The sequence below is a fragment of the Sphingomonas sp. R647 genome, assembly GCF_020177055.1.
Lineage (GTDB): Bacteria > Pseudomonadota > Alphaproteobacteria > Sphingomonadales > Sphingomonadaceae > Sphingomonas.
This window is the reverse complement of record NZ_JAIQXT010000011.1, coordinates 1-51910: the sequence shown is the minus strand read 5'-3', so window position 1 is coordinate 51910 and position 51910 is coordinate 1. Positions and strand designations below refer to the sequence as shown.

47 protein-coding genes are annotated in these 51910 nt (G+C 66.2%); 20 read left to right on the top strand and 27 right to left on the bottom strand.

The genetic code is table 11. The features are described 5' to 3' along the window. Positions 1 to 105 precede the first annotated feature (105 nt). Positions 106 to 573 carry a DUF1203 domain-containing protein gene (locus K9B35_RS20050; protein ID WP_224923779.1) on the bottom strand — a complete coding sequence of 156 codons (468 nt, stop codon included), beginning with the start codon at positions 571 to 573 and terminating at the stop codon, positions 106 to 108. Next, positions 570 to 1607 carry a bifunctional DNA-binding transcriptional regulator/O6-methylguanine-DNA methyltransferase Ada gene (gene ada / locus K9B35_RS20045; RefSeq protein WP_224923778.1) on the bottom strand — a complete coding sequence of 346 codons (1038 nt, stop codon included), beginning with the start codon at positions 1605 to 1607 and terminating at the stop codon, positions 570 to 572. The genes K9B35_RS20050 and ada overlap by 4 nt, the downstream gene beginning before the upstream one ends. Positions 1608 to 1710: 103 nt before the next feature. On the opposite strand from ada, the gene purE reads away from it, so the two are divergent. Further along, positions 1711 to 2196 carry a 5-(carboxyamino)imidazole ribonucleotide mutase gene (gene purE, locus K9B35_RS20040; RefSeq protein WP_224923777.1) on the top strand — a complete coding sequence of 162 codons (486 nt, stop codon included), beginning with the start codon at positions 1711 to 1713 and terminating at the stop codon, positions 2194 to 2196. Continuing rightward, complete coding sequence (locus K9B35_RS20035; protein WP_224923776.1) at positions 2193 to 3260, top strand: 5-(carboxyamino)imidazole ribonucleotide synthase; 1068 nt, start codon at positions 2193 to 2195, stop codon at positions 3258 to 3260. The genes purE and K9B35_RS20035 overlap by 4 nt, the downstream gene beginning before the upstream one ends. A gap of 127 nt (positions 3261 to 3387) precedes the next feature. Here the strand turns inward: K9B35_RS20035 and K9B35_RS20030 are convergent, their stop codons facing one another. The 3 genes from K9B35_RS20030 to K9B35_RS20020 form a co-directional block, all read right to left on the bottom strand. Continuing rightward, entirely contained in the window at positions 3388 to 3561 is a 174-nt protein-coding gene (locus tag K9B35_RS20030; protein WP_082737790.1) for a DUF1328 domain-containing protein, read from the bottom strand. 118 nt (positions 3562 to 3679) lie between these two features. After that, positions 3680 to 3979 (bottom strand): hypothetical protein, encoded by a 300-nt coding sequence (locus K9B35_RS20025; RefSeq protein WP_224923775.1) that lies wholly within the window; start codon positions 3977 to 3979, stop codon positions 3680 to 3682. A 28-nt stretch (positions 3980 to 4007) separates the two neighbouring features. Further along, positions 4008 to 6842 (bottom strand): M16 family metallopeptidase, encoded by a 2835-nt coding sequence (locus K9B35_RS20020; protein WP_224923774.1) that lies wholly within the window; start codon positions 6840 to 6842, stop codon positions 4008 to 4010. A 203-nt stretch (positions 6843 to 7045) separates the two neighbouring features. Here K9B35_RS20020 and clpB point away from each other — a divergent pair, with 203 nt between their 5' ends. From clpB to K9B35_RS19995, 5 genes are read left to right on the top strand one after another with little or no spacing between them, the layout of a single operon-like run. Then, complete coding sequence (clpB, locus tag K9B35_RS20015) at positions 7046 to 9625, top strand: ATP-dependent chaperone ClpB (RefSeq protein WP_224923773.1); 2580 nt, start codon at positions 7046 to 7048, stop codon at positions 9623 to 9625. Next, a complete protein-coding gene (locus K9B35_RS20010; protein ID WP_224923772.1) occupies positions 9622 to 10347 on the top strand; it encodes a 2OG-Fe(II) oxygenase in 726 nt (241 codons plus the stop codon). Before clpB ends, K9B35_RS20010 begins: the two co-directional genes overlap by 4 nt. 30 nt (positions 10348 to 10377) lie before the next feature. After that, positions 10378 to 11313, top strand: a complete 936-nt coding sequence (locus K9B35_RS20005; RefSeq protein ID WP_224923771.1) for an aspartyl/asparaginyl beta-hydroxylase domain-containing protein — start codon at positions 10378 to 10380, stop codon at positions 11311 to 11313. Positions 11314 to 11317: 4 nt separating this feature from the next. Continuing rightward, positions 11318 to 11941 (top strand): sulfotransferase family 2 domain-containing protein, encoded by a 624-nt coding sequence (locus K9B35_RS20000; RefSeq protein ID WP_224923770.1) that lies wholly within the window; start codon positions 11318 to 11320, stop codon positions 11939 to 11941. A gap of 10 nt (positions 11942 to 11951) precedes the next feature. Further along, positions 11952 to 12554 carry an aspartyl/asparaginyl beta-hydroxylase domain-containing protein gene (locus tag K9B35_RS19995; protein WP_224923769.1) on the top strand — a complete coding sequence of 201 codons (603 nt, stop codon included), beginning with the start codon at positions 11952 to 11954 and terminating at the stop codon, positions 12552 to 12554. A gap of 16 nt (positions 12555 to 12570) precedes the next feature. Here the strand turns inward: K9B35_RS19995 and K9B35_RS19990 are convergent, their stop codons facing one another. The 6 genes from K9B35_RS19990 to xseA all read right to left on the bottom strand — a co-directional run bounded on the left by K9B35_RS19990 (position 12571) and on the right by xseA (position 20783). Then, positions 12571 to 12795, bottom strand: coding sequence for a hypothetical protein (locus K9B35_RS19990; RefSeq protein ID WP_224923768.1), 225 nt, complete (start codon positions 12793 to 12795; stop codon positions 12571 to 12573). A gap of 57 nt (positions 12796 to 12852) precedes the next feature. Further along, positions 12853 to 14862, bottom strand: a complete 2010-nt coding sequence (locus K9B35_RS19985) for a tetratricopeptide repeat-containing sulfotransferase family protein (protein ID WP_224923767.1) — start codon at positions 14860 to 14862, stop codon at positions 12853 to 12855. Between the two features lie 140 nt (positions 14863 to 15002). Next, complete coding sequence (locus K9B35_RS19980; protein ID WP_224923766.1) at positions 15003 to 18083, bottom strand: TonB-dependent receptor domain-containing protein; 3081 nt, start codon at positions 18081 to 18083, stop codon at positions 15003 to 15005. Positions 18084 to 18272: 189 nt separating this feature from the next. Then, entirely contained in the window at positions 18273 to 19160 is an 888-nt protein-coding gene (locus K9B35_RS19975; RefSeq protein ID WP_412103494.1) for a M23 family metallopeptidase, read from the bottom strand. After that, a complete protein-coding gene (locus tag K9B35_RS19970) occupies positions 19157 to 19360 on the bottom strand; it encodes a DUF2093 domain-containing protein (protein WP_412103495.1) in 204 nt (67 codons plus the stop codon). The genes K9B35_RS19975 and K9B35_RS19970 overlap by 4 nt, the downstream gene beginning before the upstream one ends. Positions 19361 to 19391: 31 nt before the next feature. Next, positions 19392 to 20783 (bottom strand): exodeoxyribonuclease VII large subunit, encoded by a 1392-nt coding sequence (gene xseA, locus K9B35_RS19965; RefSeq protein ID WP_224923765.1) that lies wholly within the window; start codon positions 20781 to 20783, stop codon positions 19392 to 19394. Between xseA and purD the strand changes: the two genes are divergently transcribed. The 3 genes from purD to K9B35_RS19950 all read left to right on the top strand — a co-directional run bounded on the left by purD (position 20782) and on the right by K9B35_RS19950 (position 24160). Further along, positions 20782 to 22050, top strand: a complete 1269-nt coding sequence (gene purD / locus K9B35_RS19960; protein ID WP_224923764.1) for a phosphoribosylamine--glycine ligase — start codon at positions 20782 to 20784, stop codon at positions 22048 to 22050. The genes xseA and purD overlap by 2 nt on opposite strands. Before the next feature lie 112 nt (positions 22051 to 22162). Continuing rightward, positions 22163 to 23899, top strand: coding sequence for a vWA domain-containing protein (locus K9B35_RS19955; protein ID WP_224923763.1), 1737 nt, complete (start codon positions 22163 to 22165; stop codon positions 23897 to 23899). A 60-nt stretch (positions 23900 to 23959) separates the two neighbouring features. After that, positions 23960 to 24160 (top strand): hypothetical protein, encoded by a 201-nt coding sequence (locus K9B35_RS19950; RefSeq protein WP_224923762.1) that lies wholly within the window; start codon positions 23960 to 23962, stop codon positions 24158 to 24160. On the opposite strand, the gene K9B35_RS19945 is transcribed toward K9B35_RS19950, so the two are convergent. Then, positions 24157 to 25464: a hemolysin family protein gene (locus K9B35_RS19945; RefSeq protein WP_224923761.1), complete on the bottom strand. Its 1308-nt coding sequence runs from the start codon at positions 25462 to 25464 to the stop codon at positions 24157 to 24159. The genes K9B35_RS19950 and K9B35_RS19945 overlap by 4 nt on opposite strands. Before the next feature lie 126 nt (positions 25465 to 25590). Between K9B35_RS19945 and K9B35_RS19940 the strand changes: the two genes are divergently transcribed. Further along, positions 25591 to 26268 (top strand): OmpA family protein, encoded by a 678-nt coding sequence (locus K9B35_RS19940; protein ID WP_224923760.1) that lies wholly within the window; start codon positions 25591 to 25593, stop codon positions 26266 to 26268. A 45-nt stretch (positions 26269 to 26313) separates the two neighbouring features. Here the strand turns inward: K9B35_RS19940 and K9B35_RS19935 are convergent, their stop codons facing one another. Together K9B35_RS19935 and K9B35_RS19930 are read right to left on the bottom strand one after the other, a co-directional pair. Next, positions 26314 to 26742, bottom strand: coding sequence for a nucleoside deaminase (locus K9B35_RS19935; RefSeq protein WP_224923781.1), 429 nt, complete (start codon positions 26740 to 26742; stop codon positions 26314 to 26316). Between the two features lie 87 nt (positions 26743 to 26829). Further along, positions 26830 to 27105: a hypothetical protein gene (locus K9B35_RS19930; RefSeq protein ID WP_224923759.1), complete on the bottom strand. Its 276-nt coding sequence runs from the start codon at positions 27103 to 27105 to the stop codon at positions 26830 to 26832. Between the two features lie 171 nt (positions 27106 to 27276). Between K9B35_RS19930 and rpmB the strand changes: the two genes are divergently transcribed. Next, a complete protein-coding gene (gene rpmB, locus K9B35_RS19925) occupies positions 27277 to 27567 on the top strand; it encodes a 50S ribosomal protein L28 (RefSeq protein WP_224923758.1) in 291 nt (96 codons plus the stop codon). Between the two features lie 219 nt (positions 27568 to 27786). Here the strand turns inward: rpmB and K9B35_RS19920 are convergent, their stop codons facing one another. Further along, complete coding sequence (locus K9B35_RS19920) at positions 27787 to 28761, bottom strand: esterase-like activity of phytase family protein (protein ID WP_224923757.1); 975 nt, start codon at positions 28759 to 28761, stop codon at positions 27787 to 27789. 349 nt (positions 28762 to 29110) lie between these two features. Here K9B35_RS19920 and K9B35_RS19915 point away from each other — a divergent pair, with 349 nt between their 5' ends. The 3 genes from K9B35_RS19915 to K9B35_RS19905 all read left to right on the top strand — a co-directional run bounded on the left by K9B35_RS19915 (position 29111) and on the right by K9B35_RS19905 (position 30875). Further along, positions 29111 to 29506, top strand: coding sequence for a glycine zipper 2TM domain-containing protein (locus tag K9B35_RS19915; RefSeq protein ID WP_224923756.1), 396 nt, complete (start codon positions 29111 to 29113; stop codon positions 29504 to 29506). A 93-nt stretch (positions 29507 to 29599) separates the two neighbouring features. After that, positions 29600 to 30295 (top strand): guanitoxin biosynthesis heme-dependent pre-guanitoxin N-hydroxylase GntA, encoded by a 696-nt coding sequence (gene gntA, locus K9B35_RS19910; protein ID WP_224923755.1) that lies wholly within the window; start codon positions 29600 to 29602, stop codon positions 30293 to 30295. After that, complete coding sequence (locus tag K9B35_RS19905; protein WP_224923754.1) at positions 30285 to 30875, top strand: DUF1989 domain-containing protein; 591 nt, start codon at positions 30285 to 30287, stop codon at positions 30873 to 30875. Before gntA ends, K9B35_RS19905 begins: the two co-directional genes overlap by 11 nt. 18 nt (positions 30876 to 30893) lie before the next feature. On the opposite strand, the gene K9B35_RS19900 is transcribed toward K9B35_RS19905, so the two are convergent. Further along, positions 30894 to 33050 carry a M3 family metallopeptidase gene (locus K9B35_RS19900; RefSeq protein WP_224923753.1) on the bottom strand — a complete coding sequence of 719 codons (2157 nt, stop codon included), beginning with the start codon at positions 33048 to 33050 and terminating at the stop codon, positions 30894 to 30896. A 130-nt stretch (positions 33051 to 33180) separates the two neighbouring features. On the opposite strand from K9B35_RS19900, the gene K9B35_RS19895 reads away from it, so the two are divergent. From K9B35_RS19895 to K9B35_RS19885, 3 genes are read left to right on the top strand one after another with little or no spacing between them, the layout of a single operon-like run. Beyond that, positions 33181 to 33933 carry an ImuA family protein gene (locus tag K9B35_RS19895; RefSeq protein ID WP_224923752.1) on the top strand — a complete coding sequence of 251 codons (753 nt, stop codon included), beginning with the start codon at positions 33181 to 33183 and terminating at the stop codon, positions 33931 to 33933. After that, a complete protein-coding gene (locus tag K9B35_RS19890) occupies positions 33845 to 35872 on the top strand; it encodes a DUF6504 family protein (protein ID WP_224923751.1) in 2028 nt (675 codons plus the stop codon). The genes K9B35_RS19895 and K9B35_RS19890 overlap by 89 nt, the downstream gene beginning before the upstream one ends. Then, positions 35869 to 39189 carry an error-prone DNA polymerase gene (locus tag K9B35_RS19885; RefSeq protein ID WP_224923750.1) on the top strand — a complete coding sequence of 1107 codons (3321 nt, stop codon included), beginning with the start codon at positions 35869 to 35871 and terminating at the stop codon, positions 39187 to 39189. Before K9B35_RS19890 ends, K9B35_RS19885 begins: the two co-directional genes overlap by 4 nt. A gap of 68 nt (positions 39190 to 39257) precedes the next feature. Here K9B35_RS19885 and K9B35_RS19880 read toward each other — a convergent pair whose 3' ends face one another. The 3 genes from K9B35_RS19880 to K9B35_RS19870 all read right to left on the bottom strand — a co-directional run bounded on the left by K9B35_RS19880 (position 39258) and on the right by K9B35_RS19870 (position 41407). After that, positions 39258 to 39686, bottom strand: a complete 429-nt coding sequence (locus tag K9B35_RS19880; protein WP_224923749.1) for a hypothetical protein — start codon at positions 39684 to 39686, stop codon at positions 39258 to 39260. A gap of 97 nt (positions 39687 to 39783) precedes the next feature. After that, positions 39784 to 40395 carry an SOS response-associated peptidase family protein gene (locus K9B35_RS19875; RefSeq protein WP_224923748.1) on the bottom strand — a complete coding sequence of 204 codons (612 nt, stop codon included), beginning with the start codon at positions 40393 to 40395 and terminating at the stop codon, positions 39784 to 39786. A gap of 7 nt (positions 40396 to 40402) precedes the next feature. Then, positions 40403 to 41407 carry a fumarylacetoacetate hydrolase family protein gene (locus K9B35_RS19870; protein ID WP_224923747.1) on the bottom strand — a complete coding sequence of 335 codons (1005 nt, stop codon included), beginning with the start codon at positions 41405 to 41407 and terminating at the stop codon, positions 40403 to 40405. Between the two features lie 105 nt (positions 41408 to 41512). On the opposite strand from K9B35_RS19870, the gene K9B35_RS19865 reads away from it, so the two are divergent. Then, positions 41513 to 44890, top strand: coding sequence for a PAS domain-containing protein (locus tag K9B35_RS19865; protein WP_224923746.1), 3378 nt, complete (start codon positions 41513 to 41515; stop codon positions 44888 to 44890). A 70-nt stretch (positions 44891 to 44960) separates the two neighbouring features. After that, positions 44961 to 46250, top strand: a complete 1290-nt coding sequence (locus K9B35_RS19860) for an adenylosuccinate synthase (RefSeq protein WP_224923745.1) — start codon at positions 44961 to 44963, stop codon at positions 46248 to 46250. Positions 46251 to 46293: 43 nt separating this feature from the next. On the opposite strand, the gene K9B35_RS19855 is transcribed toward K9B35_RS19860, so the two are convergent. The 8 genes from K9B35_RS19855 to K9B35_RS19820 form a co-directional block, all read right to left on the bottom strand. Next, on the bottom strand, positions 46294 to 46539 hold the full coding sequence (locus K9B35_RS19855; protein ID WP_224923744.1) for a hypothetical protein: 246 nt from the start codon (positions 46537 to 46539) through the stop codon (positions 46294 to 46296). 129 nt (positions 46540 to 46668) lie between these two features. After that, positions 46669 to 47736 (bottom strand): chorismate synthase, encoded by a 1068-nt coding sequence (aroC, locus tag K9B35_RS19850; protein WP_224923743.1) that lies wholly within the window; start codon positions 47734 to 47736, stop codon positions 46669 to 46671. Next, positions 47733 to 48020, bottom strand: coding sequence for a hypothetical protein (locus K9B35_RS19845; protein ID WP_224923742.1), 288 nt, complete (start codon positions 48018 to 48020; stop codon positions 47733 to 47735). Before K9B35_RS19845 ends, aroC begins: the two co-directional genes overlap by 4 nt. Next, positions 48017 to 48544 carry a GNAT family N-acetyltransferase gene (locus K9B35_RS19840; protein ID WP_224923741.1) on the bottom strand — a complete coding sequence of 176 codons (528 nt, stop codon included), beginning with the start codon at positions 48542 to 48544 and terminating at the stop codon, positions 48017 to 48019. Before K9B35_RS19840 ends, K9B35_RS19845 begins: the two co-directional genes overlap by 4 nt. After that, positions 48541 to 48966, bottom strand: coding sequence for an endonuclease domain-containing protein (locus K9B35_RS19835; protein ID WP_224923740.1), 426 nt, complete (start codon positions 48964 to 48966; stop codon positions 48541 to 48543). Before K9B35_RS19835 ends, K9B35_RS19840 begins: the two co-directional genes overlap by 4 nt. A gap of 66 nt (positions 48967 to 49032) precedes the next feature. After that, positions 49033 to 49836, bottom strand: a complete 804-nt coding sequence (gene fabI, locus K9B35_RS19830; RefSeq protein ID WP_318245993.1) for an enoyl-ACP reductase FabI — start codon at positions 49834 to 49836, stop codon at positions 49033 to 49035. After that, a complete protein-coding gene (locus K9B35_RS19825; RefSeq protein ID WP_224923739.1) occupies positions 49833 to 50774 on the bottom strand; it encodes a YihY/virulence factor BrkB family protein in 942 nt (313 codons plus the stop codon). Before K9B35_RS19825 ends, fabI begins: the two co-directional genes overlap by 4 nt. A 9-nt stretch (positions 50775 to 50783) precedes the next feature. After that, positions 50784 to 51728 carry a DnaJ C-terminal domain-containing protein gene (locus K9B35_RS19820; RefSeq protein ID WP_224923738.1) on the bottom strand — a complete coding sequence of 315 codons (945 nt, stop codon included), beginning with the start codon at positions 51726 to 51728 and terminating at the stop codon, positions 50784 to 50786. Positions 51729 to 51910 lie beyond the last annotated feature (182 nt).

Genomic DNA, 51910 nt, shown 5'->3' with positions numbered 1-51910 from the left:
CGGCCCGCTCCCCCACCCGGCCACCCATAGAATACACTGTCGTTGGGTGGCCGGGTGGGGGAGCGGGCCGGTGCCGCTTCAGCGAAGCTGAAAACGAGTCTCCCCCTAGCCCCGATCAATCCGCGCGGAGAAGCAGCCATGCGCGGCATTGTGCGCATGGATGTACGCGATGTCGGGCCGCGCAAAGAGTTCCCCGATCCGCGCTTCCGCATCTCCGGCCAGCGCCAATGTCGCGCCCCGCAGCATCCCGTCGCCGTCATAGCCGCGCAGCGCGATCGGACGGTTGGCGAAGACCGGTGGCAGCGCATCCTCGAACCGCGTCGCTGCCAGTGCCGACTCCCGGACATAGATCGCATAGGCGTTGCGATAGGGCGTCGCGACCGCGTGATCCTCATGATTGAGCAGCAGCAGCGTCTCACCCGGCTCGGCATCCTCCAGCGTGATGCGGCACGGATAACCCGGCTTGGCATCGGCGCGGACGCGAACCACGCCGCGCTCGGCAAGCACCGCATCGGACTGTCCGAAGAGCGGCAGAAACGGATCCGGGCTCAACCCGGTGACGATATAGCTCATTCTTCCACTCCCTCACGCGCCCGCAACACCCGTTTGCGTTCGATGCCGTAGGCATAGCCGCCCATGCTGCCGTCGCTGCGCTGGGCGCGATGGCATGGGATCACGACTGCGACGCTGTTCGCCCCGCATGCCGTCCCCGCCGCACGCACTGCGCCGGGCCGCCCCGCCGCGATGGCAAGCTGCGTGTAGCTCAGCGTCTCCCCCGGCGGGATCGCGCGCAGCGCCTGCCACACCGCTTCCTGAAACGCCGTGCCGCGCACATCGAGCGGCAGGTCGGTGTGCCGCCCCGGCTGTTCCACCTCGCCCACTACCCGCGCCGCCAGATCGGCCAAAGCTGCGCCGCCAGCGACGATCTCCGCGCGCGGGAAGCGCGCCGCCAACCCAAGCGAATCCTCGTCAAACGCCACCCGGCACAACCCCTTGTCGGTCGCCGCAATCAGCAGCGGCCCGAGGCTCGTCGGCGCGACCGTCCAGCGGATCGTCACCCCCGCCCCGCCATTGCGCCACGCACTCGGCGTCATCCCCAGCCGGTCGGCGGCGGTTTCGTAAAAGCGGCTGGGCGCGGAATAGCCCGCCTCGTAAATCGCATCGGTCACGCTGTCCTCCGTATCCAGCGCCGCCGCAGCCCGGCGGGCGCGAACACCACGGGCATAGGCAGCCGGGGTCACCCCGGTCGCGCGCTTGAACAGCCGCTGGAAATGATGCGGGGCATAGCCGACCTGCTCCGCCAGCGCCTCCAGCCCGATCGCCTCCTCGGCACCCTCGATCAGCGCCACCGCCTTCGCCACCGCCACCCGCTCGCGCCCGACCTCGTCGGGCTTGCAGCGCAGACAGGCGCGCAAGCCCGTCGCCCGCGCGCTCGCCGCATCGGGAAAGAAGCGGACATTCGCGCGCAACGGGTGCCGCGCCGGGCAGCTCGGCTTGCAGTAAATGCCGGTGGTCAGCACGCCTGCAATCACCCGCCCGTCATAGGCACGGTCGCGCCGCTGGAAGGCGTCCCAGGCTTCATCGTCACAGAGCATCGCGTCGGTCATGCCCCCCGATATAGCGCATCGCACACACATCGCTTCCCGCGCATTGCGTCCAAAGCGCGACGCCTTTAGGGGGACGCTTTCCCGCAGCTTTCAGGGCAGGCGAATGGCGGACGCACCACTGGTCGGCATCATCATGGGCAGCACTTCCGACTGGGAGACGATGCGCCACGCGGCCGAGACGCTCGACGCGCTCGGCGTGCCGCATGAGACCAAGGTCGTCTCCGCGCACCGCACCCCGCAGCGCCTCTATGATTACGCCACCGGCGCAGCGGGTCGCGGCCTCAAGGTCGTGATCGCCGGCGCGGGCGGCGCCGCGCATCTGCCCGGCATGGCGGCGTCGATGACCCACCTCCCCGTGCTCGGCGTGCCGGTCGAATCCAAGGCGCTGAAGGGCATGGATAGCCTGCTCTCGATCGTTCAGATGCCCGGCGGTATCCCCGTCGGCACGCTGGCAATTGGCAAGGCGGGCGCGATCAATGCCGGCCTGCTCGCCGCCGCGATCCTCGCCACCAGCGACGCGGACCTCGCCGAGCGGCTCAAGGCATGGCGCGCACGCCAGACCGAGAGCGTCGCAACGGACCCCGAATGACTGCAGTCCCGCCCGGCAGCACCCTCGGCATCCTTGGCAGCGGCCAGCTTGGCCGGATGATTGCGGTTGCCGCCGCGCAGCTCGGCTATCGCTGCCACATCTATGCGCCCGAAAGCGGCCCGGCGTGCGACGTCGCCGCCGCCTTTACCTGCGCCGCCTATGACGACGAAGCCGCACTCGCCGCCTTCGCGCGCGACTGCGCGGTCGTCACCTATGAGTTCGAGAATATCGACGCGCGTGCGGTCGCGACGATCTCCGCCCACGCCCCCGTCCGCCCCGGCCGCGCCTCGCTCGAAACGGCGGCGCATCGCTGGAACGAGAAGCGCCTCGCGGAGGAATGCGGCGGCCGTCCCGCGCCCTGGCATCCCGTCGCATCACGCGCCGATCTCGACGCCGCACTCGCCGCGATCGGCACCCCCGCGATCTTGAAGACCGCGACCGAAGGCTATGACGGCAAGGGCCAGATCCGCCTAGCGTCCCCCACCGAAGCCGATGCCGCATGGGCAGCGATTGGCGAGCGCGAATGCGTGCTCGAAGGGCTGGTCGCCTTCACCCATGAATTCTCGGTGCTGCTGGTCCGCGGCGTCGATGGCGTCAGCATCGCCTATCCGACCCCGCACAACGAACATGTCGGCGGCATCCTCGACCGCTCGACCGCGCCCGCCCCTGCCGCGATCCTCGACCAGGCCCCCGCCGCCATCGCGCTCGCGACCCAGCTTGCCGACCGGCTCGACCATGTCGGCCTGCTGACGTGCGAATTCTTCGCCACGCCCGACGGCCCGGTGTTCAACGAAATGGCTCCGCGCGTCCACAATAGCGGCCATTGGACGATCGAAGGCGCCGAAACCTCGCAGTTCGAAAATCACGTCCGCGCGGTACTGGGCCTCCCGCTCGGCCCGGTCACGCTGACCGGCGCGGCGGTCGAGATGCGCAACCTGATCAGCGACGACGTCGATGCCTGGCACGACCTGCTCGCCGAACCCGGCGCGCACCTCCACCTCTACGGCAAGCACGAGGCGCGCCCCGGCCGCAAGATGGGTCACGTCACCCGCGTGACCCGCTAGACGGTCGTTTCAGTAGTACAGCACCGGCCCGCTCCCCCGCCCGGCGACCCAACGACAGTGTATTTTATGGGTGGCCGGGTGGGGGAGCGGGCCGGTGCCGTTTCAGCGAAGCTTAAAACAAACTAACTCAAGTCACCTTCTTGTAGATCGTCACGCCCAGAATCAGGAACAGCGCAGCCACCGCCAGCGCGATGAAGAACAGGATCTTGGCGATATCCCAGGCAAACCCCGCGATCCCGCCAAAGCCCAGCAAGCCAAGAACGAGCGCGATGATCGCAAAGATAAAGGCGGCACGTAGCATCTGAAATCTCCCTTGTTTCAGAAAGAACGCGCCAACCTTCGATCGTTCCCCGACATCCACGAAAAAGCCCGCCACCCTCACGGGCAGCGGGCCATTTCATCTCACGACATCGCCCAGATCAGGCGCGCGTGCCCTCCATCGGGAAGCTGCCGAACGCGCCCGCAGTGACGGTGCCCGTCATCGTGTCGCCATCGACCGTAGCTTCACAGGTCAGCGTCATCGGCATCGGCACGGTGATGTCGAGCGCCCACATCAGCTTGTCGCCATCGACCTTGCCGTCCTTGATGTCGGTCGTCCCCATCGCGCCGGCATAGCTGCCGGTAAAGCTGTCGCCATCACTGGTGACGGTCAGAGTCGCCTTCTGGTCGCCCATCGGCGAGTGGGTTACGGTATCCCAGCTTCCATCGACATTCGCCATGCTCGTCTCTCCTATAATCCGTTGCGCCTCAGTTGCCGCCGGCGCCGGGGCCGACTGCTTCGGGCTTCACCACCTCGACAGGCAGGCCGAGGCTGTCAAGCTGTGCCCGAACCTTCGATGCATCGCCGACCACGACCCAAACCAGCTTGCTCGGGTCGAGAGCCGCGCGTGCCGCAGCGTCAACCTGCGGGATCGTCAGCGCGCGATATTTTTTCGCGATCTGCTCCTGATAGTCGTCCGGACGGCGCAGGAAGTCGTTCGACTGCATCGCGCCGAGCACCGCACCGGCGGTCTCATACTGCCCCGCCTGACGGCGAATCGCGCTAACTACCGAGCGGTCGAACTCCAGCTTGGTGATGCCCTTGTCGCTGAGATAGCCCTTCAGCTCCTTCTGGATTTCGGCAATCGCCGGACCGGTCTTGTCGGCCTGCACCGGCGCAGAGACGATGAACGGCACCGCATGCTCCAACCGGCTGAGGCCGCCGCGCGCGCCGTACGACCACGCCTTGTCCTCCCGCAAATTCATGTTGATGCGCGACAGGAAATCGCCGCCCAGCACCTCGGTCGCGGTGCCGAGTGCAATCGGATCGGCGAACGGATCGACCGGAGTCATCTGACCGGCAAGGATCAGCGACTGGGGTGAATCGGGCCGGTCGATCAGCAGGATCTTCGGCGCGGCCTGTTGCGGCTTGGCGGCGAAGTCCTTCGTCCCGGCGGCGCCTTCACCCTTCCAGTCGCCGAACTTCGCCTCGAATGCCGCCTTCACCTCGGTCAACGGACGGTCCGACACGACAAAGATCTTCGCCTTATCCGGACGGATCCACGCCTTGTAATAGTTGATCAGGTCGTCGCGCGTCAGCGTCTTCACCGCCGCCGCATCGCCGCCCAGCGCGGCGGTCTTCGCATAGGGCGAATCCTTGCCATAGATCAGCGCCGGCATCGCCATCTGCGCGAGGCCCGCCGGGTTCGCGCGGATCTGCGCGATCTGGGCGAGCGTCTGATTGCGCACGCGCTCGACCTCTGCCTGCGGGAAGCTCGGGTTACGCGCGATGTCCGCCATCAGGTCGAGCGAACCAGCCAGGTTCGGGCTCGGTGTAAACAGCGAAATGGTTGCGCGATCCGCGCTGCTGCCCACACCGATTCCCGCGCCCAGCCGCTCCTGCGCCTCGGCGATCTGGATCGAACTGCGGGTCTTGGTCCCCTCTTCCATCAGCGACAGGGTCATGCCCTCGGTGCCAAGCGCGCTCGCCACGTCGGACGTGACGCCCGCGTCGAAGGTGATGATCGCCTGCGTCACGGGCACCGCGTCACGCTGCGCATAGACCAGCTCGATGCCATTCGACAGATTGGTCCGCGTCACCGCCGGGAAGTCGATGTCCTTTACCTCGGCAACACCGGGCAGCGCGCCGCGGGTGCCCTTGACCACCTCGTCGGCGACCTTGGCCTTTTCCTTCGGCGCCCCTGCCGCTTCGGCATAGGCCGCGCGCGCACCGGGCTCGATCGTCAGCGAATAGACCGGGCGCGACAGCCACTTGGCGGTCACGTCGCGCGCCTGCCGCGGCGTCACCGCCGCCAGCGTCGCGAGCTGCTTCTTATAATAGCCCGGATCGTTCATGTAGAGCGCGCCCGACGCCAGCGTCACCGCCTTGCCGCCAAAGCCGCCGACCGACTCAAGGCCACGAATGCGCGACGACGCCGTGCGGGTCTTGTACCGCTCTAGCTCTTCGGCGGTCGGGCCGGTCTTGAGGTAATCGGCGATGATCGCGTCCAGCCGCTCACCGACCTTCGCCGCATCGACGCCCGGACGGACATCGGCGGAAATCAGCACCATGCCGGCCTGCGCCAGCGTCTGGTTGAACGCGCCGACGCCAACCGCCAGCTTCTCCTGCTTGACCAGGATATTATCGAGCCGCGAGCTGGCGAGACCGCCGAGCACGCCGATCGACGCGTCGAGCACCGTCGACTCCGCGTCGCGCATGCCCGGCACCGCCCACATGCGATAGATGCGGGTCACCGCTACGCGGTCCTTCATCACCTCTGCCTTGGCCTCGGCCAGCGTCGGGACGGTCACCATCGGCTCGGCCGTCTTGGGACCGGCCTTGATCGCGCCGAAATACTTCTCGACCAGCGGCTTGGCGGTCTTGGCGTCGATATCGCCGGCCAGCACGAGCACGGCATTGTTCGGGCCATAATATTGGCGGAACCAGTTCTTCACATCGTCCAGGCTGGCAGCATCAAGGTCGGCCATCGAACCAATGGTCGAGTGATGATAGGGATGCCCGACCGGGAACAGCCCTTCGCTGATCTTGTAGCGCAGCAGGCCGTAGGGCTGGGTATCGCCCTGACGCTTCTCATTCTGCACCACGCCGCGCTGCTCATCCAGCTTGCCCTGCGTCACCGCGCCGAGCAGATAGCCCATGCGGTCGCTTTCCAGGAACAGCGCGCGGTCCAGCGCCGCGCGCGGCACGGTCTGGAAATAATTGGTGCGGTCGGCATTGGTCGTGCCGTTGTAATCGGTCGCGCCGACTTCCTTCAGCGGCTCGAAAAACTCGCCCGGCGAGTTTTCCGACCCGTTGAACATCAGATGCTCGAACAGATGCGCAAAGCCGGTCTTGCCCTTTGGCTCATGCTTCGACCCGACATCGTACCACACGGCGACGCTAACGATCGGCGCCTTGCGATCGGTGTGAATAATGACGCGCAGGCCGTTGGCGAGCACGAACTGCTCATAGGGAATGTCCACGCGCTTCACGAGATCGGCGACAGGCACGGCGGCGACTGCGGGGGAAGGGGCCTGCTGGGCATAAGCGGGGGCACTGAGCACGACCGCGAGTGCGGTCAGGCTGACAAAGGCGGATTTCATGATGCGGAGCGTTCCCACAGTGGAAGGTATCGACCGCAACAACATACCGGCCTGCCGACGCCACGCAACCCTGCGTTGTTTTCCCAACTTGCCGCTGACCGATCTGCGCGGCAGCATCGCTCGTGCGCGAAATAGTATTGCGGCAGGGCTTGTGTTGCCAAAATGCAACACCATCTCCCGGACGACAGAGAACAGGGACGATCATGAATCTCGAAAAGTTCACCGACCGCGCCAAGGGCTTCCTCCAGTCCGCCCAGACCGTCGCCATCCGCATGAACCATCAGCGGATCAGCCCCGAGCATTTGCTTAAGGCGCTGCTCGAGGATGAGCAGGGCATGGCCGCCGGGCTGATCCAAACGGCGGGCGGAGATGCCAGGCGCGCGGTCGCCGAAACCGACGCCGCACTCGCCCGCGTGCCCGCCGTCACCGGCAGCGGCGCGCAACAGGCGCCCGGGCTCGACAATGACGCAGTGCGCGTGCTTGATCAGGCCGAACAGATTGCCGGCAAGGCGGGCGACAGCTTCGTCACGGTCGAACGCATGCTGCTCGCGCTGACCCTCGCCTCCACCACCAATGCCGGTCGCGCGCTCGCCGCCGCTGGCGTGAAGGCCGAAGCGCTCAACGCCGCGATCGTCCAGCTGCGCGGTGGCCGCACTGCCGACACCGCCGGGGCCGAAGACCGCTACGACGCGCTCAAGAAATTCGCCCGCGACCTGACTCAGGCAGCGAAGGACGGAAAGCTCGACCCCGTAATCGGCCGCGACGAGGAAATCCGCCGCACGATCCAGATCCTCGCCCGCCGCACCAAGAACAATCCCGTGCTGATCGGAGACCCCGGCGTCGGCAAGACCGCGATCGCCGAGGGCCTCGCGCTGCGCATCGCCAATGGCGACGTCCCCGACACGCTCAAGAACCGCAAGCTGATGGCGCTCGACATGGGCAGCCTGATCGCGGGTGCGAAATATCGCGGCGAGTTCGAGGAACGGCTCAAGGGCGTGCTCGACGAGGTCAAGGGTGCCGAGGGCGACATCGTGTTGTTCATCGACGAGATGCACACGCTGATCGGCGCGGGCAAATCCGAAGGCGCGATGGATGCGGGCAATCTGCTCAAGCCCGCCCTCGCGCGCGGCGAACTGCATTGCATCGGCGCGACCACGCTCGATGAATATCGCAAATATGTCGAAAAAGACCCGGCGCTCCAGCGGCGCTTCCAGCCCGTTTTCATTGGCGAGCCGACGGTCGAGGACACGATCTCGATCCTGCGCGGCCTCAAGGAAAAATACGAGCTGCATCATGGGGTTCGGATCACCGACGCGGCGATCGTCGCGGCGGCGACACTGTCCAACCGCTACATCTCCGACCGCTTCCTGCCCGACAAGGCGATCGACCTGATGGACGAGGCGGCGAGCCGCATCCGCATGGAGGTGGAGAGCAAGCCCGAGGAGATCGAAAACCTCGACCGCCGCATCGTCCAGCTCAAGATTGAGGAGATGGCGCTGGCGAAGGAGACCGACGCCGCATCGCACGATCGTCTGGGCAACCTTCGCCACGAACTCGCCAATCTCGAACAGCAATCCGCCGAACTGACCGGCCGCTGGCAGGCGGAAAAGGACAAGATCGCGGGCGAGGCGAAGATCAAGGAAGCGCTCGACGCCGCCCGGCTCGAACTCGAACAGGCCCAACGCGCCGGTGATCTCGCCAAGATGGCCGAGCTCAACTACGGCACGATCCCCGCGCTGACCAAGCAGCTGGAGGCGGCGCAGGCCACCACCGGCGTCGCCATGCTGCGCGAGGAAGTGACCGCCGACGACATCGCCGGCGTCGTCAGCCGCTGGACCGGCATCCCCGTCGACCGGATGCTGGAGGGCGAGCGCGAGAAGCTGCTCGCGATGGAAGAACAGCTCGGCAAGCGCGTGATCGGACAGGCGGCGGCGGTCAAGGCCGTCTCCACCGCCGTGCGCCGCAGCCGCGCGGGGCTTCAGGATCCGAACCGCCCGCTCGGCAGCTTCCTGTTCCTCGGCCCAACCGGCGTCGGCAAGACCGAGCTGACCAAGGCGCTCGCCGAATTCCTGTTCGACGATTCAAGCGCGATGGTGCGCATCGACATGAGCGAGTTCATGGAGAAGCACAGCGTCGCCCGGCTGATCGGCGCACCTCCCGGCTATGTCGGTTATGAGGAAGGCGGCGTGCTGACCGAAGCCGTCCGCCGCCGCCCCTATCAGGTCATCCTGTTCGACGAGGTCGAAAAGGCGCATGGCGACGTCTTCAACATCCTGCTCCAGGTGCTCGACGATGGTCGCCTCACCGACGGACAGGGCCGCACGGTCGACTTCACCAATACGATCATCGTGCTGACCTCGAACCTCGGCAGCCAGTTCCTCACCCAGCTTGAGGACGGGCAGGACGTGTCCGCCGTCGAGCCGCAGGTGATGGAAATGGTCCGCGGCCATTTCCGCCCCGAATTCCTCAACCGGCTCGACGAGATCGTGCTGTTCCACCGACTCGGCCGCAGCGAGATGGCGCCGATCGTCGACATTCAGGTCGCCCGCCTCGGCAAGCTGCTCAAGGATCGCAAGATCACGCTCGACCTGACGCCGGAGGCCCGCGACTGGCTAGGTCGGGTGGGCTATGACCCGATCTATGGCGCACGACCGCTCAAGCGCGCGGTGCAGCGCTACCTCCAAGACCCGCTCGCCGACGCGATTCTGCGCGGCGAGGTCAAGGACGGTGCTACCGTCAAGGTGAGCGAGGGCGATGGCGGCCTGGTGCTGACCCCGGCATGAGCGACCCCGGCTTCACCCTCGCGCCATCGATCGATGTCGCAGCGCTGGCCGAGCGCTTCGCGCGCACCGGGCGGGTGCAGATTGCACCGTTTCTCGATGAGGCGGATGCGACTGCACTCGCCGCGCATCTGACCGCCCGCAGCGACTGGCGACAGGTGATGAACGCGGGCGAGAAGGTCTATGAGTCCGTCCCCGCCGTCCTCGCGACGCTCACCGATGCGCAGCGCGCGCGGTTGGAGGAGGTGATGAACGCGGCGGCGCGCGATGGCTTCCAATATCGCTATCAATCGATCCGGGTGCCTGACGATGTCGCCGCACGCGCCGCGCTCGACGATCCCCTGACGGCGTTCGCGCGCTTCATGTCGAGCGCGCCGCTGCTCGACACACTGGCACGGATTACCGGCGCTGCAGACATCAATTTCGCGGATGCGCAGGCGACGATCTATGACAAGGGCGATTTCCTGACCGGGCATGACGATGGCGTCGCAGGCAAGAATCGCCGGGCGGCCTATGTCTTCGGCCTGAGCCCCAAATGGCGTGCCGAGTGGGGCGGGCTCCTCCTGTTCCATGGCGGCAGCGGTGGGATCGCGGAAGGCTATGTCCCGGTGTTCAACACGCTCAGCCTGTTCGCCGTGCCGCAGCCGCATAGTGTCAGCCAAGTCACGCCATGGGCGGGTGGTCCGCGGTTATCCGTAACCGGCTGGCTGCGCGCACTCCCTTGATTCGACACGCCCGATGACGGAAAACGCGCCATGCGCCTCAAGCAGCCCTTCCTGAAGCTCCACAAGTCCTTCGACCCGGATCGGCTCGCCGCGGAAGTGCGCGCGCTGTCGGCCGCCGCCTGGCTTCCCCATCCCGGCAATTACCCTGGCAACGACGCCGTCCTGCTGGTCACACCGGGTGGCCAGATGACCAATGGCTTCACGGGTCAGATGGCCGCGACCGATCATCTGCGCGCTTGCGCCTATATCATGGAGGTAATGGGCGAGATCGGGGCAGTGTGGGGCCGCAGCAGGTTGATGGGTCTTGGTGCCGGGGCCAGCGTACCGCCCCATGTCGACGTGAACTATCACTGGCGCACGCATATGCGCATCCACATCCCGGTGATCACCAACCCGCGCGTGCTGTTCACCTGTGGCGACGAGAGCGTTCATATGGAAGCGGGCAGTTGCTGGCTGTTCGACTCCTTCCGCATGCACAATGTGCATAATGGCGGCAGCGAGAAGCGGGTGCATCTCGTCCTCGACACCGTGGATGGCGAAGAGATGTGGGACCTGATCGATGAGGCGCAGAATGGCGCGCCGTCGCCTGCACCGCGAACGTCACGCCCCCTGCGGTTCGAAAAGGTCGACATGAACAAGATCATGTCGCCATGGGAAGTTCGCTGTCACATCGCCTTCCTCGCCGAATATGCGGTACCCGATCCGCGGCTCGACGGCGCGCTCAACCGGCTCGAACGCTTCGCCGCCGCCTGGACATCGGCATGGTGCGAATATGAATCGGACCCCGCGGGTCTTCCGGACTATCGCCGCCTGATCGCGGGTCTGCGTCAGGATTTGATGGCCAGCGGCGGCGGCGGCCTGCCGTTGCGCAATCAGGTGCCCCTGATTCGCGCGCTGACCGAACTCATCTTTGACGTCGCGGCGCCCAACCCCGCGCCAGTCGCGACAGTGGCGCTGGCCTCCTGATCCAATGATCCTATCGCACCGCCACCGCTTCGTGTTCACGGCGATTCCCAAGACCGGAACGCACTCGATCCGTCAGGCGCTGCGCGAGCATCTGGCCGAGAATGACGAGGAACAGGTGCGCCTGTTCGTTGAGAAACGCATGGTCGCGCCCGAGCTTGCCCGGCTGGGCCATGGCCATATCAGCCTGGCCGAACTGCGCCCCGCGCTTGGCGAGGAGCGGTTCACCGACTATTTCAAATTCGCATTCGTACGCAATCCGTTCGAGCGCTTCGTCTCCTATTGCGCGTTCGCAACCAGCCAACAGGGGACGTTCCAGCACGATCCCCAAGGCGTCATGCGCCACTTCCTGTTCACCGCCCCGCCCCATCATCATGTCGTGTTCCGCCCGCAGCACAGCTTTGTGACGGCGCCGGACGGAACGCTGCTCGCCGATCAGCTTGGACGGGTTGAGGATATGCAGGGCAGCTACGACGCGATCTGCGCGCGCATCGGCATCCCGTCGGTACCGCTGGGTCGCGCGAACAGTTCGCAGCACCGGGAGTATCGCAGCTATTACGACCAGACGCTGATCGACGGCGTCGCGCGGCTGTATGCCCGCGACATCGAATTGTTCGGTTACGAGTTTTAGGGGCGCCGCGATGTATCCCAACCCCCGCAAGACCCAATCCATCCGCCGCCTGGGGCCAGTCGATGTGTCCGCGCTGCGCACTGCCGTCGCATCCATATCAGAGGTGATGTGGGACGCAGAAAATGCGGGAAAGCCGAACCGGTTCGAAGCGCTCGATTCGACCCGCCACATCGTGTTTCGCTTTGTCGACGGGATGGACGACTGGCGTCGCAGCCATGACCGGCCGTTATGGTCGGAATGGCGTCCGCTGATCGATCCCGTGCTGACCGCCGCGACCGCGCCTTATGGCTATGCGCGCGGCGCCTTCCCGCGCGTCATGCTCGCCCGAATGCGCCCGGGTGGCGTGATCCGCCCGCATCGCGATGCCAATCCCGCCGCGAGATGGCCGCACAAGATCCACGTCCCGCTTGAAACCAACGACGGCGTCACCTTCTTCACCGGCGACACCGGACATCACCTCCCGGTCGGCGAGGCGGCAGAGGTTGACAATATGGGGGTGCATTCGGTGACGAACGCCGGCGCCACCGATCGCGTCCACCTGATTTTTGAATATTATGACATCGACCAGCCAGACCCGGACTGGATCAACAGAGGCGCCTCACCGCTACCCTGATCGCCCGCAATGGCGATCAGCTGCCCTTCTCTATGCTGATGACCGGCTTATTGAAGGACTCCTCGGCCGTGCGGCGCGCCGCTTCGGCGATGGCGTCCCACTCCGCGCGGGTTCGACATGTCGTTTTTGAAAAGCGCGTGCCGGTCTGCTTGTGCATCTTGCAGACGCGCTGCTGAGCGTCCGGCTTGGACGGATCGTCAGACAGGCCGACGGTGAACAAGGCAATTGTCGCGAAGATCATCGGCCGGCTCCATCAACGTCTGAAATTACAGTCAGGTTAGTCAGTCCACCAGCAAGTTCAACCGGCAGCGTCCGGCTCCAGCACCGCGGTGCTGCCATAACCGAATTCGGCCACCCACGGCTCCAGGATCGGCAGAATCTGCGCTAGTTGTGGCCTGTAGCGCTCCCATCGACCCGTTGCGCGCGTGTAAATCGGTTCGGTCACCTGCCCATAGCTCGGCGTGCGAATGAACCCGCGCGCCTGCGCCGTGCGCTGATGGTCCAGCACCGCCGGATCCCAGTCCAGTCCCAGAAAGTCGAAAACCGGGCGGACCACGCCCTCGACATCCGCGATCATCGCTTCGTAGCGGACTTCGTGCACATCGAGCGGGAATATCCCCCTGCACTGGCGCCAATAGGCCATCACCCGGTCGTACAGCAGGCTCCCACTCGTCAGATCGAGGAAACTCGCCATCGCCTGGGTCAGCTTGAAGTTCTGCATGAAGCAGCTCAGCACCACGTCGCACGGATGCCGCATCGCAAAGATGATCTTCGCATCCGGGAACAGCCGATGGATCAGCGGCGCGCGCAGCATCGACAGCGGGTTCTTGTCGACGATCAGCTTGCCGCCCGCATCCGGTGCGACGCGCGCCAGTTCTTCGAAATAGCGTCCGCGTAGCCGCGCGACGTCGTCTTCCCCAATCTCCCCGATGCGGTGGAACGCCCCCAGTTCATCGGCGACCTGCGACAGGATCGGCACTTCTTCCAGAACATGCACCGATTTGTGCCCGAGCAGGATCGTGTCGAGCAGCGTCGTGCCGGAGCGCGGGAAGCCGACCATGAACGCGGGCGATGCCGGTTCACGCGGCAGGGTGATGGCGGGCCAGCGCTCGAACCATTCCGGCGTGGTTTGCGCCGCAAGCTGTTCGACCTCGACCTGATAGGCGCGACGATCGACACCCTGCCCGAGCGGGGACTGCGCCATCGCCCAGTGCATCTCTTCGAACGCGGCGAACGCGAGGCCCGTCTCGCCCAGCTGATCGGCGACCTGCCCGACGAAATGGGATCGCACCGCCGGATTGATGGAGGCCGAGCGTGCGTCGCGGGCGAGCGGCAGCGCCGCCTCGAGATCGCCCTTGCGCCGAAGCACCATCGCCTTGAGATAATCGAGATCGGCGCTCTGCGCGCCGCGGGACTCCGCCTGGCGCAGCAGCGCCTCAAGCTCCGAAATGCGATTGCCCTGTTCGAGCAGGATGCCCAGATTCAGCGATGCTGCACCGAAATCGGGCTTGGCGTTCAGCGCGAAGCGATAGGATTGCTCGGCGCGCGCACGATCCTCCAGATCCATGAACGCCAGTCCCATGGCAACAAAGATTTCGGGATTGGTCGCGTCCATCCGAGCCGCGTCGGCATAGGCGACCAGCGCCTCGCGCGACCGGTCGAGCCGGGTCAGCGCGTGGCCGAACTCCAGCAGGACGGCGGGATTGCGCGGATCGAGTCGCACCGCCTCCTGGAACAGCGCTGAGCTTTCCTCATAGCGGGACATGGACGCGAGGACGCGGCCGATATTGGTGTGAATGATCGCGGAGTCCGGTCGCAGAATCCGTGCTTGGTTCAAGGCGGCCAGCGCAGTCTCGAGCTCGCCGAGCTCGTGCCGGACATTGCCAAGATTGTTCCAGCTGTCCGCATCTTGCGGGTTGGCGTCGACGATCTGCTGATACGCCATTGCGGCTTCCCACAGACGCCCCAGCGCTTTGAGAATGTCGGCGTGAAGGCGGCGCATCGCGTCGGATTGACCGGGCGCCCCGGCCAGCGCTTCGGCCTCAGCCAGCTCGCCCGCATCGAACAGCGCGCGTGCCAGATTGAACCGTGAGCCGGGATTGTCGCCCCCCGCCTTGATCGCCCTGCGCAGCAGCGGCACGCCCATTTTGGGTTCGCCAAGCTGACAATTGGCAATGCCGACGATTTGCAACGCCGCTGCGTTGTTGGGCGCGACCTTGAGCACCTGTTCGCCCAGTTGCCGTGCTCCTTTTGGGTCGCCGCGACCGAAAAGAGCCGCTGCCTGTTGCAGAGTTTGCTGGATGTTCATGCTGTTATCCGAACCCGCGCATCGCGATCACGCCGGCGGCTGCGCGCGTGCTGTGTGTCAAACCGATTGCGCGCACTCTGCCCCAAAAAAGAAGGGCGAGGCAATCGCCTCGCCCTTCAAAAGGTGTCGGTTCGGTCGGATCAGAACTTGAGCCGTGCCGAAACATAGGCGCGACGCCCGATCACGTCGTAGGTCGACGGATCGGTACCCGACTGCACGTTGGGTGCGTAGGTCGGCGGCTTGCGGTCGAAGGCGTTGTTGAGGCCCAGACGCAGGGTCATGTTCTCGACCTGGCCCTGCACCGCGAAGTCGAAGTACCAGACCGAACCCGGGCCGGTGAACGTCTCGCCAATGAACTGACGCGACGCACGGTTTTCCATCGCATCGATGTACCGCACGCGGCTCTGCAGCGAGAGGCCCTTGTTCAGGTTGAAGCCGACATTCATCGTCCCCTTCCACTCGGGGAAGCTGGTGCCGAGGCCAGCGCCGAAGTAGGAAGCGGTACCCGCATAGTCGGTCTGCAGACCGCCAAGGCCGGTAACCTTGAAGTCGAACAGATAGTTGACGAGCAGGTTGAAGTTGATCGACGATTCCGGCCCGACAAACTCGGTCGGCAGGTTGTAGCCAAGCTGGAAGTCGATGCCCGAGGTCTTGACCGACCCTTGGTTGACTGCCTGGAAATACCCGTTCGAGTCACCACCCAGCGAAGCCGGGAGGTAGATTGCCGAGATGTTGTTGTTCGACCGGGAAACGGCCGCGCAATACGGGCTGGTCGTGGTCAGGTTCGGGTTGATGTCGTTATAGCCATAGCACGACGCGATGATCTCGTTGACGTCCGGCGAGAAGATCGTGTCGTTGACCTTGATGTTGTAATAATCGATCGAGCCGGTGAAGCCGAGCGCGTTGAACACAAACCCAGCGGTGAACGCATCCGACTTTTCAGGCTTCAGGTTCGGGTTACCCGTCACCGTGATGAATGCCTGCGCGCCCGGGGTCGCGACGAACGAACCCAGCGTCGCAGCCGACACGCCGGTCGACTGACAGATGGTCGCAGCCGCCGTGCCACCCGTCGCACGGAAGTTCGAGTTGTTCGAGCACGGATCGAAGATCTGCGGGAAGCTGCCGCCGCCCGAGAACAGTTCACCAAAGTTCGGCGCGCGCACCGAGTGCTGGTAGCTTGCACGGAAGCGAAGCTCGCGCACCGGCGACCAGGTCAGCGTGCCACCATAGGACCAGTCGTTCGACGGCGCACCGTCGATGCCGTTCTGGATGTCATTGAAGTCGCTCTTCGAATGACGTGCCGACAGGGTCAGCTCCAGATTTTCGGCCCAGGCGGTGTCCTTGAGGATCGGAATCGACGCTTCGCCGAAGAAGTCGAGGAAGCTGTTGGTGCCAAGGTCAGGCGTGCTGGTGTTGAACCCGGCGATCGGGCCGAACAGCGCGCCGGGATCGAACTCGTAGCGGAAATCGCGCTTTTCGGCGCCGAACACGACCGACAGCGGGCCGGCAGGCAGCTCGGCGAGCTGGCCGGTGATGTACGCCTGAGCAACCTTCTGGGTGAAGGTCGTCTTGGTCACACCGACTTCATCGACGAAATCGACGCACGCCTGCGAGAAAGGCTGGATACCGAACGGGTTGAACCCGCCGGCGCAGAGGCTGACACCGCCATCCGGTGCTTCGAGCAGCTGCTGCACACGCTGGACGTTGACGTTACCCGTGGCGCTCTGGTCGATGACCGTCTTGCCCCACGAATAATAGGCCTCGTAACGCCAGTTGGGCGCGAACTCGCCGCGCAGACCAGCCATGCCCTGGATGACCTCGTTCTCGAGCTGCTGCTCGCGCAGGCCGGTGCCGAGGAAGCGATAACCGATGCGAACGCCTTCGGCCGCGCCCGAGCCTGCCAGGTTCGGATCGTTGCCCGTCCGCGAGTTGACCAGCGCAACCAGATCCGGCGACGCCTGAAGGAACGGGTTGCTCACCGGCACGACGAAACCGGTGATCCGGGCTGCCTGGCCGATATTCGTCCCGCTGTCCTGCACGAGATTCACCAACGGCGAGCGGGCATTCAGCCCCGACGCAGTGCTGGCGGTGTTGACGATGCCAGTGCTGACCGGAGTCGGCGCCAGCGCCGTCGCCGACTTATAGTTCGTGTACGCGCCCTGGACGAAGAACTCGAACGCATCGTTGACCTTGTAATTGCCGCGGGTGAACGCCGAATAGCGCTCGAGCGGCAGCACGAGGATGTTCACGATGTCGAAGTTGTACGAGTAGAAGTCAGGAAAATAGTTCAGGTTCGGGTTCGCCGGCGAGGTCAGGCTGTAGCGGAAGTTCACAACGTCGACGGGCGAGTTGAACGTGCCGACACCGAACAGCGTGCCGTCCGAGTTGAACGCCAGCTGGTTGGCGCGCGGCAGCTGCGCGGTCGGGACGCCATAGGCCGTGAAGATCGAATCGACGACGGCCTGGCTGTACGGGTTACCTGTGCTGTTCAACAGCGAACCGGTCGGGAACGAACCCGTGGTCGAGGTCGCCTGCGCAGCGAACGGGCGCTGCGCCTTGATCAGGCCCTGACGCTCGGCATATTCAACCGACAGCGCGAAGTTGCCGCGATTGTCGGCGAAATTGCCGCCGATCGTGCCGCTGATCTGATACTCGCGCGCGTCGGTCTGAGGAATCGAGTTCGAATAGTTGGCGCGCAGATCGACGCCCTCGAAATCGTCCTTCAGGATGATGTTGACGACACCGGCGATCGCGTCGGCACCATAGGCCGCGCCAGCACCGCCGGTCAGAACGTCGATGCGCTCGATCAGGCCCTGCGGAATCGTGTTAAGATCGACCGTCTGGTTCGATGCCGACACCATCGGGCGGCGACCATCGACCAGCACCAGGTTGCGGTTGGCACCCAGGCCGCGAAGATCGATGTTCGACTGACCGCCGTTGCCGGGGTTGTTCGACGTGGTCGTGCCGGCCGGATTGACCTGCGGCAGCGTGTTCAGGAACGTGTCGAGCGTGACGTCGGCGTTCTGAGTGGTCTCAAGGCCGGTTACGCTGGTGACCGGGCTGTTTGCCTCAAGGTTCGGGCGCACGATGCGCGAACCGGTGATGACGATTGCCTCACCCTCGGCCGGAGCCTCTTCAGTCTGGGCGAAGGCCGGACTTGCGACAATGCCGCCGATCAGCAGAGTCGAGGTAAGCAGGCGCCTACGAAAATTTGAAACCATATGAAGCTCCCCGTTTTTTTTGGGGCGTCGCGGCGGAAGCCCCAGATTTCTCGCGCGACAAAAGCCGCGCAGATTGGGTAGCGATACGCCTGCAACGATCCGCCGCACAAGCGACCCGGCACGCGGATTGTCGCAAAGTCACCACGCCGTGACAAAAACGTCACATAGTGGGTGTAGGTCGCGCGCCCTTTAGTCTGCCGTGACCGGCATCGACCCCGCGATCAGCAGTGGATCGATCCGCGCATTGCCCCATTTCATGCCCCAATGGAGATGTGGCCCGGTCGAGCGGCCGGTGGTGCCGATCGCGCCGATCGTCTGCCCACGGCGCACCACGTCCCCGACCTTCACATCGATCCGCGACAGATGCAGAAAGGCGCTGTTGAGCGTCATGCCATGGTCGAGCATCAGCAGTTTCCCCTCAAGCGTGAAGTCTTGCTGCGCGGCGAGGATCACGACGCCATCTGCAGGGGCGATGATCGGCGTACCGGAGGGGCGCGCGACGTCGATCCCGGAATGATAGGAGCCGGGTTCGCCCTTGTAGATGCGCTGCGACCCGAACAGGCCCGAGATGCGCCCGGTCACCGGCCACATGAACTCCTGCCGCCAGCCCTGAACGGAGTTCGACTTGGCCCGCGCCGCGTTGATCTGCGCCAGTTCGGCAGGGCGGCGGCGCTGGAACTCGGCACTTGGCTGGGCAAAGCGCGGAAGCGTGTTCAACCGTTCGATCCGCCAGGCGCGCGGCTGGATCGTCAGCGTCTGACGCAGGCTGCTGCCATCGACGCGGGTGGCGACCAGTTCTGCGCGCGCAGCCGCGTCGCGATCGAACGCGATCAGGAACCGGCCATCGGGAGCGACCGGCACGTCGCGTCCGTCCAGCGTCACCCGGCTGGTCAGCGCAGGCGCCGTGCCGAGCACGGTACCGCCCTGAATCATCGGCCCATCGAAGCGAAAGGCATTGCGTGCCTGCGCCGATTGCGGCGCGGCAACCGCGCGCGCGATCGGATCAGGCGCGATGCTGCATGTACCCAAGAGTACAAGCGTCGTGCCGGCGATGATCGTCCCCCCGATGGTCCTCACGTCGTGGTCATCGCCTTCGTCGCGATCTCGGCCGAGGCATAAGCCTCCTGATCCGCGACGCTCCAATAGCGCAGCGCGTCGAGCGCGATCTTCTCCCCGCTCACCGCGCACACGACATGATCACCCGAAGACAGGACGCGAAAGCCGTTCGCCATATAATGAAGCCGCGCCGGACGGGCGGAATTGGACGACATCAGCATGGCAACGCTCACTCTTCGCTTCGGGGTCGGGTCAGAACAGGCCGGGCTGTTCGGGCTTGTCTTCAGCATAGGGCTTGCCGCCGCTGCGCTCAACCCGCGCGTCCACGGGACCATCGCGGAAATGCAGCGTCAGCGCACCGGCGGCGCGTGCGTCCGCCGCGCTGGCGATCACCTTGCCGGTCGCCTTGGCGCCGACGCGAACATAACCGCGCTGCAGCAGGTTGTCGGGATTAACCGCGTCCAGCAGCTTGCCCGCGCCCTCAAGCCGGTGCCGCAGCCCTTCCAGCTTGCGCTCCAGAACGGCAGGACGCAGTGCCCCGGCGGCGCGGTCGAGTACCCCGCGCGCCACCGTCACCCGCCGCTCCAGCCCGCGATCGAGCCGCGCGCCGATATCGTCCGCCCGCTGCCGTTGCGGCCCGAGCAACGCGTCGCGGCGTGGCAGCACACGGACCAGCGCCTGCAACTGCTCGCCGCCGCGTGAATGGTACCGCCGCACGCAGCGCTCGGTCCGCAGCGCCAGCGTGGCGATCGCGTTGGCCAGATCGGCGCGCACCGGCACGGCCATTTCCGCCGCAGCGGTGGGGGTCGGCGCACGCACGTCCGCCGCGAAATCGCACAAGGTAGTATCGGTCTCATGCCCGACCGCCGAGATCACCGGGATGCGGCACGCCGCGACCGCGCGCACCACCGGCTCCTCGTTAAATGCCCATAGATCTTCGATCGACCCGCCGCCGCGCGCGACGATGACCAGATCCGGGCGCGGCACTGGCCCGTCGAGCGGCATCGCATCGAATCCGCGCACCGCCGCCGCAACCTCCGCCGCCGCACCATCGCCTTGCACCTTCACCGGCCAGACCAGCACGCGCGTCGGGAAGCGGTCGGCGAGGCGGTGGAGGATATCGCGGATCACTGCGCCGGTGGGCGATGTGACAACGCCGATCACGCGCGGGGCGAACGGCAGTGGCTGCTTGCGCGACACGTCGAACAGCCCCTCGCCAGCCAGCTGCGCCTTCAGCTTCTCGAATAGCGCCATCAGCGCGCCTTCGCCGGCCAGCTCCATCCGGTCGATCACGATCTGATATTTCGACCGCCCCGGATAGGTGGTGAGCTTGCCCGTCGCGACGACCTCGATCCCGTCCTGCGGGCGAAACGGCAGCCGGTCCGCCGCGCCGCGCCACATCACGCCGTCGATCACCGCATCGGCGTCCTTCAGCGCGAGATAGACATGGCCCGACGCCGCGCGCTTATATCCCGAAATCTCGCCGCGCAGCCGGACATGGCCGAACTCGCCCTCGACCATCCGCTTCAGCTTCTGCGACAATTCGCCGACCGACAGCGGCGCATCATTGTCCCCCTCCCGCCCCTCGGCTAGGAGCCGCCCGGAAATTGAACCGCCATCGATATCGTCGAAGGGATCTGACATGAACGTCCTGTTGCTTGGGTCGGGTGGCCGCGAACATGCGCTCGCCTGGAAGCTCGCGCAATCGCCCCGGCTCGATAGCCTGCATGCGATCCCCGGCAACCCCGGAATCGCCGATCATGCGGTCTGTCACGACGTAAAGCTGACCGATCACGCGGCGGTGATCGACTTCTGCCGCGCCCACGCGATCGGCTTCGTCGTGGTCGGCCCCGAAGCGCCGTTGGTCGATGGCCTCAGCGACGCCCTGCGTGTCGCTGGCCTGCCGGTGTTCGGCCCGAGCCAGGCGGCTGCCCAGCTGGAGGGGTCGAAAGGCTTCACCAAGGACCTGTGCGCGCGCGAGAATATCCCGACCGCAGGCTATGTCCGCGTGCGCGACCTGGACACCGCCCGCGCGGTGCTGGCGCGCGACTTCGGGCGACCGGTCGTGATCAAGGCTGACGGCCTCGCCGCAGGCAAGGGCGTGACCGTCGCCATGAGCGAAGACGAGGCGCAGGCCGCGATCGCCGCGATCTTTGAAAAGCCCGGTGGCGAAGCGGTGATCGAGGAGTTTCTGGACGGCGAGGAAGCGAGCTTCTTCGTCATCACCGACGGCACGAACTTCGTTACCTTCGGCTCGGCGCAGGACCACAAGCGCGTCGGCGATGGCGACGTTGGGCCGAATACAGGCGGCATGGGCGCGTATAGCCCCGCCCCGGTGCTGACGCCCGCGCTCGAAGCCGAGGCGATCGAAACGATCATCAAACCGACGATTGCCGGGATGGCCAAGGCCGGGACCCCCTATTCGGGCGTGCTCTATGCCGGACTGATGCTCACCCGCACCGGCCCCAGGCTGATCGAATACAACGCTCGCTTCGGCGACCCCGAATGCCAGGTGCTGATGATGCGGCTGGAGGATGACCTGCTCGATCTGATGTGGGCGACCGAGGCGGGGACACTCGCTGACCGTGCGGCGCCGCGCTTCAGCGCCGGCACCGCGCTCACGGTGGTGATGGCTGCGAGCGGCTATCCCGGCACCCCCAAGGCCGGCGGCGCAATCGGCGGCATCGCTGCAGCCGAAGCGACCGGCGCGAAGGTGTTTCAGGCGGGCACCCGGCTGGACGACGGCACGCTCGTGGCAGCTGGTGGGCGTGTGCTGACCGTCACCGCCACCGGCGCAACCGTCACCGAGGCGCAGGCCGCCGCCTATCGCGCGGTCGATGCGATCGACTTCCCCACCGGCTTCGCCCGCCGCGACATCGGCTGGCGCGAAGTAGCGCGGGAGCGGGGCTGACGTCGAATTCTGACACTTTCGGTCAACCGATGTAACATTATCACCTGTTCATCTGCGGCTCATCCGGACGGGCGCACGCCTTGGCGCTCCATCGCGACCAAGGGGACCGCATATGCACCGCACTGCCGCGCTCGTTTCGCTCTCGCTGCTGCTGGGTGCAGCCGCCCCGCCCCCGCTCGCTGCGCAAGTCCGCCCACCGGCCCCACCCCGCGCCGACAATGACTCGCCGGTGCGGTGCAAGATCGGCAGCGGCGGATATCGTCCAGGGTCTGCAATGCCCCAGCGCCGCTACTTCGCCGCGCCGCCAGCCCCGCCGCCGCCACCGATGGTGTCCGCGCCAGCACTTCAGTCGGTCGTACCCGGATCTGCGGCAGACTCCGCACGGATGAAGATCGCGCCGGGCTATGCCGCCACGGCCCCCTATGGTGCCGCCGACAATCGCGAACGCTATGAGGGCAAGGAGGTCGCCGCGATCCAGTCGGTCGCGACCGCGCCGGTCTCCACCTTCTCGGTCGATGTCGACACCGGCGCCTACTCCAACGTCCGCCGCTTCCTGCAAAAAGGGCAGACGCCCCCGGCCGAAGCAGTGCGGACCGAGGAGATGATCAACTATTTCCGCTACGATTACCCCATGCCCGCATCGCGGCAGCAGCCGTTCAGTGTCACCACCGATGTCGCGCAAACCCCGTGGAACCCCGACACTCGCCTCGTCCGCATCGGGCTGCGCGGCTATGACGTGACCGCGCAGGGGCGTCCCGCCGCCAACCTCGTCTTCCTGGTCGATGTGTCGGGGTCGATGAGCAGCGACGACAAGCTGCCCTTGGTCAAGCGCGCGCTGACGATGCTCGCCGACAAGCTCACGCCCAAGGACCGCGTCTCGATCGTCGTCTATGCCGGTGCTGCGGGCGTGGTGCTCGACCCGACCTCCAGTCCGAAGCACATCCGCGCGGCGCTCGACTGCCTCGAAGCCGGTGGGTCGACCGCCGGGGCGGCGGGGATCCAGCTCGCCTATGACATCGCCAGCGCGAATTTCATCAAGGGCGGGATCAACCGCATCTTCGTCGCCACCGATGGCGACTTCAACGTCGGGGTCAGCGACAACAAGGCGCTGGAGGCGATGGTGAAGAAGTATCGCGACACCGGCGTCACCCTGACCACGCTCGGCTTTGGCGAGGGCAATTACAACGAAGCGCTGATGGAGCGCATCGCCGACCTCGGCAATGGCAACTACGCCTATATCGATTCGGCGATGGAGGCGCAGAAGGTGCTCGACGACGAGCTGTCCGCCTCACTCTTCACCATCGCCAAGGATGTGAAGGTGCAGGTCGAGTTCAACCCGGCACAGGTCAGCCAGTACCGCCTGATCGGATACGAGAACCGCGCACTGGCCGAGGAGGATTTCGACAATGACGCGGTCGATGCCGGCGACATCGGTGCGGGGCATCAGGTGACCGCGATCTACGAAGTGGTCCAGGCGGGCGGCAAGGGCTGGCTTCCCGACCGCCGCTACGACGGCAACCGTCCGACCGCGCCGACCGCGTCGGGCCGCGAATTGGCCTTCGTCAAATTGCGCTACAAGCTGCCGGGCGAGGAGGCGTCGCGGCTGATCGAGCGGCCGGTTCCGGCATCGTTGCTGCGCACCGCGTCGGCGCCGCGCGGCGACATGGCGTTCGCCGTGGCGGTCGCGGCGCTGGGTCAGAAATTGCGCGGCGACAAATATCTCGGCGGCTACAGCTACGCTGCGATCCGGGGGCTCGCGGGCAATCCGCAGGGCTATTGGCGCAACGAATTCCTCAAGCTCGCCCAGCTCGCGGCGGTGCAGGAAGTACGCAGCGCGTCGAAGGAGTGACGGGCCCGATCAGCCGCTTCGCGCATTTCGTCTAGGCAATGACGCGGGGAGGCCTGACCGATGGACGAAAAACCGTATGTTCCGCCGGCGGGGATTGCCGAGACCTTCGCCTGGGTGACGGTCTCGCACATGATCCTGATCGCGATCCTTGCCGCGGGTGCAATCACGATCCTCTGGTGGGGCAATCGCCTGCGTCGTCAGCGGAAGCAGGCGCGCGAGGAGGCAGAACGCGCGGCTGAAGAACGCGAAGCCGAGAATTAGTCCGCGACTTCGCTTACCAGCAGCTTGTCGATCTTGTGCCCGTCCATATCGACGATCTCGAACCGCCAGCCCTGCTCGATAAAGCTCTCACCCTCATTGGGCAGCCGCTTGAGCACCGCCAGCGCGAGCCCGGCGACCGTCGCATAGTCGCGATCCTCGGGCAGTTCGATCTTGATCCGGTCGGCGAGCGCGTCGGCGGCAAGCTGGCCCGATACCAGCAGCGACCCGTCGTCGCGCACGGTAATCGACGGATTGTCGCCCGCATCGACATCGGACAGGAAATCGCCCGCAATCGCCGCAAGCAGATTGGCGGGGGTCACGATCCCCTCGAAATGCCCATATTCGTCATGGACGAAGCCCATCGGCACCGCCGCACGGCGGAGCGCGCCGAGCGCGTCCATCGCATCGACCTGATCGGGTAGCACCGGCGCCGGTTGCGCCAGCGCGCGCAGGTCGAGCGGGCGCCCCTCGATCAGCGCGGTCACTACGTCGCGCGCCTGCACCACGCCGATCACCGCATCGACCGAGCCGTCTGCAACCGGCAGGCGCGTGTGCGGGGTTGCCGCAAGCGCCGCGCGAATCGCGGTTTCGTCGAGATTGACGTCGATCCAGTCGACATCGGTACGCGGCGTCATCACTTCCCGCACCGGCCGGTCGGCGAGGCGGACGACACCCGAGATAATCGAGCGCTCATGCTCTTCGATCACGCCCGAATGCGTCGCTTCGGCGAAGATCATGTGCAGCTCTTCGGCGGTGACGCGATTCTCGGATTCGCGGTTGAGCCCGAGCACGCGGAAGACCAGCGCGCTGCTCTTGTCGAGCACCCAAACGATCGGCGCGGTGATCCACGCCAGCCACAGCATCGGCGTCGCCACCAGCGCCGCGATCGGCTCGGGCGAGCGCAGCGCGAACTGCTTGGGCACCAACTCGCCCATGATGAGCGAAGCATAGGTGGTGAAGGCGATGACGATGGCGAAGCCGATCGTCTCGGCCAGCTGGGTCTCAACCCCCAGCGCCTCGATCCGTGCAGCCATCGGCATGCCCAGGCTCGCACCCGAATAGGCGCCGTTGATGATGCCGATCAGGGTGATGCCGATCTGGACGGTCGACAGGAACTTGCCAGGGTCGGACGCCAGGTCGAGCGCGGTCTGCACTCCGCGACGGCCGCTGCGCAGCATCGCTTCGAGCCGCGCCTTGCGCGCCGACACGATCGCAAGCTCGGACATGGCGAACACGCCGTTGAGCGCGACCAGTGCGAGAATGATCGCGACATCGATCCAGGGTATGGGGGGAAGTGGGTCCATTGGCCTGCATCCCCCATAGTCGCATTCAGCCCCGTTTCACAACCGGCGATTCAAAACACATCGGTGCGCAAGCGGAACAAGGGCCTTCCCGGGCCGTTTGTCGCGCGAAAGTTCAAGGAGGTTTAAATGCGTATTCCCACCAACTGGGCCGTGATCCCCGCCGTCGCCGCACTGGCGCTGACCGGCGCCTGCGTGACCGATCCGGTCACCGGCCAGCAGCGGATTTCGAAGGCCGGAATCGGCGCGATCGGCGGCGCGCTGGGCGGCTATCTGCTCGGCGACATCGTCGGTGGCCGCCGTGACCGGACCGAGAAGATTGTCGGCGCGGGCATCGGCGCGGTCGCGGGCGCGGCGATCGGCAACTATATGGACCGCCAGGAGCGCGAGATTCGCGAACGCACTGCTGGCACCGATGTCGAGGTGATCCGCCGCGGCGACGACCTGATCCTGTCGATGCCATCGGGCATCACCTTTGCGACCGACAGCGCAACCGTGCAGTCGCAGTTCCGTCCGACGCTCGACAAGGTCGCCGACGTGCTCGACCGCTACAACCAGACGTACGTCGATGTGTACGGCCACACCGATTCGACCGGGTCGGACAGCTATAACCAGGGCCTGTCCGAACGCCGCGCGGGCGCAGTCGCCGACTATCTGGTGTCGCGCGGCGTCGAGGCCGCCCGCCTCGAAACGCTCGGCTATGGCGAAACCCAGCCGATCGCATCGAACGACTCGGTCGAAGGTCGCGCGCAGAACCGCCGCGTCGAAATCAAGATCGTCCCGATTCGGGAAAGCGACATGCGCTGAACTTGAGAGCAGCTTACCCTCTCTCCGCTTGCGGGGAGAGGGAGATTACCGCCGCGCGGCGAAGAACTCGCGCAGCAAAGCCGCCGCCTCGCCCTCACCGATCCCCGGATAGACTTCCGGGCGGTGATGGCAGGTGGGTTGAGTAAAGAAGCGCGGGCCATGCTCGACCGCGCCGCCCTTGGGGTCGCTGGCGCCATAATAGAGGCGGGCGATTCGGGCATGGGCAATGGCGCCGGCGCACATCGCGCACGGCTCCAGCGTCACCCACAGATCGCAATCCTCTAGCCGATCGCGGCCCAGCGCCTGTGCGGCGGCGCGAATCGCCAGAATCTCGGCATGGGCGGTCGGATCGTGCAACGTGCGCGGCGCATTGGCCGCGACCGCGACCACCCGCTCGCCCTGCATCACCACCGCCCCGACCGGCACTTCGCTCGTCTCGGCGGCGGCCCGGGCAGCGTCGAGCGCAGCGCGCATGGGTTCGGGCAGCGGGAACATGCGGTCGCTATGCCCGAAGCAGCGACGGCCCGCCACTGCGCGCCGCCGCCCTGTTAGATTCGGGGATTACTTGGCCGCCGGGGTCGGCTGAGCCTTCTCGACCTCAACGGTCGGCACCTGGATCGTCTTGTTCTCCATGGTGATGGTCGGCACCTGGATCGTCTTGTTGGTTGTGCCCATGCCGACATCGCCGACATCGGCCGCGAGGCTCGGCGCCTTGCCGCCTTCGAACTTGACCGTCGGGAACGAACCCGGCTGCATGTTGATGCTAAGCATGCCGAGTGACATCAGCACCACGACCACCACGGCCGCCAGGCCGAGAATTGCTAGAAGTCCACGCATCGAGTCCGATCTCCCTGTTCGAATCGTTTGCGAAATAACGCATCGTTGACCATAGGGGTTGCGTGCACGATACGATACAAGGCGATGCACGGTTGACGAAATCGCCCTGCCCCGTTATCGGGCCGCTCTTTCCCGGCATTGCCGGACAGGCCAGAAACCTAGGATCGAACCATGTCGCGCATCTGCGAACTGACCGGCAAGGGCCGGCAGGTGGGACACAATGTTTCCCACGCCAATAACAAGACCAAGCGTACCTTTCTGCCCAACCTGCAGAATGTGACGCTGATGTCCGAAGCGCTTGAGCGCTCGATTCGTCTGCGCGTGTCGACGCACGGCCTGCGCTCGGTTGAGCATAATGGCGGCCTCGACAACTGGCTGCTCAAGACCGGCGACGACAAGCTGTCGCTGCGCGCGCGTCGCCTGAAGCGCGAGATCGTCAAGAAGGCGGTTGCCGCGGCCTGATCCCTTCGGGGTTCGCCGTCACTGATCGGCCCGCCCCCATCCGGGATGCGGGCCGTTCGGCGTTTTTGCGAATCGTGTAGGTTGGTTTTCAGCTTCGCTGAATCGGCACCGACCCGCTCCCCCACCAGGCCACCCATCGAAGATACCTTGTGGGCGGCCGGGTGGGGGACCGGGCCGGTGCCGGCTAACCCAAAACGACTTTAGCCGCACCCTTTCGCGCTAGATATCCAGCCGGAACTTGAGCAGCAGCGAGCGTTGCGCCGGCCATTGGTTATCATCCGACGCAATCCACAGAATCGTGTCCCTGCCCTCCCGCACCACTGCCAGCGCCTCGAAATTGTCGTGTCGCACCGGCGATTCGAATCGCGCGATCTCACGCCCCGTGACGACCGCGCCGGGCCGGATCGCGGCGCGCGGGACCAATGTCAGCGCCGCCGTAAAGGCACTCGAAACGGCAAATCGGCGGTTGAGGATCGCGATTCGCCCATCGGGGAGCTCAGCCATATCGGTTGGCTTGAAACCGCGCGAAGGGCGATAGCTGAAGGTAAAGCCGTGGCGCGGTGCCTTCACAGGATCGCTGTTGAACGCCAGCCCCCGCACAGTGCCCTTCACGCTGCCCCGGCGATCCTCGGCCAGCACGACGAATCGGCCATCCCGCAAGCGGACCATGGCCTCGGCACCGCCATTGCTCGACCATTTCACCATCGCCGGAGGTGCGGAATGCGCCTGCGCCGCAGCAAAACCGGGGGCATAGCGCCAGATTTCATTCGCCCGCTCAAATCCCACCCAGAGCTGACCGGTCGCAGGATCGCGCGTCAGCGATTCGCTGTCGCGCTCGCGCTTGTGCCATCCGCGGCCCGGGCCGGCGGGCAGCGCGGCGAAACGCACCGCGCGCGGGGTCCAGTCTCCGCCCATCACGAACGACACGATGTTTCCGCCGTCGCTGAGCAGGGTGAACCGCTCACCCTCCACCATCATCGCCGAAAAGCCCCCGAACGCTGGCCCCGGCCCGTGCAGTTCGACCCCGCCCAGATAGGTCAGTCCGCCCAGCTTCGTGCGCGCGGGATCGCGTCGATCCAGCACGACCTGCTCCACCCGGAACGCCGCAGCGTCGGGTAGCAGCGGCAGCCGGGGCTCGCCCGACCAGTCGGGAACGAACAGCAGCACCAGCAGGATCGACAGAAGGATGCGCATCGCCGCCCCTTCATAACGGCCGCAATCGTGCCGCAAAGCTGAACCTCAGATAACAGCGTCGTTCAGCCAGCGCTCAACGCCGTTCATCTAAATGACAGCCAAGCTGTTCCGCGGCGTATTTCGCGGACCTGCCCGACATGCCGGTGCGATCCGAACGCCCTGCCCGATTTCCCGTGTTGCGTACCGGGACAGGGCACTCCCCCCTTGGGCGCTACGGCCGCACCGGCACCCCCTCCCGTGACGATGTCGCAACAACCCTGAACGGCGGATAACGAGCGCATTCAGGCATCGCTCAACCCAATTGTGCGAATCCCTTGTTCAACGAATTGCACGAACAAGGAGACACAGCATGTTCAAGAAGCTTTCCCTGATCGGCGCCGCGCTGGCGATGACCGGCACCGCGCTTGTCCCCGCGACTGAAGCAGCAGCACAGAGCCGCTACGAGCATCGCGATGATCGCGGCTATCAGCGTGACGGCTATCGCGACGGCCGCGGCTATCAGCGCGATGGCTATCGCGAATATCGTCGGGGCGACCGCCGTTATAACTATCGCTCGCGCGCGGCCGAGAAGTGCCGTGACGGCGACGGCGGCACGATCGTCGGCGCGATCGCCGGTGGCCTTGCCGGTAATGCGATCGCAGGTCGCGGCGACAAGACCCTCGGCACCGTCCTGGGCGGCGTGGTCGGCGCCCTTGCCGGACGCGAGATCGACCGGTCGGATCGTCCCGGCTATTGCCGCCGCTAAGGCCTCAACATGCGTGATTGAATTGGGCTGGCCTCCATCCGGGGGCCGGCCCTTTTCATGTGAACCACTTGGCGGCTGGCGCGTTGAGCGGCGATGCTGAAACCTTGCAATGATTCTGCGCATCCGCTGGCGGAGCGCTTTCGCGCGTTCGTCAAATCGACCGAATTCCCCTGTGTGGGCGCGAAGTCCGCGCTTAGCCGCGACCGGATGCGGTTCGTGGTCAGCAAGGATATCGGGTCGGCCTGGGACGATCTGCGCATCCTGCCCAATCTGCACGACCTCGCCGCCAGCTATCGCGCCGAACCCGAGCTGTTTCAATCGCTCGTGGTGCTGTTCGAGCAGGATCGCGAACTCGACGAATCGGCATTCGAGACCAATTTGTGGGCGCGGCTGCAATCGCTGACCGATAAGGACGAATGGCTCGGGCAGGAGGCAGATCCGCGCGTCAGCCATGATCCCGATGACCCGCATTTCTCGCTCAGCTTCGGCGGCGAGGCGTTTTTCGTGGTCGGCCTGCACCCGCAGGCGAGCCGCCCGGCACGCCGCTTCGAACGCCCCGCGCTGGTGTTCAATCTGCACGACCAGTTCGAACAGCTGCGCGCGCAGGGGCGCTACGAGAAATTGCGCGATTCGATCGTCGCACGCGACGTTGCGCTGGCGGGCGAAGCCAATCCGATGCTCGCGCAGCACGGCACCGTGTCCGAGGCGCGCCAATACAGCGGCCGGATGGTCGACCCCGAATGGCGCTGCCCCTTCCGCGGACGGGAAGGCGCGCAGGATGCCGCATAGAATCGAACCGCGCTCCGGCGTCGCCTTCGAACTGCCGAAGGGCGCGTTGCTGACCGTCACCGACCCGACCGGCGAACAGGTCGCGGACCTGCTGGCCTTTCGCAAGGACGATGTCGGCGAGGTGATCTCGTCGGGCCGGACGCTGGACTATGCCAGCCGCATCTATCTGACGACCGGCGACAAGCTCTATTCGAATCGCAGCAACGTGCTGCTCGAGATCGTTGAGGACGATGTCGGGCGGCATGATTTCCTGCTGACGCCGTGTTCGAAGGACACGTTCCGCATCATCTATGGCGACACCGATCCGCATCGCGGCTGCTTCGGCAACCTGGCCGCCGCGCTGGCGCCTTATGGCGTCGCGGAGGACATGATCCCGACCGCGTTCAATTGCTTCATGAATGTGCCGGTCGATGGCGCGACGGGCGAATTGCGCGTCGATCCGCCGCTGAGCAAGGCGGGCGACCGGATCGTTTTTCGCGCGGAAGAGGATCTCGTGATCGGGCTGACCGCATGCTCGGCGCTGCAGTCGAATAACGGGTCGTTCAAGCCGATCGACTGGGAAATAACGCCGCCGGAGTGACCCGGCGGCGTTCTGAACTCAGTTTCCGGTCGGGAAGCCACGGCGCTTGAACAGCGCATTGACGTCCGGATCGCGACCGCGGAATGCCTTATAGGCTTCCTTGCGGTCGGTTTCATTGCCTGTTTCCAACAGGATCGTGCGGAACTTGTCCGCCGTTGCCTTGTCCCAGACATTCCCCGCGCCTTCGAACGCGGCCCAGGTGTCAGCGTCCATCGTCTCCGACCACAGGTAGCTGTAATAGCCCGCCGAATAGGCGTCGGACGAGAACAGGTGATTGAACTGCGGTAGGCGGTGCCGCATCACGATTTCCTTCGGCATGCCCAAAGAAGCGAGCGTGTCGCGTTCGAACGCGTCGGGATCGGTTACCGGCGTTTCGCGATTGTGGAGTTGCATGTCCACAATGGCGGATGAGAGATATTCGACCGTGTCGAAGCCCTGGTTGAAGGTCGACGCCTTCTCGATCTTCTCGACCAGCGCCGCCGGAATCACCTCGCCGGTCTTGTAGTGCTTGGCGAAGCGGTTGAGCACGTCGGGGGTCAGCAACCAGTTTTCGTTCACCTGGCTCGGATATTCAACGAAGTCGCGCGGCGTGCCGGCGAGGCCCGGATAATAGACATTGCCGAGCAGGCTGTGCAGCGCATGGCCGAATTCGTGGAATAGCGTCGAGGCGTCGTCGATGCTGATCAGCGTCGGCTCACCGCCACCGCCCTTGGTGAAGTTGTTGTTGTTCGACGCCAGCACGATGGTGTCGCCGCGCAGCCCCGACCGGCTGCGATAGCTGGTCGCCCACGCCCCCGAACGCTTGCCGGCACGCGCGAAATTGTCGAGGTAGAAGACGCCGACCGTCTTGCCCAAACGCTTGACCTCGAACGTCCGCACATCGGCCTGGAACACCGGGATCGTGCCGGTATTTTCCTTGAATTCAAGGTCGTAGAGCCGCCCGGCGGCGTAGAACATGGCGTTGACCATGTTGTTGAGTTCAAGATACGGCTTCACCTCGCTCTCATCGAGGTCGTACTTCGCCTTGCGGACCTTCTCGGCGTAGAAACGATAGTCCCAGCCCTCGATCTTGATCTTCGGCCCCTTGCCCGCCGCCGCTTCGGCATCGGCCAGCGCCTGCATGTCGGCGACCTCTTGGCGGACCCGGCCGACCGCGGCGGGCCAGACCGACATCATCAGCTTGGTCGCGTTCTCCGGCGTTTCGGCCATGGTGTCGTCCATGCGGTAATGCGCATGGGTCTTGAAGCCGAGCACCTTGGCGCGCTCCTGACGCAGCTTCAGGATGTTGGCGATGATCGCGTTGGTATCGGTCGCGCCGCCATTGTCGCCGCGATTGATATAGGCGTTGTACACCTTCTCGCGCAGCGCGCGGTTGGTGGCGTACATCAGGAAGGGCTGCATCGATGAGCGCGTGTTCTTGATCGCCCATTTGCCCGCCGCTCCGCGCGCCTTGGCTTCTTCGGCCAAGCTCGCCTTGAAGCTGTCGGGCAGGCCAGCCAGGTCCGCCTCGTTATCGATGAGGATCGCGGTTTCTTCGTCCGCCAGCACGCGCCGGCTGAATTCGGTGAAGGCGACCGACAGTTCGCCGTTGATCCGCTTGATCTCCGTCTTCTGCGCCTCGTTCAGCAGCGCGCCCGAGGTCACATAATCGCGATAGCTGCGCTCGAGCAGGCGCATCTGCTGGGCATTGAGGCCGAGCGTCTGGCGCTTGTCGTAGAGCGTCTTCACCCGTGCGAACATCTTGGGATCGAGGCTGAGTTCGGTCGAAAAGGCCGACAGCTTCGGGCTCCATTCGCGCGCGATCTTCTGCACCTCGGGGCTGGCGAGGTTGCTGGTGTACACGCCCCACACCGGGAAGACGCGCGACAATGCGCCGGTCATCTTGGCTGGTGCCTCGATCGTGTTGGCGAAGGTCGGCGCCTCGGGATTGTCGCGCACCTTGGCGAACATCGCGCGCGCCTCGGCCATGCCCTGTTCAAAGGCGGCGGGGAACATCGCCGGGGTCACCTTGTCCCACTGCGGAACGCCGTCGAACGGGCCGGGCCAGGTGTCGATCATCGGCGCGGGATCCACGGTTGCGGTGGCAGGGGCAGCGGCCGGCGTCTGGGCCGCAGCGGGCAGAATCGACAGGAGCGAGGCGGTGGCGAGCAGGATCGCGCCGGAAACGGGCTTCATGAACTTCCCCTGGGAAATGGTGTGATAGGCCGATGATACGGCCCGATCATCGCTTGGCAAGCTTGACTCGACGAACGGTTAGAACAAAATAGGAACAGTTTTCCCCGAGTCGGAGTTTGAAGGCCGCACCATGGCCGATCCCGCGATCATCAACCAGCTGCGCGAAACGCTCGGCGCGATCGAAGGCACCGGCTTTCGCCGTCGCCCGGTGCTGCCCTTTGGCATGCAGCGGCTCGACGCGCGACTGGCCGATGGCGGGCTGCGGCTCGATGCGCTGCACGAGGTGGCGGGGGCGAGCGCCGATCTGACCGACGATGCCGCCGCGACGCTGTTCGTAGCGGGGATCGCCGCGCGCGCCTGGGGACCGGTGCTGTGGGTGGTGCGGCGGCGCGACCTGTTCGCGCCGGGCCTGTATCAGGTCGGCCTCGCCCCCAAGCGCGTCCTGTATGCCGAAGCGTCGGACGATGACGAATTGCTCGCGATCATGGAGGAAGGGCTGCGCCATCGCGGTCTGGGTGCCGTGGTCGGCGAAGCGCGGCGCGTGGCGATGCCCGCGACCCGGCGGCTGCAGCTGGCGGCGGAGGGCGGGCGCACCATCGCGCTGTTGATGAAGCGCCACCCGCGTCAGGGCGGCGATCCGCTGGCCGCACCATCGGCGGCGGTGACACGCTGGCGGGTGGGTTGTGCCCCCTCGTCTCCCCTGCCGGTCGAGGGGGTCGGGCGGGCGCGCTGGGAACTGAGCCTTGCCCGGCAAAAGGGGGGCGATCCTTTCAACATCCAAGTGGAGGCGTGCGATGAAACGGGTCGCTGCGCTCTACCTGCCCGACTGGCCAATCGAACGGCTGCGGCAGGCGGAGCGGACCGCACAGTCGTCGCCGCCTGAGGCCACGCCCGGCGCGCAGCTGGACGCGCTGCGCACCGCTGCGGCGGCGGAACAGGAACAGGCATGCTCGGTCCCGCGCGGCGGCGGCTGGCGTCCCGGCGCGCGCTGGGCGCGGGAGGAACGCGCGCGCCAGATTGCGGAATTGCCCGCGCATCAGCGGCCGTCGCCGCGCGAGCTGGGGCGCCGCGAGGAAGCGGCGGGAAATCCGTTTCGGCCGATGCAGTCGGATGAGGTGCGTAGCCAGGTTCCGGCGGGGGAGCCGCCGATCCAGTTCCTCCCCCAGCTTGCTGGGGGAGGGGGACCATCGCGCAGCGATGGTGGAGGGGCCGCGCCGCAGGCGCGGAATGTGAGGCAGCCGTCCCCCGCCGCTGCGCCGCGGCCCCTCCACCCCGCCCTGCGGGCGCGGTCCCCCTCCCCCAGCAAGCTGGGGGAGGAATTGGCACCCCTCCTCACCTCGATCCGCACCGGCAATCGCGTGCTGGTCGCCGCCGCCTGCCCGGCCGCGCGCGCGCTGGGTGTCCGGCCGGGCATGGCGGTGACGGAAGCGCGGGCCTATGGCTCCGGGCTCGATATCCGCCCTGCCGATCCGGCAGGCGATCTTGCCGCACTCCATCGCCTTGCGTTGATGGCGGCGCGGCGCTGGGCGCCGAGCGTCGCGGTCGAGGACGCCGATACGTTGCTGATCGACCTGACCGGAGTCGCGCATTTGCATGGTGGCGAGGCGCGGATGGCGCGGCGCATCGTGCGGCTGCTGGCGCGGCGCGGCTATACCGCACGGATCGCCATTACCGACACGCCGGGCGCGGCGTGGGCGCTGGCGCATTTCGCCGCGCGCGATGCCGTGCTGATCTGTCCCCCCGGCCAGCATACCGCCGCGCTCGCCCCGCTGCCGATCCCGGCGTTGCGCGTCGATCCGGCAGCGGTCGAGCTGCTGCGCCGGCTGGGCGTCGAGCAGATCGGGCCGCTCGCCGCGATGCCGCGCGCGCCGCTCGCCCGGCGCTTTGGCGGGGGGCTGGTCACCCGGCTCGAACAGGCGCTGGGCACTCTGCCCGAGCCGCTCGATCCCGTCATTCCGCGTGAGGCAATCGCGGTGCAGCGCCGCTTTGTCGAGCCGGTCGCGACCGCCGAGGGGATTGCGCACTGGATTGGCGCGCTGGTCCCCGAACTCTGCGCCGCGCTCGAAGCGGCCGGGCTGGGCGCGCGCGCGGTCGAGCTGGTTGCCGAGCGGGTCGATGGCGTGCCGCAACGCATCCGCATCGGCCTTGCGCGTGCCAGCCGAGATTGCCTGCATCTGATCCGCCTGATCGCGCGTCGGATCGAGGATGTGGAGCCGGGCTATGGCATCGACGCCATCACGCTGCACGTTCGCCGCGCCGAGCCGCTGGCGGCCCAGCCGTTCGACGAGCGGCTGGACGAGGAAGCGAAACCCGACCTCGCCCCGCTCGCCGACACGCTCGCCACGCGCATCGGCCCGCGCCGGCTATGGCGCAGCCGCCCGGTCGAAAGCGACGTGCCCGAACGCAGCGTCGGGCGCGACGGCGTGCTCGACCCGCCCGAGCGCAGCGGGCCAAAGGTCCGGCCGGGCGATGTCCGCCAACTGCTCCGCGCCGCGCCGCCCGATCCCTGGCGCCCCGACTGGCCGCGCCCGGCGCGGCTGCTCGCGCGGCCCGAGCGGCTCGACCATGTCCTCGCCGAACTGCCCGACCAGCCGCCGCGCCGCTTCACCTGGCGCGGGCGCACGATCCGCGTGGTGCGCGCCGACGGACCCGAGCGGATCGCCGGCGAATGGTGGCGCCGCGCCGCCGAGACGCATGCCGTGCGCGACTATTTCCGGGTCGAGGATGAGGGCGGCCACCGTTACTGGCTGTTCCGCCGCGGCGATGGCGAGCGCGGGGTGACTGGCGATTTGTCCTGGTATCTCCACGGGCTGTTCGGGTGAGCTACACCGAGCTGCAGGTCACGAGCCATTTCTCGTTCCTGCGCGGCGCGTCTTCCCCGCTGGAGCTGTTTTCTGCCGCCGCGCTGATGGGGCATGCGGCGCTGGGCATCACCGACCGCAATTCGCTGGGCGGCGTGGTGCAGGCGCTGTTCGCGTGCGACGAACTGGGCAAGCAGGGGGTGGCGATCCGCCCGGTCTATGGCTGTCGCCTCGACCTCGCCGATGGTGCGTCGGTGCTGGTGTGGCCTCAGGATCGCGCGGGGTGGAGCCGCCTCACCCGCCTGCTGACGCTGGGCAAATCGCGGGTCGATGCGCAGCACGGGGAAAAGGGGCAGTGCATCCTGCATTGGGAGGATGTCGCCGGCTATTGCGACGGGCTGGTCGGCGCGCTGGTGCCGCGCGATGTAGAGGGCGATCTGGCGTGGATGGCCGATCTGTTCGGTGCGTCCGGCCATGTCTGCATGACCGCGATGCGCCGCCCGAACGAGGCGGTGCGGCTGAATGCGGTGCATGAGGATGCGCGGCGCTTTGGGCTGGTCCCGCTCGCAACCGGGGACGTGCTGTACCATCATCCCGACCGGCGGATGCTGCAGGATGTGGTGACTGCGATCCGCGAAGGCTGCACGATCGATGCGCTGGGGCTGAAGCGCGAGCGGAGTGTCGACCGCCACCTCAAATCGCCCGAGGCGATGGCGCGGCGGTTTGCGCGCTGGCCCGATGCGGTCCATGCGAGCGCGACGATTGCCGAGCGCTGCAGCTTTTCCCTCCGCGAATTGCGCCACCAATATCCGCAGGAAGAGGTGCTGGCGGGACAGACGCCGCAACAGGCGCTGCGCATCCTCGCCACCAACGGCTTGCGCCAGCGCTTTGGGGGCAAGCCGTCACAGGCGCATCTCGACCTGCTCGAGCATGAGCTGGGGCTGGTCGAGCAGATGGGCTATGCCCCCTATTTCCTCACCGTCAATTCGATCGTCCAGTTCGCGATCAGCCAGCAGATATTGTGCCAGGGGCGCGGGAGCGCGGCCAATTCGGTGATCTGCTTTGCGCTCGGCATCACCTCGATCGATCCGGTGAAGCATCAATTGCTGTTCGAGCGGTTCATCAGCACCGAGCGGCGCGAACCGCCCGATATCGATGTCGATTTCGAGCATGAGCGGCGCGAGGAAGTGATCCAGTGGATCTATGACAGCTATGGCCGCGACCATGCCGCGCTGACCGCGGTGGTCAGCCGGTTTCGCACGCGCGGCGCGGTGCGTGAGGTGGGCAAGGCGCTGGGGCTGCCCGAGGATCTGACCGGGGCGCTGTCGAGCCAGGTATGGGGCTGGTCGAGCGACGGGGTGCCGGAGGAGCATGTTGCGGCGCTGGGGCTGGATCCGGGCGACCATCGCCTCGCGCTGACCCTGTCCCTTGCGCGCGAGCTGATCGGGACGCCGCGGCATTTGTCGCAGCATCCCGGCGGCTTCGTGCTGACGCGTGATCGGCTGCACGATCTGGTCCCGGTCGAGCCCGCCGCAATGATCGATCGGCAGGTGATCGAATGGGAGAAGGTGGACCTCGAATATCTCGGCTTCATGAAGGTCGATATTCTGGGCCTTGGCATGCTGGGGTGCATGCGGCGGTCGTTCGACCTGCTCGCCGCGCACAAGGGCGTGAGCCTGACGATGGCGTCACCGGTGATGCAGGACGATGATCCGGCGACGTTCCGCATGATCCGTCAGGCCGATACGCTGGGCGTGTTCCAGATCGAAAGCCGCGCGCAGATGTCGATGCTGCCGCGGATGAAGCCGGTCGATTTCTACGACATCGCGATTCAGGTCGCGATCGTGCGGCCGGGGCCGATTCAGGGGAATATGGTCCACCCCTATTTGAAGCGGCGGCAGAATCCGGCGCTGGTCGACTATCCCTCGCCTGCGCTGGAAACGGTGCTGAAAAAGACGCTGGGCGTGCCGCTGTTTCAGGAACAGGCGATGCAGGTGGCGATCGTCGGCGCCGGCTTCAGCCCGAGCGAGGCGGACCGGCTGCGCCGCGCGATGGCGACGTTCAAGTCGACCGGGGGGATCGGCCCGTTCGAAACGAAGCTGATCGAGGGGATGCTGGCCAACGGCATTGCCAGCAGCTTTGCCGAACGGCTGGTCGAACAGATCAAGGGCTTCAGCAATTATGGCTTTCCCGAAAGCCATGCGGCGAGCTTTGCCAAGATCGCGGTCGCGTCATGCTGGATGAAGTGCCACCACCCGGACATCTTCTGCGCGGCGTTGCTCAACTCCCAGCCGATGGGATTTTATGCCCCCGCGCAGATCGTTCGCGATGCGCGCGCGCATGGGGTGGAGGTGCATGCGGTGTGCATCAACGCCAGCGGCTGGGACACCGCGATGATCACGGACCAGCCCAACCGCCGCCCGCGCCACGCCGCCTATTGGGGCGATGATGCGGGCTGGGCGGGGTTGATGCCGTTGCGGCTGGGAATGCGCGTGGTGCACGGGCTGGCGCAGGGGGATGCCGAGGCAATCCTGGCGGCGCGGCGCGCGGGGCCGTTTACGGGGATCGAGGAGCTGTGGCGGCGATCGGGGGTGAAGCCGGCTGCACTCGAACGGCTGGCGCGCGCCGATGCGTTTGTGGCGCTGGGGCTCAACCGGCGGCAGGCGCTGTGGGCGATCAAGGGGTTGGCGAACAAGCCGCTCGACCTGTTCGCCGCCGCCGATCTGCGCGAGGGGCGGACGCGGGCCGAGAGTATCGAGGCGCCGGTCGCGCTGGTGCCGCTGACCGCTGGGCGCGAGGTGGTGGAGGATTATCGCGCGACGCAATTGTCGCTGCGCGCCCACCCCCTGTCCTTCCTGCGCGGCAAGCTGGCGGCGCGCGGCATCCGGCCGTGCGGCGACCTGACCGGCATGAAGGACGGCGCGCGGGTCGAGGTGGCGGGGCTGGTGCTGGTGCGCCAGCGGCCGGGCAGCGCCAAGGGCGTGGTGTTCGTCACGCTGGAGGATGAAAGCGGCATCGCCAATGCGGTGTTGTGGTCCGACCGCTTCGAGCACTATCGCCGCACCGTGATGACCGCGACGATGCTGGGCATTCGCGGCCGGGTGCAGCGCGAGGGGATCGTCATCCATCTCGTCGCCGACACGATCACCGACCTGTCGCCGATGCTGCGCGACATCGGCGAGATCGACCTGCCGCGCATGACCATGCCCGGCGACGGCGCCACCCATGGCGGCGGCCCCGACCCGCGCGACGCCGGACCGCGCTGGCCTGGTCCGTATGACAGCAGCCATTGGCGCGGCGGTGAGGCGATCCCGGTCAAGTCACGGGATTTTCACTAGGTCGTAGCTTGATCAAGCGGACGGGCTGCTAGCGACCCAAAGTGGCGACGCTCACACCAGGTCATCGTTTAAGCAATGAGTGGCATGCCGGACAATTCATACCAACCCGAGCCTTCACCGCACCTGCCCGTTTTACAATCCAGCTTTGCATCGATCTCGGCTCTTATCGCCTCAACATCGCCGCAAGACGCCTTGGGAGCAGGCTTCAATATAACAATTGGCTCAGGTAGCATTACGGGGATGCGCTGTATTAGTTGACGCAGGGCTTGTCGGCTGGTTTTCTCAACCGCAGACATTCGATAGCCGTTCCATAGGCTCGTCAATATCTCTCCGTTGCTCTCAATCGTCACGAAGTAAGCAGGAACTTGGTGACCAATCTCGCCCGGGGTTCTCCATCCCGACAGGGTGTTAGGACATGAACCGGATGCAAACTCTTGCGGAGCGCAGCCACTCAAGATGAAGGCACCAGCAAACAGGGCGATGCGAAGAGATTTCATTTCCTACTTTTGCGCTAGCATACGGCTATCTGCAACGTCCGCTTCCCACCCAATTCAAACCGTCCAGCCATCGCGCTGAACGCGGCCATTCATGGGTTCACGGCCCAACCGGAGCGATCACTTCGCTGACATCGAAGCTGACCGGCGGGGGCGGCTGCAGCAGATGTTCGGGCCGGGCTTCGGGGTCGAGCCACTGGGCGAAATCGCGCCGCTCGATCACCGCTACCTGCCGGTCATGATAGGGGGCGACATCGGCACCCGGCGGGATAGTAAGCATCGTATAGGCCTCACCGACCTGCGGATGTTCGCGCCAGATTCCCGCGATGGCGAACCATGGCTCGCCGCGCTTTTCGAAGCGCCATTTGCGCTTGCGCCGTGGTCGCCGGCCATCGGCATCCGGCGCGGGATCGCTGAATTCGAAAAACGCATCCGCCACGATCAGGCAGCGCCCCCGGTCGAAGCGCCGCCCGTCCGAGCGCAGATTATACACCGGCTTGCCGTGCGTTCCCGGCCAGCTCCACCGCCGGACTACCAGCTCTGCCCCACCGACCGGCGCCGCGCGCAGGATGGCGTTCCGGTCGGTGATGCGGATGCTGTCGGTCGGCTCCAGATTGGGCAGGCCTTCGGGGAAATGAACCGGGATGCGCAGGTCGTTGATGTCGTACCGCAACAGACCCAACGCCACCCGTCGTGCCTGCTCGTTGCACATCGCAGCCCTATCCCCCGACGGTCTGTTCGATCACACCGAAGATCGGATGGTGCTTGTCGTCCTCGGCCCAGATGCGGACGGTGTCGCCGGCCTTCAGGAACGGGGTTTCGGCCTTGCCGGTCAGGATCGTTTCGACCGTGCGGACTTCGGCGAGGCAGGAATAGCCGACGCCACCCTGCGCGATCGGCTTGCCCGGGCCGCCATCGGCGTCGCGGTTGGACACCGTGCCCGATCCGATGATCGTGCCGGCGCCGAGCGCGCGCGTCTTGGCCGCATGCGCGATCAGCGTGCCGAAATCGAAGGTCATGTCCTCGCCTGCCTCGGCGCGACCGAAGGGCTGGCCGTTGAGGTCAACCATCAGCTTGCGGTGCAGCTTGCCGTCCTGCCACCAGTCGCCCAGCGCATCGGGGGTGACGAACACCGGCGAGAAGGCACTGGCCGGCTTGGACTGGAAGAAGCCGAAGCCCTTGGCGAGTTCGCCGGGGATCAGGTTGCGCAAGCTGACGTCGTTGGTGAGGCCGACCAGCCGCACCGCCGCCAGCGCTTCCTCCCGGCTCGCGCCCAGCGGCACGTCGCCGGTGACGACCACCACTTCAGCCTCGAGGTCGCAGCCCCAGCTTTCATCGGCCAGCGGGATCGGGTCGCGCGGCCCGAGGAACCCGTCACTGCCGCCCTGATACATCAGCGGATCGTGCCAGAAGGTCTCCGGCATCTCCGCCCCGCGCGCCTGCCGCACCAGCGCGACATGGTTCACATAGGCCGAGCCATCGGCCCATTGATAGGCACGCGGCAACGGCGCGGCGGCATCGCGTTCATGGAAGCGCTCACGCGGGATCACTTCATGGTCGAGATCGGTGGCGAGGTTGCGCAACGCGCCCTCATATTGGTCCCAATCGTCGAGCGCGGCCTGCAACGTCCCGACGATATGGCCCGCATCGGCATACCAGGCGAGATCGCTCGACACGACGACGAGGCGACCATCGCGACCCTGTTTCAGACTGGCGAGTTTCACGCTGCTTCTCCTGCTCCTGGCCCGCCTCTCTAACCGTCTGGTTTTCGGCGAGTCCTTGCCCAACCCGCATTGACAGGCGCGGACGCAACCCGCAACGCTGAACACATGTATTCCGAGCTTCGATTCCTGGAGCAAGGCGGCGATATGGGCCGCCGGATACGCGAGCATGACTGGTCCGCGAACCCGCTCGGCCCGCCAGAGACCTGGCCGCAGACGCTCCGCTTCGCGCTTGGCATCTGCCTCGGCTCGGAAATGCCGACCGCGATCTATTGGGGTCCGGAGCTGCGGCTGTTCTACAATGACGCGTGGGCACCGATTCCGGCGGAGCGGCATCCCGGCGCGCTGGGGCAACGTGGGCAGGATGTCTGGCCGGAAATCTGGGACGTGGTCGGGCCGCAATTCGCGCAGGTGATCGCGACGGGCCAGGGCTTTGCGACCTATGACCAGCGGCTCGACATGGAGCGCGACGGCGTTCCGCGCGAAACCTATTGGAATTACAGCTTCACCCCGATCCGCGACGAATTCGGCCAGGTGTGCGGGATCCTCAATCAGGGCAATGAGACGACCGCCACGGTGTTTGCCCAGCGTGAGCGCCGCGCGGAGATCGAGCGGCTGCACGAGCTGTTCCAGCAAGCGCCCGGCGCGGTCGCATTGCTGGAGGGGCCGGATCATGTCTTCGCGCTGGCCAATCCGGCCTATCACGCGCTGACCGGACGCAGCGGCCTAATCGGGAAGACCGTGGCAGAGGCTCTGCCCGAGGTCGTTGAACAGGGTTTTATCGCGCTGCTCGACAATGTGTTCACGACGGGCGCCGCGTTCCGCGCAACTGGCCAGCCCGTCGAACTGATCCGCGGCGGTGTCGCCGAAACGCGCATGCTCGACTTCGTCTATCAGCCGATCAAGGACGGGGTCGGAGCAACCACCGCGATCTTCGTCGAGGTCAACGACGTCACCGAACGCGTCGTCGCCGAGACGCAACTGCGTGCGAGCGAGGAACGGCTCCAGCTCGCCCTGCAGGCAACCAACATCGTCGGCGTGTGGGACTGGGACCTGACCACCGACCAGCTGCGCACCGATGCGCGTCTGGCCGGTCTCTATGGGGTCGATCCGGCGCTGGCCGAACAGGGCGGGCCCAGCGAAGCGTTCATCAATCAGGTTCACCCAGACGATGTCGAGCGCTTGCTGGCCGAAGTCGGTCAGGTAATCCGCAGCGGCGACCGGTTTTCCAGCGAATACCGGCTGGTCGACGCGGATGGCCGGGTGCGCTGGGTCACCGCGCAGGGCCGCTGCACCTATAATGACGAGGGTCGCGCGGTGCGCTTCCCCGGAGTCATTTTCGAGATCACCGAGCGCCGCGAGGCGGAGGACGCCGCGCGCAGGGCCGCCGCTGACCTGGAGGCGGCGACGCAGGATCAGGCGTTCCTGTTCGATCTGGCGGGTCGGCAGCGCGCGCTCGATTCGCCCGACGCGATCATGCGCCTGAGCGCGGGCGCGATTGCCGAGCGGCTCGGCCTCGACCGAGTCGGCTTCTACCGCGTGGCCAGCGAAGGGGCGGTCCAGTTCGGCCCCTGTGCCACCACCGGCAAACTCCCCTCGCTCGAGGGAACGCAGCGGCTCGACATGGGCGCGGCCAATGCGATGTATCGGCAGGGCCTGACACTGGTCACGCATGATGCCGCCAATGATCCGCGGTTCGTCGGCAGCGACCTGTCGCGCTATTCTCCCGCCGCGATCGGCGTTCCGTTGATGCGCGGCGGGGTGTGGGTCGCCAGCCTCTATGCCAATCAGGCGGAACCGCGCCAGTGGCGGCCCGAGGAAGTCGCGCTGATCGAGGCCGTCGCGCAATCCGCATGGGACGCGGTCGAACGCGCCGCTGCCGTGATCGCGCTGCGCGAAAGCGAGACCAAGTTCCGCGCCATCGCCAATTCGATCGACCCGATGGTGTGGTCGACCCTGCCCGACGGCTATCACGATTATTTCAACGACCGCTGGTATGAATTCACCGGCGTTCCGTATGGATCGACCGACGGCGAAGCGTGGAGCGCGATTTTCCATCCCGACGATCAGGCGCGGGCGTGGGAGATGTGGTCGCAATGCCTGACGACCGGCGACCCCTATCACATCGAATATCGGTTGCGGCATCACAGCGGGGTGTATCGCTGGGTGCTGGGGCGCGCGCAGCCGGTGCGCGACGAAAGCGGGGCGATCACCCGCTGGTTCGGCACCTGCACCGACATTCAGGACATTGTTGATGCGCGCGAAGTGCTGACGCGGTCGCGCGCGGAGCTCGAACGCGCGGTGGCAGAGCGCTCGGGCCAGCTGATGGCGGCGGAAGAGCGGCTGCGTCAGGCGCACAAGATGGAGGCGGTCGGCCAGCTGACCGGCGGCATCGCGCATGATTTCAATAACATGCTGGCGGTGATCATCGGCTCGCTCGACATGCTCGAACGCCGGATCGCGCAGGGGACGACCGACCTCGACCGCTATATCGTCGCGGCAAAGGACGGCGCGACCCGCGCTGCGGCGCTGACCCAGCGGCTGCTCGGCTTTGCGCGGCAACAGCCGCTGGCGCCGGTGCCGCTCGACATCAACGCGCTCGTTTCCGGCATGATCGACCTGCTGATGCGAACGCTGGGCGAGAAGGTGACGGTCGAGACTCGGCTGCAGGGGCAGCTGGCTCCCGCGCTGGCAGACCCCAATCTGCTCGAGAATGTCATCCTCAACCTGTCGGTCAATGCGCGCGACGCGATGGCCGATGGCGGGCGGCTGACGATCGAGACCGCCAACCGCACGCTCGACGCAGGCCAAGCGGGCGAGCTGGGGCTGGAGGCCGGCGATTATGTCGCGCTGACCGTCGCGGACACGGGCTCCGGCATGTCGGACGAGGTCGCGGCGCGTGCGTTCGACCCGTTCTTCACCACCAAGGGCGTGGGCAAGGGCACCGGCCTTGGCCTGAGCCAGGTGTTCGGCTTTGCCCGTCAGTCGGGTGGCCATGTCGCGCTCGACACCGCGCCGGGCCGCGGGACGCGCGTCACGCTGCTGCTGCCGCGCCATGACAAGGCGGCCGATGCTGGTCCGTCGGCGACGAGCGATTCGCGCCTGAGTGCCGGCTCGCCCGATGAGGTGGTGCTGGTCGTCGAGGATGAGGAGCGGGTGCGCAACCATTCGGTCGAGGCGCTGCGTGAACTGGGCTATACCGTGCTGCAGGCGCCCGACGGGATCGAGGCGCTGCGCATCATGGCGCGGGGGCAGCAGCCGATTTCGCTGTTGTTCACCGATGTCGTGATGCCGGAGATGACCGGTGACGAACTGGCCCGCCGCGCGCGCGAGCGCCAGCCGGGGCTCAAGGTGCTCTACACCAGCGGCTATACCCCCGATGAAAATGCGATCACCACCGACGCCGGGATCGCCGCCGCGCTGATCGCCAAGCCGTTCGGCGTGGCCCAGCTCGCCGCAAAGGTCCGCGCCGCGCTCGACAGCTGACCGCGCGATGCTGGACGTGCGCGCGCTTGGGGCCTAGGGGGACCGCGCATAACCTGAAAGGATCGGATAGTTGGCGAACGTCGCGGTGATCGGCGCCCAATGGGGCGATGAGGGCAAGGGCAAGATCGTCGACTGGCTCGCCAGCCGCGCCGATCTGGTGGTCCGCTTTCAGGGCGGGCACAATGCCGGCCACACGCTGGTCGTCGGCGACAAGGTGTACAAGCTGTCGCTGCTCCCTTCCGGACTGGTACGTGGGACACTGTCGCTGATCGGCAATGGCGTGGTGTTCGACCCCTGGCATTTCCGTGACGAGATCGAGAAGCTGCGCGCGCAGGGCGTAGAGATCGCGCCCGAAACGCTGCAGGTCGCCGAGACCGCGCCGCTGATCCTCCCCTTCCATCGCGACCTCGACGCGCTGCGCGAGGATGCGAGCGGTGCGGGCAAGATCGGCACCACGCGGCGCGGCATCGGCCCGGCGTATGAGGACAAGGTCGGCCGTCGCGCGATCCGGGTGTGCGACCTCGCCCATCTCGACGATCTCGGGCCGCAGCTCGATCGCCTCTGCGCGCATCACGACGCGCTGCGCGCCGGGTTCGGGCAGCCGCCGATCGACCGCGCGCGCCTGATCGAAGAGCTGCGCGAGATCGCGCCGTCGGTGCTGCCCTATGCCGCCCCGGTATGGCTGACGCTGAAGGGCGCGAAGGAAGCGGGCAAGCGCATCCTGTTCGAGGGCGCGCAGGGCGCGCTGCTCGACATCGACCATGGCACCTATCCGTTCGTCACCTCGTCCAACACGGTGAGCGGCGCGGCGGCGTCGGGCTCTGGCCTTGGCCCGGGGTCGGTCGGCTTCGTGCTGGGAATCGTAAAAGCGTACACGACCCGCGTCGGCTCCGGCCCGTTCCCGAGCGAGCAGGACAACGAGATCGGCGAGCTGCTCGGCACGCGCGGGCGCGAGTTCGGTGTGGTCACCGGTCGCAAGCGCCGCTGTGGCTGGTTCGACGCGGTGCTGGTGCGCCAGTCGGTCGCGCTGAGCGGCGTTACCGGCATCGCGCTGACCAAGCTCGACATTCTCGACGGGATGGAGACGCTGAAAATCTGCACCGGCTATACCGTCGGCGACAAGCACTACGATTATCTGCCACCCAGCCCGCAGGATCAGGCCCGCGCGGTCGCGGTCTATGAGGAGATCGAGGGCTGGAGCGAATCGACCGCGGGTGCGCGCAGCTGGGCGCAGCTGCCGGCGCAGGCGATCAAGTATATCCGGCGGATCGAAGAGTTGATCGGGTGCCCGGTCGCGCTGGTTTCGACCAGCCCGGAGCGTGAGGACACGATCCTGGTCCGAGATCCGTTCGCGGACTGAAGTTAACCCGGACGCGGTGGACCGCGTCCGGGGACGAAATCCGTCAGTAAAAGGTCGAATTAGGCTCGGGCGCGGCGTCGCTCCCATCCTGCGTCGGATCGGTCGGCTGCGCGCTCGGCTCGACATCGGTTGCGTTCGACAGCGTGTCGGGCGCGGTGGTGTCGTCGGGCGCGACCTGGTTGGTCATGTCATTCTGGAGCGGCGGTTCGATCTGCGGCGTGCCGATTGCGGCGATGGCGGCGGACGACCCGCACAGGGCGATGAGGCTGAAGAGCGTCTTGTGGCGCATGGGATACTCCTGGTTACATAGCGCGGGTTGAACGCGCGCTATTGGGCAGAAGTCGCATGCCGGTTCCTCGCCCCATCGGCGAAGGGGCCCGGCTCGCCCGTCAACTGCGCTGTCGAAGCGGCAGGCTGATCAGCCGCACTGGGCGCGGTGGAGCAGCTTCTGGTCGGCGAGGACGAGCGCCATCATCGCCTCGACCACCGGTACGCCGCGAATGCCGACACACGGGTCGTGGCGGCCCTTGGTGCGGATTTCGGTCGCCGCGCCGTCGCGGTTGATGGTTTCGACCGGGGTGAGGATCGAGCTGGTCGGCTTGAATGCGACGCGCACGCGCACTGGCTGACCGGTCGAGATGCCCCCCGCGATGCCGCCGGCATGGTTGGCAAGGAATTCGGGGCCGTTCGCGCCGGGCCGCATCGCGTCGGCATTGGCCTCACCCGACAGCGCCGCCGCCGCAAAGCCGTCGCCGATCTCGACGCCCTTGACAGCATTGATGCTCATCATGGCGCTCGCCAGCTCGCTGTCGAGCTTGGCATAGAGCGGCGCGCCCCAGCCTGCCGGAACGCCGGTCGCCTCGCACGCGATCACCGCGCCGAGCGACGAGCCAGCCTTGCGCGCATCGTCCACCAGCTGTTCCCAGCGCGCCGCCGTATCGGGATCGGGACAGAAGAAGGGGTTGTTGCCGATCTCGGCAGCATCGAACTTCGTATAGTCGATCGCGTCACCGCCGATCGCCTCGACCCAGGCGGTGATGGTGACTTCCGGGATCACCTTGCGCGCGACCGCGCCCGCCGCGACACGCATCGCCGTCTCGCGCGCCGAGGAGCGCCCGCCGCCGCGATAGTCGCGAAAGCCGTATTTGGCGTCATAGGCATAGTCGGCATGGCCGGGGCGATAGGCGCTGGCGACTTCCGAATAATCCTTTGAGCGCTGGTCGACATTGTCGATCAACAGACCGATCGGCGTGCCGGTGGTCCGCCCCTCGAACACGCCTGAGAGGATACGGACCGCGTCGGGCTCCTGCCGCTGCGTGGTGAAGCGCGACTGGCCGGGGCGGCGTTTGTCGAGGAACGGCTGGATATCGGCTTCGCTGAGGTCGAGGCGCGGCGGGCAGCCATCGACCACGGCACCGATTGCGGGGCCGTGGCTTTCGCCAAAGGTGGTGAAGCGGAGGACGCGGCCGAAGGTGTTGAAGCTCATGGCGCGTTCTCCTGCGCGAACCGCTGGCGGAGCGCGAGATAGATATTATTGACGAGCAACGCTGCAAACACCGGACTGACCAATGCTATTCCGATCTGGAACTCCGGTGCTTCGGTACGAACCGCAGTCCAAACTGTCAGCACCGAAATCGCCATGAAAGCCCAAAGCCGAAAGGCTTCAATACTCGCGCTGGCCCAGCTCATTCGCCTCTGCTCAACGAACAGGAAAAGCAGTCCGAGAACGGTCGCGCCCCCGATACCGAGGATCAGATGAAAGCCGCTCATCCTGCTTCACTAAGCGCCGCGAACGCCGCTGCATGGCTGGCAACACCCCGCACGCCGCACGGCAGCTTTCCGTCCTGCAGTGCCAGCGCCATCAGATAGTCCCCGGCATAGGGCGAGTCGAACCCGCGCGCGAGATCGGCGGCATAGCCGAAGCGGCCATAATAGGCTGGATCGCCGAGCACGAAGCTGAGCAGATAGCCCGCATCGCCAAGATGCTGATGCCCGGCGGCGATCAGCGCTTCGGCCACGCCCTGCTGGCGATACGCCGCCTCGACCGCGACCGGGGCAAGCGCGACCGCGGCGAGGGCGACGTCGTTGACGGCCACTGCCATACGGCTGAACGCGACCATGCCCGCGAGCGCGCCGCTCTCCTCGTCATCCGCGACGAGGGTCAGCACCATGTCGCCATCGATGCACAACTGGCGAACGAGGTTCGCCTCATCGGCCGCAGGAAAACTGCGCCGGAGCAGGGCATCGATCGCGGCGACGTCACCGCCGGTGGCGGGGCGGATGGCGATGGTCATAGCCCCCTCTCCCCCTCGGGGGAGAGGGAGGGGCCCGCCGCCGCAGGCGGTGGGAGGGTGAGGGTCAGTGCCGATCGGATCGCATCTGCGACCCCGTCGAGGTTGGTCATCACTTCGTGGTTGGTGAACCGCACAACCCGATATCCTTCTTGGGCCAAATAGGCGTCGCGGCGGGCATCACCCGCCGTTCCCGCTTCGGTGTAGTGCGTGTCACCATCGACTTCCACGACCAGTCGCGCGCTCTGGCATACGAAGTCGCCGAAATACGGACCGAGCCGCTGCTGGAACCGGAACTTGCAGCCTTCGAGTCCGCGATTTCGAAGCACGGCCCACAGCGACGCTTCGGCGGGGGTTCTTTCGCGGCGCAGCTCGCGTGCGTGCTCTACGCTGCCGTCGTCACTGGAGAAGCGTGTTCTTCCCACTGACCCTCACCCTTCCCACGCCTTCGGCGCGGGCCCCTTCCCTCTCCCCCATGGGGAGAGGGATATCTACACCAGCGCGATATCCGGGGCGTCTTCCGCCTTCATGCCGATGACATGGTAGCCGGCGTCGACATGGTGCGTTTCGCCGGTCACGCCCGAGGCGAGGTCGGAGAGGAGGTAGAGGCCGGCGCCGCCGACATCCTCGATCGTCACGTTGCGCTTCAATGGCGCGTTCAGCTCGTTCCACTTGAGGATCAGGCGGAAGTCGCCGATGCCCGATGCGGCGAGCGTCTTGATCGGCCCGGCGCTGATCGCGTTGACGCGGATATTGTCGCGGCCGAGATCGACCGCGAGATACTGGACGCTGGTCTCCAGCGCCGCCTTGGCCACGCCCATGACGTTGTAGTGCGGGATGACCTTTTCCGCGCCGTAATAGCTGAGCGTCAGCAGCGATCCGCCGTTCGGCATCATCGCGCTCGCACGCTTGGCCACGGCGACGAACGAATAGACGCTGATGTTCATCGTCATCAGGAAATTGTCGAGGCTGGTGTCGACATAGCCGCCGCGCAGCTCGTTCTTGTCCGAAAAGCCGATCGCGTGGACGACGAAGTCGATCGTCGGCCAGCGCTCGGCCAGCGTGTCGAAGGTCTTGTCGAGCTCGGCCATATCGCTGACATCGCACTCGATCAGGAAATCGCTGCCCAATTCCTGCGCGAGCGGGCGCACGCGGCGCTCCAGCGCTTCGCCCTGATAGCTGAACGCCAGCTCCGCGCCCTGTTCGCGCAGCTTCTTGGCGATGCCCCAGGCGAGCGAACGATCATTGGCGAGCCCCATGATGAGCCCGCGTTTACCCTGCATCAATCCGGTCACGTCTTACCCTCCGGTCCCTCTTGCGGCTTCTCTAACCCGTTATCGGGCGTTTCTGCCAGCGCGGCGTTGAGCTCGGCGCCGATAACGACGCCGAATCCGATTAGAAAGAAGAAGATGAGCGCGACCATCACGCCAGCGAGGCTGCCATAGGTCAGGCCATAGCCGCCAAAGGTGCCGATCACGAAGGGGAGCGCAGTCGTGCAACCCATCCACCACGCAGTGACGAAGGCGGGGCCGGGCCATTTCGGGCAGCCCGATTTGCGGTAGCGCGACGGGGTCAGCGTGTAGAACAGGATGTACATCGCAGCGAACAGCGCGATCGCGGGCGCGATCCGCGAAATCGACAGGATCTGCGCGGTGCCCGACGCGAACGGCAGGAAGCGCCAGATGAATTGCTCCACGCCGAGCAGGATGACCTGAAAGCTGAACGCCATCATCGCCAGCACGACCGATGCGATCACCATGCCGATCGCCGCCAGCTTGAGCCGCCAGAAGGGCGTGACCGAGGGGATGCCGTAAGCCTGACGCAGGATCGAGCGGATCGTTTCGATGAACCCCGATGTCGTCCACAGCCCGACCAGCGCGCCGAGCCACAGCAGCGAGCCTGACCGCCCCTCCAGCACCTCGATAATCGCCGGGCGCAGCAGATTGGCGACCTCTGGCGGCACCGTCTGCAGGAATGCGCTGACCGCCTGAAGCCCGTCGCCGGTGCGACCGAACAGCCGCGCGATCGCCGCCGCGACGATGAAGAAGGGGAAAAGGGTGACAAGGCTGAGATAGGCGAGGTTGCCGGCATGGGTGAAGCCTTCGTTGAAGGCACCCACCGCCACCCGCTTCGTCACCACGATCATCCGATCGGTGACGCCGAGGTCCGACAGCCGCTGGTGGAAACCGTGGCGACGCGCCTCGGGCGATTCGGGGGAGATTGGATCGGTCATGCCGCTCCGTCAGACGCCCAGCCGGGCGCGGGGGTTCCCCTGATCGGTCCAGTCGGCGACGAACTCGGCGAGCTTTGGGTCGGCGCCGGGGATTTCGATCATCAGCGTCACGAGCAGGTCGCCCCGCGCGGCCTTGCCGTGGAAACCGCGATCCTTGAGCCGCAGCGTCTTGCCCGAGCTCGACCCCGCCGGAACCTTGAGGTTCACCGCGCCCTCGGGCGTCGGCACGCGTACCACTGCGCCCGCGACCGCTTCCTTGAGCGTTACGGGCAAGTCGAGGCGGATATGGTCGCCGTCGCGGGTGAAGAAGCGGTGCGGCTCGACTTCGATCGTCACGATCGCGTCGCCATTGCCGCCCGGCCCCACATCACCCTTGCCGGCGAGGCGCATCTGCGTGCCGGTTTCGACGCCCTTGGGCAGTTTGAGGTCGATGGTCGATCCGTCGCGCAGCTGGATCCGCTGTTGCTTGAGCGCGGCGGCATCCTCGAACGGGACGCGCAGGCGATAGGCGACATTGGCGCCCTTGGCTGGCGGGGGGCGGCGACCGAAGCCGCTGGAGAAGCCGCCGCCGGGCTGTCCGCCGCCGGCACGGCCGCCGAACAGCCCCTCAAGAATATCCTCGAACCCGGCATCGCCGCCGCCGCCGAAATCGAACTGCGCGCCGCCCGGACGGAAGCCGCCCTGCGGACCGCTGCGCGCGCCGCCAAAGCCCGCGCCGAACGGCGAGGTCGGATTGCCGTCGCCGTCGATCTCACCGCGGTCGAAGCGCGCGCGCTTGTCCTTGTCCATCAGCAGGTCATAGGCCTGCGTCACCGTGCCGAACTTCTCTGCGGCCTTGGGGTTGTCGCGGTTGCGGTCGGGATGCAGCTCTTTCGCGAGCTTGCGATACGCCTTCTTGACCTCATCCTCGCTGGCCCCGCGCGAGACTCCCAAGGTTGCGTAAGGATCGGCCACGTGTTTCCCCGGTTGATTGATGTTCAGCGTATTAGCCCGCTACATCGGCGCGACAGGGGGAGAGTGCAAGGGTTTGGGGGCTAGAGTCGTTCTCAGTTAGGCGGCACCGGCCCGCTCCCCCACCCGGCCACCCATAGAATACACTCGCGTTGGGTGGCCGGGTGGGGGAGCGGGCCGGTGCC

Excerpts from the sequence above, each read along its gene's own strand:
- K9B35_RS20050 (WP_224923779.1), bottom strand. The coding sequence starts at position 573 with ATGAGCTATATCGTCACCGGGTTGAGCCCGGATCCGTTTCTGCCGCTC.
- ada (WP_224923778.1), bottom strand. The coding sequence starts at position 1,607 with ATGACCGACGCGATGCTCTGTGACGATGAAGCCTGGGACGCCTTCCAG.
- purE (WP_224923777.1), top strand. The coding sequence starts at position 1,711 with ATGGCGGACGCACCACTGGTCGGCATCATCATGGGCAGCACTTCCGAC.
- K9B35_RS20035 (WP_224923776.1), top strand. The coding sequence starts at position 2,193 with ATGACTGCAGTCCCGCCCGGCAGCACCCTCGGCATCCTTGGCAGCGGC.
- K9B35_RS20030 (WP_082737790.1), bottom strand. The coding sequence starts at position 3,561 with ATGCTACGTGCCGCCTTTATCTTTGCGATCATCGCGCTCGTTCTTGGC.
- K9B35_RS20025 (WP_224923775.1), bottom strand. The coding sequence starts at position 3,979 with ATGGCGAATGTCGATGGAAGCTGGGATACCGTAACCCACTCGCCGATG.
- K9B35_RS20020 (WP_224923774.1), bottom strand. The coding sequence starts at position 6,842 with ATGAAATCCGCCTTTGTCAGCCTGACCGCACTCGCGGTCGTGCTCAGT.
- clpB (WP_224923773.1), top strand. The coding sequence starts at position 7,046 with ATGAATCTCGAAAAGTTCACCGACCGCGCCAAGGGCTTCCTCCAGTCC.
- K9B35_RS20010 (WP_224923772.1), top strand. The coding sequence starts at position 9,622 with ATGAGCGACCCCGGCTTCACCCTCGCGCCATCGATCGATGTCGCAGCG.
- K9B35_RS20005 (WP_224923771.1), top strand. The coding sequence starts at position 10,378 with ATGCGCCTCAAGCAGCCCTTCCTGAAGCTCCACAAGTCCTTCGACCCG.
- K9B35_RS20000 (WP_224923770.1), top strand. The coding sequence starts at position 11,318 with ATGATCCTATCGCACCGCCACCGCTTCGTGTTCACGGCGATTCCCAAG.
- K9B35_RS19995 (WP_224923769.1), top strand. The coding sequence starts at position 11,952 with ATGTATCCCAACCCCCGCAAGACCCAATCCATCCGCCGCCTGGGGCCA.
- K9B35_RS19990 (WP_224923768.1), bottom strand. The coding sequence starts at position 12,795 with ATGATCTTCGCGACAATTGCCTTGTTCACCGTCGGCCTGTCTGACGAT.
- K9B35_RS19985 (WP_224923767.1), bottom strand. The coding sequence starts at position 14,862 with ATGAACATCCAGCAAACTCTGCAACAGGCAGCGGCTCTTTTCGGTCGC.
- K9B35_RS19980 (WP_224923766.1), bottom strand. The coding sequence starts at position 18,083 with ATGGTTTCAAATTTTCGTAGGCGCCTGCTTACCTCGACTCTGCTGATC.
- K9B35_RS19970 (WP_412103495.1), bottom strand. The coding sequence starts at position 19,360 with ATGCTGATGTCGTCCAATTCCGCCCGTCCGGCGCGGCTTCATTATATG.
- purD (WP_224923764.1), top strand. The coding sequence starts at position 20,782 with ATGAACGTCCTGTTGCTTGGGTCGGGTGGCCGCGAACATGCGCTCGCC.
- xseA (WP_224923765.1), bottom strand. The coding sequence starts at position 20,783 with ATGTCAGATCCCTTCGACGATATCGATGGCGGTTCAATTTCCGGGCGG.
- K9B35_RS19955 (WP_224923763.1), top strand. The coding sequence starts at position 22,163 with ATGCACCGCACTGCCGCGCTCGTTTCGCTCTCGCTGCTGCTGGGTGCA.
- K9B35_RS19950 (WP_224923762.1), top strand. The coding sequence starts at position 23,960 with ATGGACGAAAAACCGTATGTTCCGCCGGCGGGGATTGCCGAGACCTTC.
- K9B35_RS19945 (WP_224923761.1), bottom strand. The coding sequence starts at position 25,464 with ATGGACCCACTTCCCCCCATACCCTGGATCGATGTCGCGATCATTCTC.
- K9B35_RS19940 (WP_224923760.1), top strand. The coding sequence starts at position 25,591 with ATGCGTATTCCCACCAACTGGGCCGTGATCCCCGCCGTCGCCGCACTG.
- K9B35_RS19935 (WP_224923781.1), bottom strand. The coding sequence starts at position 26,742 with ATGCGCGCTGCGCTCGACGCTGCCCGGGCCGCCGCCGAGACGAGCGAA.
- K9B35_RS19930 (WP_224923759.1), bottom strand. The coding sequence starts at position 27,105 with ATGCGTGGACTTCTAGCAATTCTCGGCCTGGCGGCCGTGGTGGTCGTG.
- rpmB (WP_224923758.1), top strand. The coding sequence starts at position 27,277 with ATGTCGCGCATCTGCGAACTGACCGGCAAGGGCCGGCAGGTGGGACAC.
- K9B35_RS19920 (WP_224923757.1), bottom strand. The coding sequence starts at position 28,761 with ATGCGCATCCTTCTGTCGATCCTGCTGGTGCTGCTGTTCGTTCCCGAC.
- K9B35_RS19915 (WP_224923756.1), top strand. The coding sequence starts at position 29,111 with ATGTTCAAGAAGCTTTCCCTGATCGGCGCCGCGCTGGCGATGACCGGC.
- gntA (WP_224923755.1), top strand. The coding sequence starts at position 29,600 with ATGCTGAAACCTTGCAATGATTCTGCGCATCCGCTGGCGGAGCGCTTT.
- K9B35_RS19905 (WP_224923754.1), top strand. The coding sequence starts at position 30,285 with ATGCCGCATAGAATCGAACCGCGCTCCGGCGTCGCCTTCGAACTGCCG.
- K9B35_RS19900 (WP_224923753.1), bottom strand. The coding sequence starts at position 33,050 with ATGAAGCCCGTTTCCGGCGCGATCCTGCTCGCCACCGCCTCGCTCCTG.
- K9B35_RS19895 (WP_224923752.1), top strand. The coding sequence starts at position 33,181 with ATGGCCGATCCCGCGATCATCAACCAGCTGCGCGAAACGCTCGGCGCG.
- K9B35_RS19890 (WP_224923751.1), top strand. The coding sequence starts at position 33,845 with ATGAAACGGGTCGCTGCGCTCTACCTGCCCGACTGGCCAATCGAACGG.
- K9B35_RS19880 (WP_224923749.1), bottom strand. The coding sequence starts at position 39,686 with ATGAAATCTCTTCGCATCGCCCTGTTTGCTGGTGCCTTCATCTTGAGT.
- K9B35_RS19875 (WP_224923748.1), bottom strand. The coding sequence starts at position 40,395 with ATGTGCAACGAGCAGGCACGACGGGTGGCGTTGGGTCTGTTGCGGTAC.
- K9B35_RS19865 (WP_224923746.1), top strand. The coding sequence starts at position 41,513 with ATGTATTCCGAGCTTCGATTCCTGGAGCAAGGCGGCGATATGGGCCGC.
- K9B35_RS19855 (WP_224923744.1), bottom strand. The coding sequence starts at position 46,539 with ATGCGCCACAAGACGCTCTTCAGCCTCATCGCCCTGTGCGGGTCGTCC.
- aroC (WP_224923743.1), bottom strand. The coding sequence starts at position 47,736 with ATGAGCTTCAACACCTTCGGCCGCGTCCTCCGCTTCACCACCTTTGGC.
- K9B35_RS19845 (WP_224923742.1), bottom strand. The coding sequence starts at position 48,020 with ATGAGCGGCTTTCATCTGATCCTCGGTATCGGGGGCGCGACCGTTCTC.
- K9B35_RS19840 (WP_224923741.1), bottom strand. The coding sequence starts at position 48,544 with ATGACCATCGCCATCCGCCCCGCCACCGGCGGTGACGTCGCCGCGATC.
- K9B35_RS19825 (WP_224923739.1), bottom strand. The coding sequence starts at position 50,774 with ATGACCGATCCAATCTCCCCCGAATCGCCCGAGGCGCGTCGCCACGGT.